We start from the raw sequence: 57,671 nt of genomic DNA, 5'->3' as shown, positions 1-57,671 counted from the left end.
TATCCTCAGTACGTAATGCTCTTCCTGAAAAAGCGATTGGATGTCCGTTCGCATCGTTGATTGGAAACATTACCCGATCTTTAAACCGGTCATTTAAGTTATCGACCGGATCATCGGTGTCCAGCGGCCGCTCAACAAATAATCCTGATTTGCGTAAAACCTGATAATCGATTTGCTTTTCCTTTACAAAGTTTTTCAAAATACCGGTTGTTGGTGCAAATCCTAGGTTAAATTCGTTGATCATGTCATCGTTTAACCCGCGATCGTACAGGTAATTCAACGCTTCCTCACCAAGCTCAGTATTTACCAAAATATGATGGTACAGTTGTGTGGCTTGCGCATATAAACTGATGATTTTCCCGTTTTCAGATGATTCAGCGGCATTTAATGATCCAAGTTGCGTATACTTCGGATCAAGTGAGATTCCACTCATTTCGGCGACCTTTTGAAATGCCTCTGGGAAAGTTAATCCTTCCGTTTCCATCACGAACTTAAAAACATTGCCACCCCGATGACACGAGAAACAATTGAAAATTTGTTTTTGTTCATTAACCGAAAACGATGGTGTCGTTTCCGGGTGGAAAGGACAAAAGCCGAACCAGTTTTTACCGGACTTGTGCAACTGCACTTTTTGACTAACAACATCCAAGATATTAACCTCTGATCGAACCTGATCGATCAACTCCGATGGAATCCGCATTTTGACCTCTCCTCTCTAAAAAAGGGTAAAAAACACCCACTGTTTACAGTCAAATAAAATGATACCGCGAATTGCTGCTGGTTGCAAGTTTAAAGCGTTTTAGACGAAAAAATTCCGATGGCAACCACCATCGGAACTTTCAATTTAATGATCAATTTATTATTTGACATTCAAATTATCTAATTCACCAAAGTCTTTTGTTAAATCAGCAATTTGCTTTAATTGCAAGAGCCGGTTTTGCTTTACATCTTCGTCCTTTGCCATGATCATGGTTGAATCGAAGTAATCGGTGATTGGATCCTTTAATGATGCTAATTGATTGAACTTTTCTTCCAAATCAGCTTGTTCAAAGGCCGTTGCAACCTTCTTAACCGCTTCGGCAAGCTTCTTTTCAGATTCATTTTCAAATAATTCAGCTTTCAAAACAGCATCATCTTCAAAGTTTGGCGCTTTCTTTGCCATCCGGCCAACCCGGGTCAAAGCTTCAATTGTTTCCTTAAAGTCGTCGTCTTCAAGGTGTTTGCCAAGGATCTTCGCAGCTTCTTCAATATCAACGAATGCATTTTCAGGGTTGGCAACAACTGTATCAAGCACATCATGGCGAAGTTGCTTATCGCCGTTCATGATTTGGGCAAGCCGATCGATGATAAATTGTTGCATGTCTTTTTGTTCATCGCCTGGCATGATGTTCTTGTACAAATCTGGCCGTTCATTCATTGCATTTTCAACAAACTTGAGCATCATCGGAACAGATAACTTCCAGTTGCGAGCAAGAGCAATGCGAACGATTCCTAAAGCTTGACGCCGTAATGCATATGGGTCATTTGAACCGCTTGGAATCATTCCAGCAGCAAAGAATGCTTGGATGCTATCGATCTTATCTGCAATCGATAATACTGCTCCAACCTTTGTTGCTGGCAATTCGCCTTCTGCACTGGTTGGCATGTATTCTTCACGGATTGCAGCTGCGACATTGTCATTTTCGCCTTGCAAACGGGCATAGATTTCACCCATAACCCCTTGCAATTCAGCAAATTCGCCAACCATACCGGTTACCAGGTCAAATTTGTAAATTTGAGCTGCCCGGTCCAAATCAGCTAATTCTTGGTCGTTTAAGCCAACAAATTTTCCAATTTGAGCTGCAAGCAAGCGAACTCGGGCCATCTTTTCGTAAATTGTCCCGATTTTATCGTGGAACATAACCTTCTTTAAACGTTCAACGTAATCGGCAATTGATTGCTTTTGATCTTCTTCATAGAAGAATTTCGCATCTTCAAGCCGAGCGGTCAACACCTTTTCGTTCCCTTGAACAACGTTTTCTAAGTATTCTGTATTTCCGTTCCGAACTGAAACAAAGTTTGGCAATAATTTGCCGTTTTGATCAGTCACATAGAAGAAGCGTTGGTGATCCTTCATTGAAGTAATCAAAACTTGGTCCGGCACACTTAAGTACTTTTCATCAAATGATCCGGCAAAGACCGTTGGATATTCAACCAGGTTATTAACTTCTTCAAGTAAGTCTTCATCAATCACGATCTTCCAGTTATTCTTTTGGGCAAGATCATTGATTTGATTGCGAATCATTGATTTCCGTTCGGCAGCATCAACGATCACCTTTTCTGACCGCAATGCTTCAACGTAGTCATCGGCACGCTTTAATTCAACTGGCTTTCCAAGGAACCGGTGACCTTGAGAAACGTTGCCGCTTTCGATGTTCAAAATCTTGAATGGGATAACTTGATCATCTAACATCGCAACGATCCACCGAATTGGACGAACATATTGGAAATCGTTTGTTCCCCACCGCATCATGGTTGGGAATTTCAAGTCCATTGCAACGTCCCGCATGCCTTGCATTACATCGGCAGCAGCTTTCCCTTCAATAAACTTCTTAACATAAACATACTCTGTGCCCTTAAGTTCTTTGAAGAAGATATCATCTACTGAAACTCCTTGGCCACGCGCAAATCCTTGAGCAGCCTTTGACCAGTTACCGTCCTTATCATAGGCAATCTTTTTAGCCGGGCCCTTAGCTTCTTCCTGGATGTCCGGTTGCTTATCAGCTAACCCTGTAACCTTAACCGTCAACCGCCGGGGAGTTGAATATGTTTGGACTTCATCAAAATCCATCCGTTGTTCTTTTAAGAATTTTTCAGTTTTTTCAACTAATTGGGCTGCGCTTGGAGTGACAACATGCGCTGGAATTTCTTCCAAGCCAATTTCCATTAAAAATGTATGTGACATGTTATTTATCCTCCTTCAATAATTTTTGACGTAATTCTTCGTCCTTGATCAATGGGAAGCCTAACTTCTTCCGTTCTTCAACGAAGACCTTGGCAATCGCCTTTGCCATGTTCCGAATCCGTGCAAGATAACCGGCCCGTTCGGTTACTGAAACGGCTCCGCGAGCATCTAACAAGTTAAACGTGTGACTGCATTTCAAAATGTAATCATATGCCGGGTGAACAAGGCCTTCCTTGATCAATCGCTTAGCTTCCTTTTCATACGTATCAAAGGCATCTAAAAGCATTTCTTGGTTGCTTTCTTCAAAGGCATACTTTGAGTGTTCATATTCAGGTTCCTTGAAGATATCACCATACTTCACGCCATCAGCCCATTCCAAGTCAAAGACTGAGTTAACATCTTGAATGTATGATGATAACCGTTCAAGGCCGTATGTAACTTCTGAAGCAACCGGTTTAACTTCAAGGCCGCCGACTTGTTGGAAGTATGTAAATTGGGTAACTTCCATCCCATCAAGCCAAACTTCCCAACCAACACCGGCACATCCCATTGAAGGGTTTTCCCAGTTATCTTCAACAAACCGAATATCGTGTTCCTTCGGTTCGATCCCTAATGCCCGCAAACTATCCAAGTATAAGTCTTGGATGTTATCTGGATTTGGTTTCATCAAAACTTGGAATTGGTGGTGTTGATATAACCGGTTCGGGTTTTCACCATACCGTCCATCAGCTGGCCGGCGTGATGGTTCAACGTACGCAACGTTCCATGGTTCTGGTCCGATTGCCCGTAAGAATGTATACGGACTCATTGTCCCGGCACCCTTTTCAGTGTCATACGATTGCATGATCATGCAACCTTGCTTTGCCCAAAATTGTTGCAAAGTTAAAATAATATCTTGCATTGATAACTTCTTTGCCATTTCAATGCTCCTCCATTCAAAATTTTGAAGAAACGAATCAGCGCACAAAAAAATCCCTATGTAACGCCAATTCGGTTACATAGGGACGACTTCTTCAAATCGCGGTTCCACCCTATTTCTAGGAGATCCTAGCAGCTTAATTCGTAAGAAACTCCGAAAACGCCAATCATTAAAATTCGCACGTCTGCTTTCACCTGCCAGACTCGCTGTCTTTTGAACTTAAATGACCCTTTTTCATCAATGCTTCTCTTATATTCTGTGGCTATCATAGTCTAATTACGATTGCTTGTCAAATGTTACTTGCAAAACATTAAAACTGCCTCATAAATGATTGGTCCTAAAAGTGCAGGTAAAAAGTTTGCGACTTTAAAGTGTTTGATCTCTAAAATATCACATGCCAATGCAACGATCAGAAGCGAACCAACGGCACTGATTTCATTGATCGTGCTTGTATTCAACAATGGCTGGATAAACGAAGCGCATCCGTAAATGATTGCTTCATACAGAAAAACAAACGGTCCCGACAGCAATACACTATATCCAAAGATCGCACCGTAAACCAGGGAAGTAATCAAGTCTAAAATCACCTTAAAGAGCATTAAGCTTGTTTTCCCTGCAAGGGCAACGTCAAGCGGCCCGACGATCGACATTGAACCCACACATTCGATCATGAAAACGGTAATAAATCCCTCCGCAAAGTGCGGGTCAGAAGTTTTAAATTTCGTTTTCATCCATTCACCAAAATGGTTGAATTTCCCGTCAATATCCAGCCAAACCCCAACAACCGAACCGACAACTAAGCTGACAAGCATTAGCAGCGGCTGTTTCGTTGCGATTGCGCCCTGGATTCCGATGATTCCAACGCATAGCGTTGCAATTTCCATCATCGAACTGATTTGTTTATCCGACAAGAACCGTTGTAACGGTTTACTCAATAATCCGCCGACTGTAATTCCGACTAGATCCAGAAAAACATAAAACATTTATTTCACCTAAATCATTTTTTATTCTTAGATAATTATCAAGTTAATTGGCAATAAATGCAAGCTAATTTTTAATTAATGAGTAAAGCCATAGGTTGTTTTCTTTTGTTCATCGCTGTGATGAGCTAAAACATGCGCATGATCGAGCTCTTCCAGACATGCCTTAAAGTCTTCAATAAACTCAATGGCAACGTTCATTCCCAGATCCGCCCGGCAAACGATCCGTTGCACGATCAAATTATTGAGATTATCCGGCATCGGGTATGTCGGAACTTGCCAACCACGCATCCGTAACCGGTCAGATAAATCATATAAATTCCATTCTTGAGCATGGTCATCCTTCAATGCATAACATAAAATCGGCAAATGTTGTGCACCGTTGACAACTTTAAATCTGCCGGTCTTCTTAATTTCTTTAATAATATACTTTGCCACTTCATGTGTCCGCTGATGAATTTCACGATAACCGTCAAATCCGTAACGCACAAAATTATAATATTGACCGATGATTTGCGATGCACTGCGTGAAAAGTTAATTGCCATTGTTGGCATTTCACCGCCAAGATAACTAACATTAAAAATCAAATCTTGCGGAACAAACTTTGCATCCCGCCATAGTACCCAGCCAATTCCAGGATAAACTAATCCATATTTGTGACCCGATGAATTGATTGAAACAACATTTTTCAACTTGAAGTCCCATTCAATTTCCGGTTCAACAAACGGGGTATAGAAACCGCCTGAAGCTGCATCAACGTGAATATAAACTTTGTAATCAGTATGTTTATTATATTCTTCAACTAAATCGTTGAGTTTCTTAATGTTATCGTAGCGTCCCGTATAGGTGATTCCCATAATGCCAACGATTCCAATCGTATATTCATCAACGTAATCCATTACGGTATCCATATTGAGTGAAAGGTCATTTTCATCTAATGGAACTTCCCGTAATTCAATATCCCAGTATGTACAGAATTTTTCCCAGCAAACTTGATAACTTGAAGAAATTACAAGGTTCGGCTTGTGGGCATTCAAATCCAGTCCAAGTTTTTCAGCTCGTTTCCGCCAAGCAAATTTCATTGCCAAGCCGCCAAGCATGCATGCTTCAGATGAGCCAACCGTCGATGTTCCAAGGTAATTGCCATCTTTCGGCGCATGCCATAAATCAGCTAAAATATTGACACACCGGTTTTCAATTTCCGTTGTCCGGGGGTATTCAGACTTATCAATTGCGTTTTTCTCAAGCGTTTCTGCCATCAGCTTAGTTGCTTCAGGTTCCATATATGTTTGACAAAAAGTTGCGAGATTTTGCCGGGCATTTCCTTCATCTTCCAGTTCATCCTTAACCATCCGGTACGCCACGTCGGCCTGCATTGACTTCCGTGCAAGTTTATATTTTGGTAAATCAGCATCTTCATTTGGATTCCCAAAAATTGGATCCAAGTATTTTGACTCTTCCTGATCTTTCTTTCCAAATAACATAAAACATTCCTCCTATTTCTTTTGCTGACGTTTTAATTTTAAATCATGTTCTGTCAAAAATTCACCCCGGCCAATCGGATGAATAAACCGGTTGACGTCTTCACTGCGAACATGACGCAGTTTGAATTGATGATTGGCTTCGCCAAACCGATGACGAAACGCATAAATTACAAATGGAATAATGACCGCAATCACAAAACTTACAGTCAGTACAACTTGATATTTCCGTCCCTGAAACGGTGACAATGATGCCGGCGTAACGAACGAAACGATCAGTGCAAAAATCGACAATGCCAGCCCTGAAAAAGCAAGCACCGTCTTACCGAATTTACCACCCGGAGCATTATACGTCCGTTCCTTTGTTGAATAACGGTAAATCAGTTTAAAGTAACTGATAAAAATTAAAATATAACACAACAGGTAAATCACCACGGTCAGTGAAACAGCCGCCAAAAACGAAACGTTATCTGTTCCGCCGCCAAAGGTTAAAATTGCATCCCAAACAGTAACGATGATTCCTTGCATGACCAAGACCGGAACGGGAACTCCATCCGCATTCAATTTGCGAAAGGTTTGCGGCAGCATCCCTTTTTGAGCAGCAACGTACATTCCCTTTGACGGGCCAATGATCCACGATGCAATTTCAGCCGCGACCCCAAAGGCAATCAAAAACGCCATTAACTTCACAAACCACGTCATTTGACTTGTAAAATGCTGCATCAAAGTGTTAAACGCTTGAATAACACCCGCACTTAAAGAAAGCTGTTTTGGCGGAACAACCATCGCAACGCTTAAGCCGCCGGTTCCGTCTAGAAAAATCGTTAACACTACCAACATAATGATTACTAATGGATAATTTCGTTGCGGATTTTTCAATTCGTTAACGTGCGGAGCTGAGGCTTCGATTCCGCCAAACGCTAAAATAAATGAAGACGCTACAACCAGCGTTGAAAGCTGAGTGAAATTCGGGACAAACGCATGCCAACTAATTGGAATTTGATTGTGGCCGCCTTTTACCAAATATAAAATGGCAAGCCCTAAAAAGATGACTGACGGAACTAAAATTCCGGCAACAAATCCTCCCTGAGCAATCTGGGCCGTCCGCTTGGTACCTTTCAACTGCGTCAGCGTCAATCCCCAAAAGATAATTAAAACCCCAATAAACTTAACTACTGGATTGGTATTTAGCGCAGGCCAGTTAAACATGAATGCCAAAGCGCCTAAAATAAAGTAGCTCATCGTTACAAAACTGACCGTAACTTGAAACCATTCAAAAAAGATGGCGGCAAAACCCCATCGCTGACCTAGCGCGTTGCTAACCCAGCCATAGACGCCACCATCTTCCCATCCTTTTACACTTGCCATTTCTGCTGCTGCCAGTGAAATCGGCAAGAACCAAAAAATTCCGAAAATGATTACAAAAAATAATAAATGTAATTTAGCCGTCGCAAAGGTCGGGTATTCATAAACCGTTAATACCATCAATGCTGTTAGCGAAAGAAAATCAAACAGCGATAATTTTCGACTTTTTCCCATATTAAAATCTTCCCCTAAAAATGAATTACTTCTTGGTCTTTAAATACTTTTCATAGTATTCTTCAAGCAATTCGTTGATCTTTTCAGCAATGACCCGGTAGGCCTTGCTTGGTAAATTAGCTTCTGAAACCCGGATAATTCCCGGTTGGGTTCCGAAACCAACTCCATCCATTAAAATAACTCCATTATCCTCAGAAAGTTTCATCAAGAAGTCAATTTGAGCAAATGATTTTTCAAAGTACTTTCTGAACTGCTTGCCGTATTTCTCCTCCGCAAGCTTATAAATATCGATCAAAGTATAGTATTTAGCATTTGTCCGTGAATTATCCGCTTCGATTCCAAGACCCTTAACTAAATCAGTATACCGCCGATTAACTACGTACCGGCATTCATCGATATACGCATCCGTTGAGCCGTTTGCATAAACTAAGTGGGTCAGTGCAAACAGAACTTCCATCATTTGTTGCGGCGTTGAAAGTCCGGAAGTATGATAAAGTCCGATTGAACGGCTATCAGCGGCAATCCGTTCGATAAACGGCAACTTATCCGGGTCAGTTTCAACTAACCGGTACCGATCATTAATTGCGGCTTGTTCATCCGCCGACAATTCATGAATCAACCGGTCAAAAATGTTATTTTCATTCATTGCAAGCAGACCTAACCGCCAACCAGTTGCACCGTAAAGTTTTGAAAATGAATAAATCAACAACGTATTTTCTGGAGCAACACTGTAAACGGTTTGGAACCCATCAACAAATGTCCCGTAAACATCATCCGTGATAATCATTAAGTTTGGATTTTCCGTTACAACTTCCCGAATCTTATCCAAAACATCATCGTCAAATGCCCGTGAAGCCGGATTTGTCGGATTAACGATAAACAATGCCTTAATTGAAGGATCTTTTAATTTATCTAATTCGTCCGGATTAACCTTCCAATCATTATTTGGATCAGCTTGAAGCTTAACTTCAACTAATTCGTAATCGTTTAACTTTGGAATTTGCAAATACGGCGTGAAGATCGGCGTGTTGATCGCAATCTTATCCCCAGGCTTGATCAAATGGTTTTCAGCCAATGAATGGAAAAGATATACAATCGCAGCTGTTCCACCTTCAGTTGCCAACAATTTCGTTGAATCTGCAAGTTGCACGCCGTTATATAACGTTGATTCAAGGTACTTATTCAAAATAACTTCGGTATTTTTCAAAATCCGGTTCGGCGTTGGATAAGTATTTCCCATGATTCCGTTTGTTAATTCAGCAACGAAATCATCCAAATCCAAGTTCAACTTTTGTGAAACATAGTCCAAAATGTCCAAAATAAATTGGTCATTTTCATGGGCTTGCGGATCAAGAAAATCTTTTAAGCGCTCAGTGATTCCTTTCTTTTCAACGAAGCCTGCTAAATCACGCCGGTTGATCGTCCGTTGCGATTCATCGATCCCAAACTCCGTTAACCGGGCAAACGCTAATCGCGCCTTAGTATTGATCCAGTTTGGATTTCCTTTCCCTGCATTTAAAAATTTATGATTGTTTTTCTTTGCTAATTTAAGCATTAGACTACTGATTTCAAAAGCCCCAAGTTTTTCTAAAGCTTTTTCTTGGCCAGCATCCATATTAAAATCTATCCCTTCTGCCTTTTTAAAATACACCTAAAAATTATACCAGTGTTTAAAATAAAATAAATAAGTTTTTAATTATTTTTATTTTTAAGAATTTTATCCCATGATCCCATCTGATCGATAAATTTTTTCGCTTTGACGTAAACGCCGACTTGACTGTTATAAATTTCATCCAGCGCCCGCCGTAAATTGTGTTTGGTCGTTTCTTTTAAATTGATCGAGTTCAATTTCGTTAGATCAACAACGCTAAATTGCCGCAAAAAGTAAATCGTCCGTTTATCTAAATGCAGCCGGTGCTCATCTAAATGCCAGTGCTCCTGGCATAACAGCCCGCCATACATTTCAGAATAATCAAACGGAAGATCATCGCGCCCGCAAACCGCACATGCCTGCCAGTTCGGTTGGACTCCAAAACATCCAAGTAACTTAACCTCGATAATATTGGTAATGATGGCTGGATCATAGCCTTCGTCAATTAATTGTAACGCGGTTGCAAGCTGAGTAAACCATAAACTCGCCAAGTCTGGCTGATTACCAAATGCTTGGCGAGCTAATCCAAGAATATATGAGGCATACGCGTTAAGCTCAATATCTTGCGAAATTTCTTGGTACTGAGCAACTTCCCTCGTCGTCGTAATAAATGACAATCCATCATCATTGATTTTTCCAATATAAGTTCCGTGAGTAAACGGTAAAATGGCAGCTTGCATTCGAAAACCGCGTTTCCGCGCTCCCCGAATAAAAAACGTCTTAAAGCCAAAGCGGTCAGTTAAAATCGTTACTAACATATCGCGTTCCCGGTAATCTTGTCGACTAACAACAATTCCCGTAAACTCTTCATCTGAATAACTTCCCACTAATTCACCTGCTTACTAATTCAAAAGTAAAATAACCCCGCCGATGGCAACGACAACAATTGCAGCGGCAAACCATTTTTCATAACGGGTGAAAATCGGTTCCCCAGGAGCTTGTTCTTTCCGGGCTTTGACAAACAACGGAATTCCGATCACGTATGCAATAAATGCAATCGTTACGTAATTGATTCCAGCTGAAATCCCCATGATCAAGGTAAACAAAGCCGCCAAAATTCCAGTTACTAATGCACTGATCCGTCCCTTTTGCCCCGGATAATTTGCTTGCTTAATTGAGAGCTTGATCAAATATAATGCACTAATAAAGTACGGCGGAACCGTCATTGTTGCTACGATCGTATACGCCATTTGAAAGGCATCGTTTGCAAAGTGTGATAGCAGAATGATCAGTTGCATCACGACCGTTGCTGCAAAAAGCGAGAAGACTGGAACATGCTTTTTATTTTCCTTTGCAAAAATCTTGGGAAATGCTCCATCCTTTGCAGCGGCAAACGGCATTTCGGCTAACATCATTGTCCATGACAACCAGCATGACAAAACTGAAACGATCAACCCGGCCGCAATGATCAACCGGCCTGCTGAACAGTGCATCGCCAACGTTAACAATTGAGCCGTTGATGGTGATACCATTCGGGCAATCTCACCATATGACAATAATCCTAACGGCAACAACGAAACAATGATGTACAATGCAAGACACATAAAGTAGCCAATTGCCGTTGCCCGCTTAACTTCAAGCTGCGATTTGGCCCGGTCTGATAAGACAACCGCGCCTTCAATTCCACCGAACGCCCAAAGCGTAACGGTCATGGTCTTCAAAACTTGATGAGGGATGCTTCCCAATGATTGATCATGCAACGCTGGAATTGATTGGGATGCACTGAAGTTCGTTGTAAACGTGACCCACTTAAAGTGGATTGCCAATGCAACAATAATCAATGCAATCACTGCCATCCGGGCAACCGTTCCAACAACCGTTACCCAACCGGCTTGCTCAATTCCGTACGCAATAATAAACGTCATTCCCCATAAAATAATCGTGGCGCCAATGACTGACGGCCAGTTATTTCCGCCGCTAAACTTTTCTGGGAAGAAATAATTCAGCGTACTCATAATCAAAACCGCATATGCAACGTTTGAGAAACACTCACAAATCCAGTAACCCCATGAAACAAAAAAGCCTGTAAACTTTCCAAAACCGGCTTCGCCGTACTTGTACAATCCCGTCGTTAAATCCGGTTTTAATTCCGTCAGTTTCAAAAACATTGAGGTTACAAACCACATTCCAATTCCGACAACGATCCAAGCAATAATTTGGGCTTTTGCTCCTGCAACCGATGCCATGTTTTTCGGTAAATCAAAAATTCCGCCTCCAAGCATCGCACTCAAAACGACACTTGCCAGGCTTAATAATCCGAGTTTCTTTGTTTTGTTGTTTTCCATTTAACTTCGTCCATTCTTTCAAATTTTTCTTTCTGGTTCATTATTTTTCAATTTCATGCATCCGTGGATGTCGATGGGCGAAAACAAGGCGTTTTATTTGAATTTGTTGAAGAAAAATTTTCATATCATCCACGGTCCTTTCAATACTTTATTTCAAATTATACCAATTATTAATCAAGATTACACCTATTAATTTCGAAACCGGCCGAATTATTAACCTTCATCTCATAGTTATGCTAGACTTACTCGATAGAAAACAACAATTATTGGGGTGAATTAAATGACTTATCTGTTATATGGGGTTTTAATTATTATTGGCTTGATCACTGGCGGAATCACAAGTCTTGTGGGCGCCAGCGCGGTCACCTTGATTGTACCGACCCTTTCAATGCTCTTTCACGTTGATGTTCATACTGCAATTGGAACCAGTCTTTTCGTCGATATCGTGACTTCGATCGTTGTATCGTACAATTACTACCGGAAAGGCCACGTTGAATTAAAGTTTGGTCTTTGGATCGCAGTTGCGTCAATTATCGGAGCACAAATTGGAGCGACCATCGCCAACCAAACTAAAGGCGTTACCCTTTCCGGCCTTTTTGGTATTCTATTGATCTTCTCCGGAATCAGTCAGTTACGGAAAGCGAAAAAAGGAAATCAAAAACCGCAAAAACAAATCAATTTTAAACATCAATGGACCGAGATTTTAACCGCCGTTTTAATCGGAATCGTCATCGGAATTATTAGCGGAATCTTCGGTGCTGGTGGCGGCGTCATGATTTTACTTGCGTTGGTTGTAATTCTTGGATACCCAATGCATACAGCGGTTGGAACATCGACCTTGATCATGGCCATCACGGCCCTTTCATCTGACGTTGGATATTTTACGCATGGGCACATTAATTTCCTTTATGGAATCTTACTAGCTATCGGTGCTGTTATCGGCGGAATGCTCGGATCAAAATATGCCAACAAGATCAATGATCAAAAGTTAGCTGTTTTCCTTGATATTTTCTTCATTATTATCGGCATTATCATGCTTGTGCAAATGGTAGGTTAATTCAATGAAACAAATTACATCTGACGTCTATTTAATGAAAATGGCTCAAACAGATTCCCGTGCCCCACAAGTTAATGTTTACTTTTTAAAAGACGAAAAGTTGTTAATTGACGCAGGACCGGATAACTACCCGTGCTATTTAAAATTACAACAAAACTTGAAAAGCCTTGGAATCGATCTCAAACAGGTATCCGTGGTTATAACCCACCACCATCCAGATCATGTCGGCTTGTTAAAGTACTTTCCTAAAGAAACCGCGGTCTATGCTGATCCAGGAGTCCGATACTACGGAACAGTTGCATATTTAAGTGCAATTGAAGAACAAACCCAACAACTGCAAACCTTGGGCATTCCGCCGCATGCCATTGATCAGATAAAGGCTCAGCTTCAAAAGCGGTTTTTACCTTTCCTAGAAAACGTTAACTTTAAAGACTTGAATCGGTTACCTGTTTCTTCTGTTCGGATTCAACGTTTACGCGGTCATTCACCGGCCGACATTGTTTTTCAAAAGGATAATTTCTTTTTTGGCGGGGACCTGATTTTAAAAGGAATTTATTTTAACGTTCTTTTAGACATTGATCCGGTTAACCAAAAACTTTGCCTTTTGAACCAGGAATACGAACAGAATATCAAGAAGATTTTAACGACGTTTAAAATCCAAACGTGGTGCCCGGGACATGGCGATCCAATGAACTTTTCGAGTTTAGTTAAGGTCAACCACAAATACCAAAAACTTCGACAACTGATTCATCAACGAATCGCTCAATCTTTTTCATTTTCTGACTTTGATTCAGCAGTTCGTGAGATTTACAGTTACTTTCCACGTTTAAACGATTATTTTTATTTATCTGATATTTTAACGGTGATTAAATGAAAACGAGGCTAGAAGATTAATCCTAGTCTCGTTTCTTTATTAAATATTAGCTAAACAGTTTGCCTTTTAGTTAAGAAATAAGCATTCATAAATAATTGGGGCCGTTTTCTTATACTTTAAATTCAATAACTACTACAATAAGCTTGTAAAGTGAATTTTACAAATAAACTAATTATAAGGGGTTATCACTTATGGATTACGCAAAAGAAGAAGCAAAGTTATTAACAAAGATCAACGATCAAATTGAAAAACTTGATATCAATTTATCCAAGATGGGAAGTGCTGAAAACAAACTTGCTCATTTTGCCGATCAAGAAAAAGCATTGCATGATCTGCACAGCATCATTCGTGACGGGAAGAAAATTGACCATGTCGAAGAACGGGCTGAAAAACAATCCGAAAAAGAAGTCCAAAATTGGATCAATGACGAAAACAGCACCGTTAATAAAATCGAACGCAAAGTTGACGATTTGATTGGAACCCTTTCAAATGTCAGCGATGATGATTCAAAAATCAAAAGTTATGTTGAACAAAAGAAAGTGATTGGTGATATCAAATCAATCATCAAAGAATTCAGCAAATAATTAAGTATTAAGGAGAGACTGTGACATAAGTTGCAGTCTCTTTGTTATTCCCGCATAATCGGGTTCCAAAACAAACGAGCTACTTGGAAGTTCGAAACCTCCGAATCTATGCTGGCGCGATTCGTTCGCTTTTCTGCTTCCATCACGCTCGTTTTAACGTTTTATCACACCTTATTCTTTTTTATATTTCCAAACATTCAATTTTTAACAAATAAGTTTCGGGAATGGATCTTCCCCACCATCTGTTTTAACCGGGATCCTTGATTATACAACAACATTAAATACGTGCCATATGTATTTGGAAGATCTCCAATCATCACAACTGCCTGTTCAGCTGGAACCCAGTTAATTGCTTGCGTATTCAATTCTTTTGCCCGATAAAAATGAAATGTTTCGGTTTGTAAAGCAGTGAACGCAGATGGATGATTATTTAAAAAATCACGCAAAAACTGATCATCATTCATCAACTGGTAACATAAATGATTATCAGCCTTTTCCTTGTAAATCACTTCACGGGTAAGCCGATCAACGTAGTTATTATAATATGTTTGGGCGTGGGCTTTGACAACTTTAAAATGAATTTCAATCTGCGAATTTTGGCGAAAATGTTTAAGCTGATTGATAAAATAATTACAAATCGGTAAGTTTGAACGATTGCCGTTGATCCACCTAACGATATTATCACTATCCGTTACGATCATTATTTCTTGATACTGGTTCGCAACCGCCCACTTTAACGCGCGCACGATTGCTAATGCTTCTCCAGCATTATTCCGCGCTTCAATAAATCGCGTTTGCTGTCCCGTGAATCGTTCTTCATGAACAACATGCTTCTCCGCATCAACCGCAACAAACGCCCCGCTATAGCAACCATAACTTTCAATGAATGAACCATCCGTGTATAAAACAATTCCTTTTTTACGAATATTTTGTAATAATTCCCCAAAATCAAGGTACCGCCGCAGAGTTGCTCCGGGATGTCCAATTAAAAAATTCACAACCCGTTCAGTTGAAAGGAAAACCATTTCCTGTTCTTTAAAATCAACCACATAAAAATTGCCGGTTATATTCTTCTCAGCTCGATTTGGCACCTTGCCGACGAACGTCTTGGCCTCACCTAACGTTTTAAAAGCTTTCATTTTTGCATTCGAAAATCCTTGAGTTTGCTTCCATGCATCAAGATAATTTGAATAAATTCCGGGGATTCGCCCTCGCCGAACCGCATAATATTTCATTCTTTCTCACCTCGCATGCATTATTTTACCACAAAAAGAACATATGTTCGATAATAATCAATAAAAAAAGGCGACTTTCGTCAGCCTTTTACTCTTCGTTCTCATTTAACAGTGCTTGCTTCAATGCTTTCGTCTTACTTAATGAAAAGACCTCTTCATCACTGTTTTTGAAATAGATTACGCGCATTTTGTAGTCGACACGTTCAATATTTTTCGGATTAACCAGTAATGAACGTGAAACCTTCAATAATCCCGTCTCTTTTTCCAAATTAGCAATATTGTCGAAAAATTCATACTGCCCATCTTGCGTAACCAAAATTACCCGATGAGCTTTATCTGATGATGTAATATAAATAATTTTCTTTTCTTCGAAGTTTAATACTTGGTTGCCAATTGAAAATGAATACATCTTGTCATTTTCAAGGGCTTTTTTTTCGATCCGTTCATATGCCAAATTCAGCGTATCAACGATTTCGATGCGCATTTGCTCATAACCCATATCTTTCGTGATAAATCCAAGCGGTTCAACCTGGCGTTGAAGGGTTAACGGCGCCATCTCTGTATGGGTTGTAACAAAGATAATCTTTCCGCTAATATCGTGATTCCGAACCCACTGAGCAAGATCGATTCCGTTAATATCTGATCCAAGATCAATATCAAGGAAATAGACCCCTTTTTCAACTGAATTTTCTTTAATGTATTCCTCAATCGCATGCGGGTCTGATGATTTAAATGCCAACTTATATTGGTTAGGATGAAACATATTAAAATCATTGATAATCAAGGTTAAATTTGCCAATTGTTCTGGATTATCTTCACAAAGAATAATTGGATATTCCATGTTTCCAAATACGCTCCTCTTCGTTTCGAATTCAAACAATAAAAACTATTATACAAAATAATTTATAAGAAAAGATTAAGATTTTTAAAATTCTTGAACTAATAAAAAGGCTGCGACTCTTATGTCACAACCTCTTTCAATTAGATTAATACCTTGCTATTCTTTATCTTCTTCAGGTTCATCCTTTAAAATACATTCAGCATGCATTACATTTCCCTGCGTTTCAGTATCTAAAACAAATGAGCCGTTTGAATAGCGATCACTTAACGGATGATCAGCAGGATCAATTGAGACGATCTCGTTATGATCGGTGATTACGTGAATTTCCTGACCCGGTTTGATCAGTACAACCGCTGCAACGCGGTGCGGATTGCGTTTCAATTCCCGCAGGACTTGAACCCCGCGCCGTGCTCGGGTCGTTTGCGGAATTTCACTGACCTTCATTTGCTTAAATGCTCCGCGATGAGTGATAATGCCAATTACTGCATCGTCATTTACCAATTTAACTGCACTCAAATAATCATCCCGCAGATCCATGTTCTTAACTCCGGCAGCCTTAGCCCCTAAAACAGAGACTTCACTTAAATCATAGCGCAAACCATAACCGCCGTGAGTAATCGCAAGGACTTGCCGCGGTTGGTCATCGTTGACAAATTCAACGGTCAAAACTTCATCCGTTGGCGTCTTTAACTTGATATACATGCTGGCCCGTGAGCGATATGTTCGTCCTGGTTGCAAATCAGCTAACTTGGTCTGTTTGATCAGCCCTTCCTTCGTTGCAATTACAAACTTGCCATCTGTTTTCAAGGATTTCAAAACTTCAACGTGCAAAACGAACTCATCTGCATCCAAACCAATCGTTTGAGAAAGGTGTTCACCCGTATCTTTCCACCGCATCTCCGTAATTTCATGGACTGGCCGATAAATCATATTTCCCTTGTTCGTAAACATTAAAACGTGATTTAAAGTATTGACTTTTCCTTGGAAAACAGGCTGATCTTCGTCACGCAATCCATTATCCTGTTCATCTGAAGCCGTGTATGATCGGATCGATGAACGCTTGACGTAACCTTGTTTTGAGATCAAGACCATTACGTCCTCTTCGGCAACCGTAACCTTGGTATCGATCTTCAATTCTGAAATTTCATCCTGAATTTCGGTCAACCGCGCAGAACCATACTTTTTAGCCACTTCTTGTAATTCAGTTTTAATAACCCCATCAAGTTCTTGCGGGTCATTTAAAATCTGTTGGAACCGCGTAATCTTTTCGGTTAATTCAGCAGCTTCCTTTTCTAACGCCGTTACGTCGGTATTGGTTAAGCGATACAATTGCAATGAAACGATTGCTTCCGCTTGTTTTTCAGTGAAATCATACTTTGAAACTAAATTATCCTTTGCATCCTTCTTGTTTTCAGAGTGCCGAATCGTATGGATCACTTCATCAAGAATCGACAAGGCCTTGATTAACCCATCAACGATGTGTTTCCGGGCCTGAGCTTTATCAAGATCAAACTTGGTCCGGCGACTAGTAACTTCCCGTTGATGATCAACGTAAGCACTTAAAATTTGCTTCAAGCCAACATGTTCCGGCCGCTTATTATTGATTGCCACCATGTTAAAGTTATACGAAATTTGCAAGTCGGTGTTTTTAAACAGGTAATTTAAAATTCCTTGAGCTTGCGCATTGCGCTTCAACTCAATCACGATCCGTAATCCTTCACGGTCACTTTCGTCTCGAACTTCAGCGATTCCTTCAACCTTTTTCAAAAGGCGAATTTCATCGATTTTCTTGACTAGCAATGACTTATTAACTTCATACGGAATCTCAGTGACAACAATTTGCTGCTTGCCGCCCTTAATTTTTTCGATTGAAGTCCGTGAACGAAGAACAACTCGTCCCCGGCCTGTCCGATAAGCCTTCTTAATTCCGTCAATTCCTTGTAAGATTCCGCCAGTTGGAAAATCAGGTCCCTTAACGAATTGCATCAAATCTTCAAGGGTTGCATCGGGATGGTCCATTAAATAAATCGTTGCTTGAATCGTTTCGGCGAGATTATGGGTTGGAATTTCAGTTGCATAACCGGCAGAAATTCCAGTTGCCCCATTAACCAGTAAGTTTGGAAAGCGCGCTGGTAAAACGGTTGGTTCGTATTCGGTATCATCAAAGTTCAGAACCATTTCAACCGTATCCTTATCAATGTCCTTCAACATTTCAGATGCGATTTCAGATAACCGCGCTTCAGTATACCGCATTGCAGCCGCCGGATCGCCGTCCATTGAACCATTATTTCCATTCATTTCAATTAACGGTTCCCGCAATTTCCAATCTTGACTTAACCGAACTAACGCTTCATAAATTGAGGAATCGCCATGCGGGTGAAAATTCCCCATAACATTTCCGACCGACTTCGCTGACTTGCGGAAAGCTTTGTCATAGGTATTTCCATCTTCATTCATTGCATATAGGATTCGCCGCTGAACCGGCTTCAATCCATCCCGAATATCAGGCAATGCCCGTTCTTGGATGATATATTTTGAATACCGGCCAAACCGTTCACCCATAACCGCTTCAAGGGATAATTCCTGAATGTTGCTTTGTTTACTCAACTGCTAGTCCTCCTTTTCATCTGGATTGTTAAGAAAATCATCATCAAAAAGGGATTCTGAATAATATTCTGCTTCCTTAGCCGAATCTGCATTTCCAGTTCCGTGAGCTCCTTCAGCAGCAACCGTATCTAACAGACTGCCATCTTCTTCAAGTGAAAACTTAACGTTGCGCTCGATCCATTTCCGTCGGGGTTCAACTTTATCACCCATCAGCGTTGTGACCCGTTTTTCGGCAACTGCTTCATCGTCGATCTTTACCCGTACTAAAGTCCGAGTTTCAGGGTTCATGGTCGTTTCCCATAACTGATCAGCGTTCATTTCACCAAGTCCTTTAAACCGTTGCAACGTATAACCCTTGCCGAATTCTTTCGTTGCCTGTTGCAATTCATCTTCGGTCCACGCGTATTGAACCTTTAACTTCTTCTTAACTTTCTTTTGCAACTTATACAATGGCGGTAATGCAATGTATACCCGGCCAGCATTGATCAACGGCCGCATGTACTTATAGAAGAATGTCAGTAACAACGTTTGAATGTGCGCCCCATCGGTATCCGCATCGGTCATAATAATGATTTTGTCGTAATTGGCATCTTCAAGTTTAAAATCAGCACCAACACCGGCCCCAATCGTATAAATCATTGTATTGATTTCTTCATTTTTAACAATATCTTGCAGCTTGGCCTTTTCAGTGTTCAAAACCTTACCTCGAAGCGGAAGAATTGCTTGAAACTTCCGGTCACGGCCTTGCTTAGCTGAACCGCCGGCAGAATCCCCTTCGACAAGGAATAATTCATTTTTCTTTGCATTTTTCGACTGCGCAGGCGTCAGTTTTCCTGAAAGTAATTGATCTTTTTTCCGCCGCTTCTTTCCGTTCCGGCTTTCATCGCGGGCTTTCCGTGCTGCTTCACGGGCATCCCGCGCTTTCATTGCTTTTCGAACAAGGTCTTGGGCAAATTCCCCGTTTTCCATCAAATAGTATTGCAACTGCTCATTAACGACGCCATCAACGATTGATCGAGCTTCGGGAGTTCCCAATTTTCCCTTCGTCTGGCCTTCAAATTGCAATAATTCTTCTGGAATCCGAACCGAAACAATTGCTGAAAGGCCTTCGCGAACGTCACTGCCGTCTAAATTCCGCGCACGTTCCTTTAACAATCCCACCTTACGGGCATATTCGTTGAACGCCTTTGTCCATGCTGATTTCATTCCGGCTTCATGCGTTCCGCCATCCTTCGTCCGCACATTGTTAACAAACGACATGATCGTTTCTGAATAGCCGTCATTGTATTGGGCTGCGACTTCAACTTCAACGCCGTCCTTTGATCCTTCAAAGTACATGACATCGCCCAACGTATCCTTATCTTCATTTAAGTACGCAACGAATTCTTTGATTCCTTCTTCGAAATGGAAAACATCCTGTTCCCCGCCGTCACGTTCGTCCGTTAACGTGATCTTAACACCTTTCAATAAGAAAGCTGATTCACGCAACCGTTCAGCCAGCGTATCGTAATTATAATGGGTCGTTGAAAAAATCGTTGGATCCGGCTTAAAGGTAACGGTTGTTCCGCTCTTCTTTGAAGTTTTACCGATTTTACGTAAAGTTCCAACTGGTTGGCCGCCGTTAACAAAGTCTTCTTCGTATTCAACACCATCGCGGACCGTATTGACCGTTAACTTTTCAGACAAAGCATTTACAACCGAGGCCCCAACCCCGTGGAGCCCACCAGACGTCTTATATTCGCCTTGACCGAATTTTCCGCCAGCGTGCAAAACGGTAAAAATAACTTCAACTGTTGGAATCCCCATTTCATGCATTCCGACCGGCATTCCCCGGCCATAATCTGAAACGGTAATTGATTCATCGGCATGGATCGTCACATCGATTTCTTTTCCGTATCCTGATAATGCTTCATCGACTGCATTATCAACGATTTCGTAGACCAAGTGATGTAATCCACGTGAGTCAGTTGAACCAATGTACATCCCGGGACGTTTTCGAACGGCTTCAAGTCCCTTTAAAACTTGAATCGAATCGTCGCCATAGTTATTATTTGCCATGCGCTTCAACCTTTCTTTAATGAATTCTGGTTTCTTTTTTATTCTTTAATTCTAATAATTAGTTAAATTGACACGCTAAAGATTATAGCACATTCGCTGCCGTTCCGGGATGATGATTCAAATTCAAATTATTCATTTTTTATTAAGCCAATTGTTTTCAACATAATTGCCGGAAGTGTTGGAAAGTGTTAAAATCGAGTTTGATATTCTTAAAAGGAGGTTACCGAATGAGCTGGAAAATTCCTGTAATGCTCGTAATTGGATACCTTTTAGGTTCAATTCCTTCGGGAGTGTTGATCGGTAAGATTTTCTATGGTAAAGATGTCCGTGATTACGGCAGCGGAAACATGGGCACAACCAATACCTTTCGGGTTTTAGGCAAAAAAGCCGGAATCGTTGTTTTATTAATGGATTCATTAAAGGGGACCCTTGCAGCATTGTTGCCGTACTTCTTTCACTCAAGTGCCAATCCAATGCTGATTGCCCTTTCAGCAATCATCGGCCACGTTTTTCCAATCTTTGCCGGTTTCAAAGGCGGAAAAGCCGTTGCAACCAGTGCGGGAGCCCTGTTAGTTTATAACTGGAAATTCTTCCTTTTAGCATGGGCGATTTTCTTAATTACAATTTTACTTACAAGTATGGTTAGTATGGCAAGCATGGTTGGCTTTACGATCATTACCATCGTTTCATTTTTCTTTGGCGATCCGGTCTTGATCGGCGTGGCAGTTGTCCTAACGATTTTTGTTTTCATTCGTCACTGGAAAAATATCGAACGAATTAAAAATGGAACGGAAAATATGGTTCCATTTGGCCTTGGATATTGGTTGCGTCAACGCAAAGAAAAGAAAAAATAAATATTACATAAAAGGCGGTTGCGACTTGTGTCACAACCGCTTTTGTCATCTTTAAAAGACGTCAATTTCATATTCAGTTTTAAATGTTTGATGAGCTGCCAAATGATTATTAGCAAATTTATGTTTAAAATCTTGGTCTGAATCAACCGTATCAGCAATACTCCACCATGGTTCAAGGCAAACATATTGACCTTCTTGCGGATAACATGACCATACACCAATATACTTTGCATCCGCTGTCTTTAATTGAACTCCATGCCGCTGATCATTATCTGTCAGCGTAACCGTTGTTGGTCCTTCTCCAAGGTCTAAAATAACCGCATCATCTTTGAAACGTTCATGACTCACTTCAATTTCAGATGTCCGTTCTTCTTTCAAATGATCAATATCAGCATACGGTCCGTTCAACGGAATGATATTCCGAGCAGTTTGCGGTTCAAGCTTAACAACATAGTCATCGTAAAAGTGATCACCATCCATTGGAACTTTAAAAGCCGGATGCCCGCCGATTCCAAACCACATTTCTTCATCCGCCGGGTTTTCAACTTCATAGCCAACTTGAACTCCATTATCCGTTAACTTAAATGCTAATCTTAAAATGAAATCATATGGATATAACTTTTTCGTTTGATCAGATGAATGCAATTCAAGAACCACTTGATCGGATTCGGTCTTTAAAACATCAAAATCCATGTCCCGCGCAAACCCATGCTGGTTCATATGATATTCCTGACCATCAACCGTATAAGTGTCATCCTTTAACCGTCCAACCGTTGGGAAAAGAACTGGAGCGTGCCTTCCCCAATACTTGGCGTCGCCACTCCACATATATTCTTTTCCGCTTGTTTTATTGATTAAACTGACTAATTCTGCTCCATGTTCATTGATGGTTGCTGTCATCTTTTGATTTTCGATCGTAATTGCCATTTTTAAGCCTCCGCTTCAATTACAAAATGTAACGTGACAAATCTTTATCAGCTGCAATTGATCCAATCTTGTCTTCAACATATGATTCGGTAATCGTAATTTCACCCATTTGCATATCTGGGCCTTCATAAAGCAAATCTTCAAGCAGTTTTTCCAAAATTGTATGCAACCGCCGCGCACCAATATTTTCATTTTCATGGTTAACCCGGTATGCAATTTCCGCAATCTTTTCAATTGCTTCAATCGTGAAGGTTACCGAAATGTTATCCGTCCCAATCAACGCAATATATTGCTTGATCAAGGCGTTCTTCGGTTCCGTCAAAATCTTCACGAAGTCTTCCTTCTTCAATTCGTCAAGTTCGACCCGAATTGGGAACCGTCCTTGAAGTTCAGCAATCAAATCACTTGGTTTGCTTTCTGCAAATGCCCCTGAACCAATAAACAAAATGTGATCGGTTTTGACAATTCCGTATTTCGTTTTAATTTGTGAACCTTCAACGATTGGTAAGATGTCCCGTTGGACCCCTTCACGCGAAACTTCACCGTTATTTTGCTTGCCCGTTGATGCAATTTTATCAATTTCATCAATGAAAATAATCCCTGAATTTTCAGCCCGCTTAATGGCAGCAGCTCCAATATCAGCTGAGTCAACTAACTTTTCAGATTCTTCACGGATGAAAACTTCCCGGGCTTCCTTAACAGGTAACGTCCGTTTTACCCGCTTCTTCGGCATCATTGAACCAAGGTCGTTCAAATCAATTCCCATTTGGCCAAGCATGCCTGACTCATTATTGAACTGTTGCCGCGGATCGTCCATTTCAATCGTAACTTCTTGATTTTCTAAGAGACCGCGTTGAAGTTGATCCTTAACGCTCATTCGTTTGCTTTGCGTTTCAGCATCAACCGGTTCTTCCTTATTTGGATCTTCAAAGTTGGGTAACCTGCCCTGTTGTAAATCCTGCATCATTTTCATGAAATCGGCTTGTTGATTTTGACGTTTTTCTTTTCGTTGTGCTGGAACGATAATCTTTGTTAACCGTTCATTTGCTTTTTGCACTGCTTGGCTGCGAACCCGGGCGTACATTTCATCCTGTTCCATCTTGTATGAAACTTCAACGAGGTCCCGGACCATTGATTCAACGTCGCGTCCTACATAACCGACTTCTGTAAATTTAGTAGCTTCAACCTTAACAAACGGCGCATTAACAATTTTAGCAAGCCGTCGCGCAATTTCAGTTTTCCCAACCCCTGTTGGCCCGATCATCAACAGGTTCTTGGGCTTGATTTCTTCTTGCATTTCATCATTCAATTGCATTCGCCGGTAACGGTTCCGTAAAGCAACCGCAACTGCCTTTTTCGCTTGCTTTTGCCCAATAATATACTTATCAAGTTCACTCACAATTTGACTTGGAGTTTTTTCGCTTGTTTGCATTTCAATTCCTCTATTCTTCTGGTTCTTCAACGATTACGTTGTGGTTCGTAAAGATATCAATATCCGCTGCGATATCAAGGGCAGCATGCGCAATTTCAGCCGCTGACATCTCCGGTGAATACTTTGTCATTGCAATTGCCGCTGCTTGAGCAAAATTACCACCAGAACCAATTGCAAGCACATCATCATCCGGTTCAATGACTTCGCCACCCCCAGAAACGATCAATAAGTTGTCCTTGTCACTTACGATCAGCATTGCTTCAAGTTTTTGAAGGGTTTGATCTGACCGCCATTCTTGAGCAAGTTCAACCGCTGCCCGCTTCAAATCATTAAATTCATTTAATTTCTTTTCAAATCGTTCTTCAAGATTAATTGCATCAGCGACTCCGCCGGCAAAGCCAACGGCAACCTTATTATCATAGATTCGCCGAACTTTCCGTGCTTGTCCCTTTGCAATTACCTTTTCACCAAGTGTTACTTGACCGTCACCCGCAATTGCGGTCTTTCCATTATGCTTTACGGCACAAATTGTTGTCATCGTAACTCCTCCTTATTCTTCATTAATTTTCAGTTCATAAATTAATTTATAATATTCATTGTTAATCAATGGTCAAATTTAGTCAAGAATAAATCAACCACCACTGATACCAGTATTTTAACAAATTCACTTAAAAAAAGCGATTTAAGTATTTTTTCAGCAAAAAGAGACCCCGACATCCGTCGCAGCCTCTCTGAAATTTATTTTTCAATTGGTTCTTCATAATCACCGTTTGGACATACAACTTGCCGGCCTTTGCGACTCTTTTTGTATACCAAATAGTGACCATCTTTCGGACAATTACGTCCAACCGGCATATCCCATGAAACAAAATCACAATCCGGATACCGTGAACAACCATAAAAGATCCGGTTCTTCTTTGATTTCCGCTCAAGGATTTCACCCTGTTTGCATTTCGGACATTTAACCCCAATTTCCTTGGTAATCGCCTTGGTATTTCGACATTCTGGGAAACGACTGCAAGCATAAAACTTACCATACCGGCCCATTTTAACAACCATTGGTGCACCGCAAATTTCACAGTTAAACCCAGCCGGTTCATCTTTGATACGAACCTTTTCGATTTTGGCAGAAGCACTATTGAGTTCCTTTTCAAATGGCTTGTAGAATTCATCAACCACCTTGACCCACTGACGTTTTCCTTCTTCAATTTCGTCCAGTTGGTCTTCCAGACCAGCCGTGAAATCAATATTCAAAATATCAGGGAAACAATCCTTGATCATTTGATTTACAATTTCACCTAATTCAGTCGGTTCAAACTTCCGCGCAACTAGTTTTACGTAGTACCGTTTTTGAATGGTATTTAAGGTTGGCGCATACGTTGATGGCCGCCCAACACCATTGCTTTCCAACGTCTTGATTAAAGCCGCTTCAGTATACCGTGCAGGTGGCAACGTGAAGTGTTGGTTCGGTTGATTCTTAACCACTTTAACTTCTTCACCAACTGCTAAGTCAGGCAACTTATTATCCTTCTTGGAAGCATCCTGATAAACCTTTGTAAATCCTGGGAACTTCATTTGCGAACCATTTGCCCGGTAAGTAATTCCATTTTGTTCAAGGTCAACGCGAGCAGTATCATAAACTGCCGGAGTCATTTGACTCGCAACAAATCGTGACCAGATCAATGAGTAAAGTTTCATCTGATCTGGAGTCAAATACTTCTTAAGAGATGCCGGGGTGCGCATTACAGACGATGGCCGAATCGCTTCGTGAGCGTCCTGTGCCCCTTCAGGCAACTTACCAACTCGCGGTTTAAGAGCTGCATACTCAGCCCCATATTCATCATGAATAAACTTCGAAGCTTCATGCTTAGCAACAGCTGAAATTCGGGTTGAGTCCGTCCGCATGTAAGTGATCAATCCGACGGCCCCACCGCGTCCAATATTGATTCCTTCATATAATTGTTGTGCAACCATCATTGTCTTTGAAGTTCTAAACTTCAAGGAATTGTTTGCAACCTGTTGCATCGTTGACGTCGTAAACGGCAATGGAGGTTGCCGCCGCCGTTCTTTCTTTTCAACGTTCGCAACTGTAAATGGCTTTTTCGAATCAAGATCAGCTAAAATTGCTTGCACTTCATCATTATTTTTCGGTTTAACTTTTTTACCGTTCTTACCATAAAAATCAGCATTAAACTTTGAACGTCCCTTTTGGAATTGACCATCAATTGTCCAGTATTCTTCCGGAACGAACTTTTTGATTTCTTCTTCCCGCTTAATGATTAAATTCAAGGCAATCGATTGCACCCGACCAGCCGATAGGCCCTTTTTGATCTTAGCCCATAAAATCGGAGAAATCGAATATCCAACTAACCGGTCGAGAACCCGCCGTGCTTGTTGGGCATCAACCAAGTTCATATCGATTGATCGCGGAGTTTTAAATGCATTCTTGACCGTATCCTTAGTAATTTCATTAAATACGACCCGGTTTTTATCATGCGGGTCAAGTCCTAACAAGTATGAAAGATGCCATGCGATTGCTTCTCCTTCACGGTCCGGGTCAGATGCAAGGTACACATGGTTTGCTTTCTTTGCTTCTTTGCGAAGTTCTTTAATAACGTCGCCTTTACCACGAATTGAAATATAGTGTGGTTCATAATCATTTTCAATGTCGATTCCCATTTTACTTTTAGGTAAATCACGAATATGGCCTAAACTTGCCATTACCTTATACCGTGATCCTAAATACTTTTGAATCGTTTTAGCCTTTGATGGCGATTCCACAATCACTAAATTCTTTTTAACTTTTCTCGTGGTTTTCTTTTTCGTTTTTCGACCTGTTGTTTTCGTTTTGGCTGCAGGCATCCAACCACTCCTTAACATTCTCTAAAATCGGTATACATGTTAGGACAAACGAATAAACCTTGTCAAGTTATTGTATTAAAAATTCTTCGAGAATGTCTTGGCTTTCTAAAACCGGTTTGGCTCCTTCACGAATCAAAAGGTTGCATCCGCGTGAAAGTGCCGCGTTGATTTTCCCTGGAACCGCCAAAACATTACGGTTCTCTTGCAATGCAAGATTTGCCGTAATCAAACTGCCGCTGCGCTCCTTAGCTTCCGTAACCATCAATGAATCGCATAGGCCCGCAATGATCCGGTTCCGCTCGGGAAAATGCCATGCTCGCGGTTCTTCATCATAAACGTATTCAGAAATTACTAAATGATTTTGCATCATTTCATGCTGAAGCTCCTGATTACATCGCGGATAAACCCGATTCATCCCGGTTCCAATCACGCCAACCGTATCCCCACCAGAATTGATCGTTAGCCGGTGGCATAAACTATCGACTCCTTGAGCTAGTCCGCTGATCGTTATGATTTTATTCTGAACGATCGGTGGGATCAGCCCTTGCAACACTTCATGCGAGTATGAACTGTGCTGGCGAGCGCCAACGACTGCTAACGCTTTTCTTTGGAGCAATTCAAGGTTTCCGCGATAAAACAAAACGAGCGGCGGATGATAAATTTCCCGCAGCTTTGCCGGATAAGCCTGATCAAAAATCGTAATATACTTTGAAAATGCTAAGGTTTGTTGCAAAAGTTCAGTTGTCTCCTTTGAAAAGATCCGCATATACACATCGCTTGCAATTGCATATTTTCCATCCATAATTTGAATAAAATCGTTTAAATTCGGAACCCGCTTATTTTGCTTAATAAATTGGTAAATTTTAAATTCGGTTGCCAATCCGATTCCAATACACGCCCGCACCCGTAAAATAAATTCTTCAAACGACATAAAAAAACTCCTTTCACGCCCGCCTACTAATAACTACGCAAAAGAAGTCTGATTTTATTTGAATTTACTTACGGGTTCAAATGACTTGCGATGAATCGGAGTGATCCCGAATTTTCTCAATCCATCAAGATGGTTGGCCGTTCCATAACCAACATTATGCGCAAAATCATAGCCCGGATAAATCCGGTCATAAAATTGCATTAAGTGATCACGAAATTCCTTTGCAACGATACTGGCAGCCGAAACCGACGCCGATTTAGCATCGCCCTTGATCAGCTTCAGCTGCGGAATCGAAGTGTCGATCGCCATCGCATCAATGATCAACTGTTGCGGAATAACTTGAAGATTTTGAACCGCCCGCAACATTGCTTTTCGCGTCGCTTGATAAATATTCAACTCATCAATTTCAGCAGCATCGGCAATCCCAATTCCAACAGCAACTGCTTGTTCAAGAATCACCTGATACAGTTTCTCACGTTTCTTTTCAGAAAGTTGTTTTGAATCATTCACATCAATCACATGAAAATCGTGCGGTAAAATCACTGCAGCCGAAACGACAGGGCCAGCTAATGGTCCGCGACCGACCTCATCAATGCCAGCAATCAAATCAATTCCTTGATTCCAAAATGACCGTTCATACTGCAGCCGGTGCTCAAACGCAGCTTCTTTTTCACGTTCACGTTTCTTCCGGCGCAAATAACTTTGAAGGGCCTGTTGAACTCCTTTGCGTGGATCATCCTGCAATTCATTAATGAAACTTTCAGTTGGATTTTCATTTAACCGGGCTTTGATTTCACTAATTTTCATTTGAATCTTCCTGATTTTCACCCGGCAAAGAGTCAAGTGTATATCGTCCAAGTTTGCTCTTTCGAATTTCAAAGATCAGTCGTTCACTTGCCCGGTCATAATCTTCCTTAAAGCCCATTTTCTTGGTTAAATTCAATAACAAGTTAACGGTTGTATCATGAATTTCATCTTCGGTTAAATGGTAACGATCCATTAATTCTGAAGGATGATTTTCAACAAAATATTCCAATGCGTACAACGCAACGTCATCTTTAGCATATAGTGTATCTTTGATTGCTCCGGTCAAAGCAAGCTTTTTACCAACCAATGGATCTTCAAATTTCGGCCACAGAATCCCGGGAGTATCAAGCAACTGCAACGTCTTGCCGGCCTTCAACCATTGTTGAGATTTGGTTACTCCAGGTTTATTTCCTGTTTGGGCAATGTTCTTTTTAACAAGGTGGTTAAGCAACGTTGACTTTCCAACGTTGGGAATTCCGATGCACATTACTTTAACTCGTTGATTAATAATGCCTTTTTCTTGCCGCCGAGCTAGCTTATCCGCCATGACCTCTTTGATCTTCTTTTCAATAATTTTCAAAGATCCTTGGTTACTGTTGATTGCAACCGCTGGCTGGCCATGGTCTTCATAATACTTGACCCATTCACGATTTAGCTTAGGGTCGGCTAAATCGGCCTTCGTTAAGACCCGAATCGTTAATTTATTTTGTAAAATTTCTTCGAGTTGCGGATTGCGGGACGATTCCGGTAGCCGTGCATCAACAAGTTCAAGCACGATGTCAACAAGTTTCAAATTCTCTTTTACTTGCCGGACCGCTTTCGCCATATGTCCGGGATACCATTGAATTACTGTCATATCATTCTCCTTAATTATCCATTTTATCTGTATATCCTTGCCAAACTTGATCAAAAATACTCATCGAGGGCAAGTAAGATGCGTTCATTTCTAAGTAATCCGACACTTCATGGTAATCATCCGCTTGTTTCGGAAATCCTTGGTCGTAAAACGCATCATTGGCAAACTGTGTGATCTCATCATGCTTATTTGGATCACGCAAAGACATTAAATACCGATAAAAACTTTGCCGTCGCATATTTTCCTCCTACTTGTTTGGAATTAGAACTGAAAAATCGATTTGATTATTATCAAGATCCATTTTATTCGCCTTAATTCGTAATCCGTCCTTTGCTGTAAGTTTATCAAGACGAAGCGTAATTACTTTTTGGGCTGAGTTGATTGCCACAATTCCCTTCAAATCGTAGTTTTTCTTGATATAACTTAGAACAAATGCTGACGGTGCATTCAAAGACCCCACGCCCACAGATTTGATCTTTAATTTAATATTCCCGTTTGAATCTAAACTCGGCTTTGCATACACAGAAAAAGTAATTTTCTTTCCTAAAACACTTGTCGTTCCCATTAAAACGGCTGATTTATTCAAAATAAAACGATACTTGATGCCGCTTCCTTTTTCAACATTCCGAAGCAGATAGTTAATTGCTGCGCTAAAATTTTGTTCATTCATCGTCACGTTCACCTTGGAATAGTCCTTGGAAGCGACCTTTACAACCTGCGTTTCATTTTCCTGTTGGGTGCTTGGAACCGTGACCTTTAACGTAATGAAAACCGCAAAACTTAGCATCGCAACAAGTAAAATTGTAAATGCCCATTTCCACGGGTTAAATTCACGTTTGGATGACATTTGATCCGTTCTCTTCATTATTTTACCTCTTTGTTGTTTCCGAATTGAGCCATGTTGTCCGATGAGCCATCATCACTTTATACAACTGATCCGTCATATACCGATACCCCTTTAAATCAGGGTGAAAATGGTCATTCGATGAAAGATATTCATTCTTTTCGTGATGATCATTTAATGTCTGCTCAACTTCTTGACTGGATAGATTTTCAAGATTCATTTTACTTTGTTTCTTCAATTCCGCTTGATTTTTGCCTAAATACTGTCCCTGGGATAAACGCTGGTTGACATTCACAAAGTAAACTCGCGGTTGCGCAGTTACCGTTTTTTTAGTTAATTCAACCCACTGATCAGTATATTTCTGAAGAGCAGTCACCGTTGGAAAATAAACGTAAAACGGATTATAGACACTAATCACAAAAATTGGAGCCGCTGGATTATAATGCCGAACAGTCTGCATTAACGATTCAACCTTTTGTTGATACTTTTTTTCTCGCTGAGGCATGATCGATGAAAGTTTATTCGTAAATAAAAGTTGAAAGTTATTTTGCAAAATTTGCATTAAATCATTTCCGCCAAACGTCATCGTAATGACATCTGCCTCGCTGACTTGTTTTTGCATTGCGGGATCATTTTCTAACCGGGCCTGAATTTGATCCGTCCGGTCCCCGGTTTTCCCATAATTATGAGTCGTAACCTTCACGTCATAATTTTGTTGCAGTTTCTGCTTGATCAAGTATACATATCCGCCCCGATTCGTCGGATCTTGCTGACCAAAAGTTAACGAATCGCCTAAGCCAACAAGACTGATTTTCTGAGAATGAGCCTTATGGGATTGACGCGCTGCCGATTTCGACACGGACGCTTCATTTTTCAGATGGCCTGAACGCGAAGCAAGAAAAAATCCTCCGCCAATCAAGAAAGCTAAACAACATACCCCAAGAATATACCGAATTATTTTCTTTCCGTTGATCCGCACAAAATCACTCTTTCAATTAATTGTAATATACATTTATCATCAAATATTAGTCGTGGAATGTTGCTCTTTAAAACCGATTCATCAATAAAATGTATATTACATTTATTTTCGCTTATACGTTATAAATTCATATTTTAAATTTGAATCATCAAATTGCTGATCTTCAATCTTTTCGAAATCGGCATAATTAATTACCGGCATTTGAGTATCCGTCTGAAAATTTTCTTTCACAATCGTTTGATATAAAATATCAACTTGATCACGGTACATTTTAAACAACGTTACTCCGCCAATAATCACGTTCAGTTGGTTTTTATCTTGAGTTGCAAGCCATTCATCCAGTTCCTCTTTGGAATGAACAACCTTCACGTTAGGATCAGAAATATTCAAGGTTGAATGCGTCAGCACGATATGCTTTCTCCCAGGTAAAATTCCCGGTAAGCTTTCAAACGTCTTTCGTCCCATAATCATTGGGTGATTCATTGTCTTTTCCTTAAACCGTTTCAAATCGGCTGCTAAATGCCACGGAAGATGACCGTCGACGCCGATTCCACCAGTTAGATCTTCTGCCCAGATATATGCTAACATGGTCGATCTCCTTAAACAGCAACCGGAGCTTTAATTGCCGGTTCTGGATGATAATCAAGGACCTTAATGTCGTCCATTTCAAAATCTTCAATATGTTTCTTTTCAGGATTCAACCACAATGTTGGCGCCGCGTGCGGTGTTCGGCTGATTTGTTCCTTAACTTGATCAAAGTGATTTCGATAAATATGGGCATCGCCTAACGTATGTACAAAGTCGCCAACTTCAAGTCCCGTTTCCCGCGCAATCAAATGCGTTAATAATGCATAACTTGCAATGTTAAATGGTACTCCCAAGAATGTATCACCGCTTCGTTGGTACAACTGGCAGCTTAATTTGCCATCAACGACGTAAAATTGAAACAAAGTGTGACATGGAGGAAGCGCACTTGACGGAACATCTTCCGGATTCCATGCCGTTACGATCAACCGTCGTGAATTGGGATTCGTTTTGATTTGTTCAATTACATTCTTAATTTGATCGATCGTGCCGCCGCGCCGGGTCTGCCAATGCCGCCATTGAGCGCCATAAACATTGCCCAAATTTCCATATTTAGCAGCAAATTCATCGTCATCGAGAATCCGTTGACAGAAATCTTTTTTAACTTCGCGATAAACCTTTTTGAATTCTGGATCCGATTGCGAACGTAATCCAAAATCAGTCATATCTGGACCTTGATATTCATCACTTTCAACCCAGTTTTTAAAAGCCCATTCATCCCAAATATGATTTTTGTGTTGCAGAAGGAACCGAATATTAGTATCTCCTCTTAAAAACCAGAGTAATTCGCTTTTGATCCGGTTAAAGGCAACTTTTTTCGTTGTCAGCAATGGAAAACCTTTGCTCAAATCAAACCGCATTTGGTAGCCAAAAAGACTTTTCGTCCCGGTTCCAGTCCGATCATCCTTCATATGGCCATGATCTAAAATATCACGAATCAATTGTAAATATGGTTCTTCAACAATTTCTGTCATTCTTCATTCCCCTTTGCTCTAATCAATGTATTGTGCCAGCTCTTCCCAACGTTCCATTTTTGCCATTGATTTTTCATCAAGTTCATCAATTTCGCGTTGCAAATCACCAAGCTTAGTATAATCCGTTCCCGGCGTATTTTCCATCTCGTGTTGAAGTTCAGACCGCTTTTCATCAAGCGCGTTAATTTCCTTCTCAAGTTTTTCATACTCAAGGCGTTCAGCATACGTTAACTTGGTCTTTTCCTTTGGGGCATCCGCCTTCTTCGATTGCGTTTCACCGTTTTTCTTTGAAGCTTTAACCGCCTTCTTCTTTGACGAAGACTGAACGTTTGCCAGATAATCAGTGAATTTTCCTGAATACCGATCGATCTTAGCATTGCCTTCAAAAACATAAAGCTGATCAGCAACCTTATCAAGGAAATACCGATCGTGTGAAACCGTAACTACCGTCCCATCAAAATTGTCAAGGTAATCTTCCAAAACGGTCAACGTTCCAATATCTAAGTCATTCGTGGGCTCATCCAGGAGTAAAACATTCGGTTGCTGCATTAAAAGTTTCAATAAATACAGCCGGCGTTTTTCACCGCCGGATAATTTCCGAATCAGTGTTCCATGCATAAACCGTGGGAAAAGGAATTGTTCTAATAATTGCGTCGTACTGATTCGTTCGCCGTCCTTATTAACGACACTTTGCCCGACCTCATTCAAATAATTGATCATCCGTTTATCATCCGGAATCGGTTCGGTTTGCTGTTGATAGTATGCAATCCGAACGGTTTCACCAGTGATCAGTTCACCTTGATCCAATGGAATTTTATTAGCGAGAATATTTAATAAACTCGACTTGCCGGCTCCATTCAAACCCGTGATTCCAATCCGATCACCCGCGTTGATCATCATATTAAAGTCTTTAATGATCTGATGCGATCCTAACTTAGCCGATGCATCCCTTAATTCAAGGACTTTCTTTCCGAGGCGTTTCGATCCTAAATTGATCTGAACATCTTGATCGACTTGAACCTTATGATCAACCGATTTTTGCAGTTCATTGAAGTGATTGATCCGCGCTTGCTGCTTGGTCGTCCGGGCTTTTGCTCCCGTTCGCATCCATGCCAATTCCTTTTTATATAACTGCTGCGTTTTATGTTCCTGAACAAGCTCACGTTCAACGCGTTCAGCCTTTTGGCGGACATAATCTTCATAGTTGCCTTCATATGCATACAACGTTCCAAATGAAAGTTCCATGATCTGGGTTGCTACTTGATCAAGGAAATACCGGTCGTGGGTAACGACTAAGAGAGCGCCCTTATACGAAGCAAGGTATTTTTCAAGCCAGCTGATCGAATCAAAATCCAAATGGTTTGTCGGTTCATCAAGAATCAAAAGATCCGGGGCTTGAATCAAAACTTGAGCCAAGCCGACCCGCTTCTTTTGACCACCCGATAACGTGCCAATTTTTTGATTTAAATCTTTGATTTGAAGCTGAGTCAAAATTGTTTTGACTTCACTGTCCGCATTCCACGCGTCTTCTTGATTCATCTTTTTTTCGGCTTGGTCATACCGGCGTTGTAACTTTTCGTCTTCAGGATGTTCAGCATATTTGGCCACTGCATCTTCATACTGCCGAATCGTTTGAAAAACGGGAGCAGCCCCGTCAAAAACTGCATCCATGATCGTTTTAGTTTCATCCAGATCCGGGATCTGCTTTAAATACCCGATTCGATAATCATTTGGCATAACAAGTTCGCCACTATCTGCTGGGTCGATTCCGGCAATTGCGTTTAGCAACGTTGTTTTCCCCGAACCATTAGTACCAATCAAACCGATCCGGTCATGTTCATTGATAATAAAATTGGCGTCCTTAAACAAGGTCTTTTCGCCGTACGTTTTCGTTAAATGTTCAACCCTTAAAGTTTGCATTCAACTCACACTTTCTACATAAAATTTTCACGAACAAACGCCAATAACTGATCATGGTCGTTTGCTAATTTACCATCTAAAATTTGATTCTTAATTGCCGTTAAAGCCTTCCCAAATTGCGGTCCCGGTTTCATTCCGAGTTCCTTGATCAAAGCGGAGCCATCAACTGCAATGTCAGCACTGCTTTTAATTGGCAATTTTTCATATGCAGTCTTAATTTCTTGATCCGTAATCGTTGATCGATCCAAAAGAGTAAGAATATGGTTGGCTGCCAACGTTAGATCCTTTCCCGTTTCAAATAAAACGTGCGGGGCATCCAAACCGTCCTGGCTTTCAAGCGCCGTTTGAGCTAATTCGACCTGGTTGATCAAATCATTTGATGATTTCCAATCCCGCATCAATTTTGCTGTTTTTTGCGGTTTCAAGCCAAACATATGTCCCATTAAGATCCAACATTCAATCTCTGAATTCAGGTGCAACTGATCAAGCTTGCTCATCGCTGTTAATCCGTCCTTAAAGTTGGCAAAGGCTGGACAGTACTGATACAGTCCCGTTGAAATAAATTTTTGAATTCCAAGTTGCGGCCGTTGCCCAAGCAATGTCTTGATCCATTCAACGTGAATTCGTTCAACCGCGATTTTTTCAAGCAAATGAGCGTTATCTTCAATCGCCTTTTCAGTTTCACTTTCAAGATTAAAATCTAACTGACTCATAAAACGAATACTACGCATCATCCGTAATGCATCCTCATGATACCGTTCATGCGGATTACCAACCGCCCGAATAATTTTATTCTTCAAATCATCAAGGCCATGAAAAAGATCAACGACATTTCCATCGGCATCCATTGCCAATGCATTGATCGTCAAATCACGCCGTTTTAAGTCCTCGTCTAATGAACGAACAAAGGTTACATGATCCGGCCGCCGAAAGTCTTGATACGTTGATTCAGTCCGGAAAGTTGTTACTTCATAGCCTTCCCCATGATCAAGAACCATGACCGTTCCGTGTTCAATTCCGGTATCAACTGTCCGGTTGAAAATCTCCTTGATTTCTGCCGGATAAGCACTGCTTGTGATGTCAACGTCGTGAAGCGGAATCCCGAGGAGCGTATCCCGAACACACCCGCCAACAAAATAAGCTTCGAATCCGGCCTTTTCGATCGTCTTTAAAACTGGAATGGCATTTACAAATTCGTTTGGAAACTTAGTAATTTTCACAGTTATCATCTCTCATCGTAATTTCTAATTTTCATTTTACCAAATCAATTAGACTGTGACTATTAAATAATATTTTCAATAAATGATTGCTTTTAATAAATCTTAACCCGCATTAGTAGCATCGTTCCTTGATTTCTGATACCCTTTAAATAGCGATGTTTTTTAGAAGGAGGAAAGAGATTGACACAAAATAAAAATCAACGAGTTCGGTTGATCGACTTTTTAATGATTACGGTTGGAACCGCGCTTTATGCGTTTGGATTTGTAACGGTCAACATTGCAGACCGGTTGGCGGAAGGCGGAATTGCCGGAATTACCTTGTTATTAAAGTTCCTGGTTGGAGTTAACCCGGCGTTTTCAACAATTTTGATCAACATTCCGCTTTTGATCATCGGTTACCGTTACTTGGGAAAACGGTCTTTGATTTATACAATTTATGGTACCTTAGCCCTTTCATTTTGGATCTGGCTGTGGCAACTGCTCCCTGTTTCGTTAAACGTTCATCACGACTTATTTATTGCAGCGATTCTTGCCGGAATCATTGGTGGATTCGGCTTAGGACTGGTTTACCGGTTCAACGGAACGACTGGCGGAACGGATATCATTGCCCGAATCTTTGAAAAGAAAAAAGGCGCACCAATGGGCCAATCATTGTTTGCCCTTGATGTCTGCGTTTTAGTTGCATCATTGACTTACATTGATCTCCGTCGCATGATGTACACCCTGGTTTGTTCATTTGTTTTCTCACGAGTCGTTAACTTTATTCAAGACGGCGGATACTCAGCTCGCGGAATTATTATCATGACCCAACATCCAGATGAGATTTCAAGTGAAATCATGAAAACGATGGATCGCGGAGTTACGTATTTGCAAACGCAAGGAGCATACTCGAAAAAAGAAGGCAAAGCCCTTTACTGCGTTGTTAGTCAAAGCGAAGTTACTGAAGTCAAGCGGATCATTACGAAATATGACAAGCGCGCCTTTGTTTCGATTCTTGACGTCAATGAAGTTGTCGGTGAAGGTTTCACGTATGACAAGATCAATTAATTAAACTAAGGAAGATGTGATATTGATTGCACCTTCCTTTTTTTGTTATACTTTTCGTAGTTAAAATAACAATTTATACTTGAGGAGACAAAACGATGGATTTCCCATATAAGGAACGCTTTATCAATTATTTGAAAAATGATCGTTTCCTTGCCGATTCAACGATCAAAGATTTAACTGAAGATGTTCAACGCCTGTTCAATTATCTGCGCGAAAATAATCCGACATACCAATCAACGGCCGATCTAAATCAAATCACTGAACTTGAGATCAAGGAATATCTTAGTTGGCTTCAGATCCAACGCCAAATTAAAAATTCAACTTATAATAAAATCCTGACCCATTTAAACAGTTATTTTATTTTTCTTTTTCAAAACGGATTAGCAACGACCCTCCCAACGATTGGCATGAAGGGCATGAAGAAAAGCAAATCAACGTCGCCTGCAAGGGAAGCCATCAATTGGACAAAGAAACTTTCCGATTATCTTGCAAACGACCAGCTGGCATATTACACCCGAATGACGTTGCTTTTAACGGCCCACTACTTCACAACTGCTGAGTTCATCCAGCCTGATTTTTATCAATTGCTTCCAGATATTGACTGGCAACCGTTTGAAACGGAATTTTTGAAACACTTTGCGAAAGAACATGAAGCTGCGGTTAACCTTCAGCATTCACAAGCCATTTTCCTTAAAGAGCGAATCAACATTGCAAATCCGACCCTTAGTCTTGCCGGATTACACAAAATATTAAAAAAAGACCAACCCAAAGTTGATCTTCCATTAAAGCCATCGGTTCTTTATCAAAATGCAATTTTAAATTACGTTCACCATCATCAAAATCTTTCAGATGAACGCTTGATGCATGACTTGCGTCTTTCACGCAAATCATTAAATTATTATCGAGGATTGTAAAGAAGGTGTGACAAAACGTTAAAAACGAGCGTGATGGAAGCAGAAAAGCGAACGAATCGCGCAGCATAGATTCGGAGGTTTGCGTCCTTCCATGTAGCTCGTTTGTTTTGGAACCCGATTATGCGGATATAGCAAAGAGGTTGCGACTTACGTCACAACCTCTATTTTTAATCCATCAATTCTTCTTGTAATTCAACCATTTCTCCGTCGTTTGGTTCATGGACAAGGTAACGGTTAACACAATCCAATGCCAGATCCCGTAATCCGGCCATCCGGAAGAATTGCGCTGCGTCGCGTAAAAAGTCATCTGAATCGCCAAGATCCTTCAGTGCTGCACGATAATCATCGATCGCATGCGCATAATCTTCCAATGCAGCATACGACTGCCCGCGTAACCAGTAAAACGAAGGATCAACTTCATTATTTTGAAGATAATCATTCAACAACTTGATATTTTCTTCATGCCGGCGTTGAGCAACGAACAACCGGCTCAACGAAGAAACAAGGGTTGGATTGTCTGGATCTTGTTGTAACGCCGTTGTTAAATACCGTTCAGATTGATCATCTTTCCCAAGCTTTTGGGCAATTTCTGCCGCTTTAACGTACAACTGCAAGTTGAATTCATCAACGCCCATTCCTTCTTGTAAGGTGATCAAGGCATCGTTTAGTTTTCCTTGCTGTTCGTATGCTTCGGCAAGGGCTGGATAAAGCGTTGCATAATCCGAAGAGGTTTCTTTAAGATCATTTAGCTCTTTGATTGCCTCGTCATACTGACCAAGTTTCAGTTTCGTGAACGCCAGCTGAAAACGCGTATCGTCATCCATGTCTTCATCATGAATTTGTTCCAGATAGCCTAAAGCCTGTTCAAATTTTCCGCTTTCAGCATATGAAATTCCCAACCGTTGAACCAGGTTGACCCGTGAAAGCTCCGTAATTCCCTGTTTGATCAATCCGAGGTACAGCCGAATTGCCTTTTGGTATTCTTTAATGTCAAAATACAATTCAGCTAATGCAAACTGGATGACTGGTTCATTCGGCGCCAATTCATATGCCCGCAAAAGCTTTTGCTCGCTGACATCAAACATTCCTTGAGTTTGATATAAATCAGCCGCAACCAAAAGACTTTCAAGGTAAGCATCTGAATCCGGCTTGATTTGCGCAAGGTAATTTAATGCTTCATCATCATTTCCTTCGCCAATCGCAATATCCGCTAATGATGTCCGAAATTCATCAGCATCCGGATGGCGTTCAAGCAGCTTTTCATACGCCCTTTTCGCCCACTTAGTGAACCCGAGCGAATATAACTCTTCCGCAAGACTGTACACCATATCGTCGCTATCTTTGCGTAATGACCATCCAAATTCTTTATGTGCCTCATCAATTTGACCTTTACTAATTAAATCGAGTGTTTTTTCTGCAAATGTCATTCAGATTTGTTCGCCTTTCTTTTGAAATCATTAACGTAAACATACTTTAACAAAATAAAAAGGCTGTGACAACAATTCGTCACAACCCTTAAAGTTCATTTACAGGAAGATTATTTAACAGCATCCTTAAGAGCCTTACCTGGCTTAAATGCTGGAACCTTGCTTGCAGGAATTTGGATTTCTGCACCTGTTTGTGGGTTACGGCCTTTCCGAGCAGCACGGTTACGTACTTCGAAGTTACCAAAACCGATTAATTGAACTTTTTCACCGTTTGCTAAAAAGTCTTGGATTGAACCAAATACTGCATCAACTGCTGTAGTTGCGTCCTTCTTTGTTAAGCCTGTCTTTTCAGCAACTTTTTCGATTAATTGTGCTTTGTTTGCCATGTGTTTCCACCTCCTCGAATAGATAACAGTTGTACAACTTGTTATTGAATATCAAATTAATGATTGACACAATGACTAACAAATCATTGCTCAATAATTAAGATAGCATACAAAACCTAATATAACAAGGCTTTTCAATATAAATTAAGCAAAATTAGGATGTTTGTAACCGTTTAATTATTAATTTATTTACGCCGCCGAATAATTAAATGAACCGGGGTTCCCGTAAAGTCAAATGACGCCCGAATCTGATTTTCAAGGAATCGTTCATATGAAAAGTGCATCAAATCAGGGTCATTGACAAAGACAACAAATGTCGGCGGTTTAACTGAAACTTGGGTTGCATAGTAGATCCGCAACCGTTTGCCGTTGTCAGTTGGAGTTGGATTTTGAGCAATCGCATCCAAAATCACTTCATTCAAGACAGATGATGTAATCCGTCGTTCATGGTTGGTATTAACCTTCTTGATCAATGCCGGCAACGTATTCAACCGTTGATGCGTCTTGGCTGAAACAAAAACGATCGGCGCATAACTTAGGTATTGGAATTCTTGCCGAATAGCCTTTTCAAAGTCCGCCATTGAATGGCTATTCTTCTTTAAGGTATCCCACTTATTGACGACAATAATTACCCCACGACCGGCTTCATGCGCATACCCGGCAACGTGTTTATCCTGTTCACGAATTCCTTCTTCAGCATTCAGCACAACACAAACTACATCTGAACGATCAATGGCTTGCATTGCCCGCAAAACAGAATACTTTTCAGTATTTTCATAAACCTTGCCTTTTTTCCGAATCCCAGCCGTATCAATCATCGTATATTCCGTTCCGTCTTCTGTTTGGAACTTCGTATCGATCGCATCCCGGGTCGTTCCTTCGATATTTGAAACAATCACCCGGTTTTCGCCAAGCATTGCGTTTACCAGTGATGATTTCCCAACATTTGGCCGGCCGATAAAGCTGAACTTAATACTCTGATCTTCTTCTTGATCGGCATTTTCAGGAAAAGCATTGATGACCTTATCTAACAAGTCACCGATTCCAATTCCGTGAACCCCTGAAATTGGCATTGGATCACCAAATCCTAATGAGTAGAAATCATAAATTTCGTTCCGCATTTCTGGATTATCAACTTTATTAACGGCCAAAAAGACGGGTTTATCAGTCTTGTAAAGAATCTTCGCAACCTTTTCATCGGCATCCGTTACGCCTTCACGCGCACTGACAACAAAGATAATTACATCAGCTTCATCGATCGCAATTTCAGCTTGTTCGGTAATTTGGGTGATAAATGGTTCATCACCAATATCAATCCCACCAGTATCGATCATATTGAATTTCTTTCCAAGCCATTCACAATGCGTGTAAATTCGATCACGAGTAACCCCCGGGGTATCTTCAACGATTGAAATTCGTTCACCTGCGACCCGGTTAAAAATTGTTGATTTCCCGACATTTGGCCGGCCAACAATTGCAACTACTGGATTTGCCATTTAATTCCCTCCATTCTGAAAAGATTAAAAAAACAAAAGATGACCTAAAAGTCATGCTTTTAGGCCATCAATTAAGAATTTAAATTAAATTATTTTTGGTCTTTTAATTCGTCACCAATAATGTCGCCTAAAGTAAATCCAGTTTCTTCTTCTGGGATTTCAACTTTCTTAGCATTATTGTTATTCTTCTTTGGAGCTGACTTTTCAGCTGCTGGCTTCTCTTGTAAAGCTTTGATTGACAATGCCAAACGGTGAGCTGCTGGGTCAACGCTAAGAACTTTAACCTTAACTTCTTGACCTGGTTCTAAGACTTCGTTTGGAGTTGCAATGTGCTTGTGTGAGATTTGTGAAATGTGAACCAAACCTTCTACACCAGGCATAACTTCAACGAATGCACCAAAGCTTGTTAAGCGTTTAACTGTTCCGTCAAGAACATCGCCTTCAGCAATCTTTTCGCCAACTTCATCCCATGGTTGTGGTAATGTTTGCTTGATTGATAATGAGATCCGGCCGTGTTCTTCATCAACATCAAGAACCTTAACCTTCACATCTTGACCAACCTTCAAAACATCTGATGGCTTGTTTACGTGATCGTATGAAATTTCTGAAACGTGAACTAAACCGTCAACGCCACCAAGGTCGATGAATGCACCAAAGTTTGTTAAGCGTGCAACTTTACCTTCAACGGTTTCACCAACAGTTAACTTGTCCATTGCTTCTTTCCGTTGAGCTTCGCGTTCTTCTTTAGCGGCTTCCTTGTGTGATAAAATCAAACGGTTTTCGCTTGGTTCGATTTCAACGATTTGTAACTTGAGTTCTTGACCCTTGTATTGGTTCAAGTCTTCAACGTAACGGTCTGAAATCATTGAAGCTGGGATAAATCCACGAACGCCGGCATCAACAACTAAACCACCCTTAACAACTTGCGTTACAGGTGCTGTAATCGTTTCACCATTTTCAAATTTCTTTTCGATATCATCCCAAACTTTGCGAGCTTGTAAACGACGTTGTGACAATAAGAAGCTGCCGCCTTCTTTGTCGGAACCGATCTTAGAAATAACAACTAAGTCTAACATGTCGCCGACACTTACTTTGTCTTCAAGTTCGTCTGCCTTAACGCCTAATTCACGGGCAGGAACGACACCTTCGACACCTGTTCCTTCAATACCAACGATAACTTGCTTATTTTCATCAAATGCCAAAACTTCGCCTTTAACGACGTCGCCGACATTTACCTCCTTAACGCTGTTTAAAGCTTCTAATAAATCCTTGTTTTCTGATTCACTCATGGACAATGTCCTCCTTAACGACTAACTCTAAGTAGTATTTTAACTGATATTTATAAATATTTCCAGTATTATTAATGATTTTAATATTAATTTGTTTTTTGATTGATAATTTCTAAAATCTGATCAACAACTTGGTCAATGGTCAATGACGTTGTGTCGACCAAAACTGCATCCTTTGCTTGAGTCAATGGTGAAATTTCACGGTGTGAATCCTTGTAATCCCGTTCTTCAATTTCTTTTTCAAGAACATCAAGCGGTGTGTCGATCCCCTTTGTTTGGTTTTCCTTAAACCGCCGTACTGCCCGTTCATGGACACTGGCAACCAAGAAGATCTTCACTTCAGCATTTGGCAAAACCGTTGTTCCGATATCCCGACCGTCCATTACGATTCCGCCAGCTTCCGCAATTTCTTGTTGGCGCTTGGTTAATTCAGCCCGCACACTTGGTTGAGCGGATACCAATGAAACATTATTGGTAATTTCAGGAGTCCGAATTGCTTGGGTAACTTCTTCATCGTTCACAAAAACCCGTTGTTCAGGTTCAGCCGGAACAAACCGGATTTCAATTGTTTTAAGCAATTCCTTTAATGCCTGGTCATCATCCAACTTAACGTGATTTTTTAACGCCGCAAAGGTTACTGAACGGTACATTGCCCCCGTATCACAGTAAATAAAATGTAATTTCTTAGCAACGATCTTTGCAACGGTACTTTTCCCTGCCGATGCCGGTCCGTCAATTGCTACTTGAATTTTCTTCATTAAATAAACCTCCTGATGTTTCTTTCAAAAAAATTGAGGTCGCGACCTTCGTCTGACCTCGAATTAATTTATTATTTGACCCGAACTTGTTGTCCTGGCTTAAGTTCTGTTCCAGCAAGTCCTGGATTCAATTGCAATAATTGTTGAACGGTTAATCCGTTATTAACAGCTACCCGGTAAATTCCTTGACCAGCACCAACTGTTGCATACCCATTGCCGCCACCTTGTTGTTGGTTATTGGCTTGATCTTGAGTCTGATTTTGTTGTCCCTGGTTCGTGTTATTCTGTTGGGTTTGATTTGTCTGAGCTTGGTTGTTATTTCCTTGCTGAGCATTCGTTTGCTGTTGATTATTATTTTGTTGCTGTGCAGGTTGACTTACGACTGAGCTAGCTTTCTTTTCATCCTTTTTCTTGTCATCCTTCTTTGATGACTTCTTTACAACTTTCTTGGATGAGGATTTCTTCTTTTTCTTTGATGAAGATACAACTTCGATCTTGTCGCTGTGCGTTGTATGTTGCTTAGCCGTTTTTTGCGATAAAAAATAAAGACCTACCACACCAATAATGATAATAATAAACACGACCAGCAATGACGTCGTTAACGCCGTATTTTTCTTGGTATTTTGACGTCTTGCAGTCCGTGATAAGTTGCCTTGTTCGTCTTTTTCTTCTTCAAAAGTACTTTCCCAAGGCTTCTTTGCATGGTCATTTGACTTTTTTTGACTCAAAATTACACCCCATATCTAAAACGTGTCCTCAAATATCTTACCACACCTCAAAATAATTTTACCATACTAAATTTATTTTTCTTGTGCAAATAATTCTGCAAGAACCTGACGATAATTCTGCATTTTGATTGTTGATCTCGGTTCCGCTTGTTCTTGTTTTTCCAATCCAAGCAACGCGACATCCACCGGCCCACTTTGGCAACACTTTTCATTATGTTGAACGGTTCGGTCTTCCTTAAATGCATCTAAAATGAATTGGCGTTTGCATTGATCAGTATGAATATATGCAATCATCTGATTGAGGGCTGCCGATTTATCTTGCCGATGCTTCGTAAAAAAACTTTCAAGCCGTGGAAGCGAAATTTTGGTATTGATAAACGCCTTCAAAAATTGATGATTCTCATCTTGAAGGTCCTTTAATAATTCCGGATGATGATAATAATAGTCGATCTCATTTTTTTGCGGCGCCGAATCGATCTGCATTGTATACTGCAAACTCTCATCTCCCGGAACATACAATAGGATCGCAATACTTTGCTGACCATCCCGTCCGGCCCGTCCAATTTCCTGAACGTAACTTTCAAGGTCTGCCGGTAAATGATAGTGGATCACATACCGGATATCCTTTTTATTAACGCCCATTCCGAATGCACTCGTTGCACAGATCACGTCCAACTGATTTTCAATGAACTGATGCTGAATTGAGAACCGGTCTTCCAAGTTCAGATCGGCATGGTAGGCTGCAACCCGTAAACTCGTCTTCCGCGATAAAAATTCAACAATTTCATCCGCCTTTTTCTTACTTGAAAAGTAAATCAATCCCGGTCCTTGAATCGTAGTTACCAATTCAAGCAACCGGTCATTCTTCGCCGTTTCTGACTCGACTTCTTCAACATTCAAAAAGATATTCGGCCGGTCAATCGAATAGCGAATCACTTGCGAATCATCTTCAAACCGTAATTGTTTTTTGATCGCCATCTCAACATCAGGCGTTGCCGTGGCGGTCAAAGCTAACGTTAACGGTTGCCCAAGCAGTTGCCGAATCTTTCCTAAAATCAAATAATCCGGTCGAAAATCTGGTCCCCATTTGGCAATACAGTGGGCTTCATCAACCACCAGCAACCCAATTTGCAACCGCCGGATCTGGCTAAAAATCAGTTCATTTTGCAAAATTTCCGGTGAAGCAAAAATAAACTGGTAATTCGCTAAATTATGTAACACAAAATCGCGTTCTTGCCCGGTTAGTTTTGAAGTCAATGCCACCACTTGCGAAATTCCACTATACTTCATTTGTTCAACCTGATCTTGCATTAATGAAATCAGTGGTGAAATGATCAAAACCCGTTGGTGAGTAAATTTTCCATAAAGCTGATAACATAATGACTTTCCCGTCCCTGTCGGTAAAATCGCCAGGGTTGAATGGCCTTCAACTAAACTCGTTAACGTTTCAGCCTGGCCCGGTTTAAAATCTTTAAAGCCGAATTCTTGCGTTAACGTTTGCTGTAATTTCGTTTTAATTTCATTTTCATTCATTGATTTCACCATGCGTTTTCATAATTGCGTAAAGACGAAACTTCAAAAACGGCATTTCAACGCCCTGTTGTTGCAATTCAGCATACCGCCACTGATCAATCTCGGTCCCCGCATAGACCTTTGCCAAAGTTTTCAAATCCGATTCACGTAAAATTTTTTCATACGGAAAATCGGGCCGGAAAATTGCCAAGACTTGCAAGTGTTCCTCAATCGTACTGCGCCGCAAGCGCCGAATTTGGATAATTTGGTCAACTGTTTTGCCTGCGTTAAACAACATTGCGGTTTGCTGAATCGTCGGGGTCAATGCGCCGGGTAAAGCGGCAACCTGAACAAGTTGACTGATTTTAAGGTTTGACCGTGCCTGAACAAAGGCCGCAAACTGGAATGCGAGATCCCGCCACGTCCACGAAACCTCTCGCGGACAAATTCCAAGTTGGGAGGCAATCTGACCATCTGACAATCCATTTTGGGGATGCCCAACTAATTTAGCAGTAAAAAGATCGGCTTTGGCAGGATCACATTGATCTAAGAATTGCTCAAGGCATTTTGAAACTTCTGCCGCAAGCGTTTCAAAGGAGTTAACTTGCAACCAGCTTTTAATTAGGAACTGCGCCTTTAAGTTCTGATTCGCAACGTAATAGTTTGAATTGTGATAACGATATTCCGAAGCAACCTGAATCATCAATAATAAGATTGCTTGCCACAGCTGGTAATCAAACTTTTGATTCAGCTCCGGATGCTCGGCAAACGAATACGGCGTTTGCTTTGTCGCAAGCACTTCCTGTCCGTGAGAAGTCAATTGTAATCCCTGGGCTGAAGAATGTAACCAGTTTTGGGCAATCAGACCATCGATCGCATCATCAAATTTTTTTACATCCAACCGCGGAACGGCGTTTAAGTAGTCCAAATAATGGTACCGTAGTCCCCAAAACAGGGTGGAGCCCGTCCGCTTATTAGTTAAAATCTGTCGTAAAACCGTTACTTTTCGCGGCTGCTGTTGATCAAAAAAATGGAGAAGATGCCAGTCAGTCATTATGGTGCCTCCTTTCATGTTATGAATATCAAAATTATAGCATTTTTATCAGCTGATTGGCTTTTGAAAGGATAATAAAAAGACCATTAATCGGCCTTTTAAAAATCAATTAACGCGTAACCGTTAACCCTTTTCTTAATTTTGGAACCAGTAGAGTTGTTAAGCCGCCAATCACGATTCCTTTGATCAAATTAAACGGTACAACCCCGAGCAAAACCATTTTAACAAGCGGAATGGTAATTTTCATTCCTAAAACTTTAATGTACAACGGAGTAATGACCCAGTAATTGGCAGCCGCCATGATTACCGTCATTCCCAACGTTGCAACCATAATTGCTTGAATATAATGTTGGGTACCCGCTTTTGAGAAATAATTAAAAATTTCGATAAAGACCATCAACGCAATTGCATCCGCCAGAACGCCAATCAAATTACTGATCGCCATTCCTGCCAAAATCAGGTGTAAGAGTTCTTTAATGAGCAGTGCAACATAACCATCTTTGCGTCCAAAAATCAAAAATGCTAGTAAAATTGGAATTCCGGAAAAATCCAACGTCATGTAAGGTACGATTGGAATAATTGGAATCGCGATGTACATCAAGAGGTATGCCATCGCTCCTAAAAGCGCTGCAATCATTAAATTTCGCCATGATTTTTTCATAAAAAAATCCTCCTAAATCAAATTTAGAAGGAGATACATGCAAATAGCCTGACATTGCTGCCAGTTGCAAATCTTTTTGTATCTTCTTCCATCCAGACTTTACTGTCGGTATCGGAATTTCACCGGTTCGATCCTTACGGAGTAGCGGACTATCACCGCCGGTCGGGAATCACACCCTGCCCTGAAGACATTCAGATTATTATTTAATTTAAATTAATTCTAATTTTAAATTCCTTAGTTGTCAAAGTTAAAATCGTTTTCCCTCGACCAATTTTTCAAGGTTGCGGATTTCATTGTGCGATAACGGCCGGAATTGACCTGCCGTCAACCCATCAAGCGTCAGGAAACCATACTTTTCGCGTTTCAGCTTTTTCACCGGATGGCCAACCTTTTCAAGCATCAACTTTACCTGGTGATACCGACCTTCATGAATCGTTAATGATACAATTGCCGTATCACTGCGTTTATCGCTTGATAAAATCTTTGCCTTGGCCGGTGCTGATTTATGCTTAGCATCCAACTTCACGCCTAAACGCAAATGTTTTAAATCATCATTCGTTGGAATTCCTTTAACCTTTGCCACATAGGTCTTTTCAATTTTGTACCGCGGATGCATCAGCATATTCGCCAATTTACCATCGTTCGTCATGATCAATAATCCGGAAGTATCATAATCCAACCGGCCAACCGGATACAGCCGGACTGGAATGTCGCTAAAGTAATCCGTAACAACTTTCCGTCCCTTATCATCTTTGGCTGCTGAAATCACCCCACGTGGTTTATAGAAAAGAAAGTACTCTTTCGTTTCGGCCTGTTCAATTAATTTGCCATTAACTTCAACCGCATCGTTGCCCGTTACCTTCGTTCCTAACTGGGTGACAACTTTCCCGTTGACCTTCACTTGGCCATCCAAAATCATCCGTTCGCTGGCTCGGCGTGAAGCAACCCCTGCTTGCGCCATTACCTTTTGCAATCGTTCTGCCATTATTCTTCCTCCTTTCCAATCGTTTTTTCAAATAATTCCATTAAATCGTTTGGATCACTTTCATTATCATTCGACTCATCTGCTTCATCTTGCGGAAGCGGCGGTAACTCATCCAATGACTTGATTCCAAAGTGATCAAGAAACTTCTCCGTCGTTGAATATAAAATTGGCCGTCCGGGAACATCCAACCGGCCGTCTTCCTTGATCAGTTCCAACGCCATTAATTTTTGAATCATTCCGCTCGCCTTGACACCGCGAATTTCTTCAATATCGATCCGGGTAATCGGCTGCTTATACGCAATAATCGCCAGGGTTTCAATTGCTGCCTGCGAAAGCGTGGTCGTTGCCGGAGCTTCAAAGTAGCTTTTGATCAACGGGGCAAACGCCTTTTTAGTCGTAAACTTAACCGTTTCACCCGTTTGAACCAATTCAAAACTGCAAGTTTTATCAGTATTATACTTTTTTATCAGTAATTTTAACTGTTCATTGATCGCCGGCTTTAACAAGCCCGTTAAATGAGCAAGATCGGTAATCGAAATGCCTTCATTTCCGCTTACGAAAATCAGACTTTCAACCTTTGCTTGGTTTGACAGCATTTTTCGTTCCTCTTTCTAAGATGATTGGGCCTAATTGGGTCGTTTGACTAACGGTTACCGCGCCCCGTTTAGTTAATTCAAGCAGCGCAAGAAAGGTGGTTACCAGTTGTTCAGCTTCGACTTGGTCACCAAATAGACTTTGAAACTCAAGCGGCTGGGCGGCCTCCTGAATTCGTTGCTGCACCCGTTTGATCTCACCCTTAATGGTGTATTTCTCAGTTTCAAGTTTCCGGCGAACCGGTTTGGCAATTTTCCGCTGAGCAATCATTCGAGCAAACGCCCGTTGCAACATTTCCGTTGATAATTCTTCATCTGACAACTTACCAAGTTTAGCGTCTGCTGGAATCGCTGCTTGCTCACGTGAATACTGCTTTTGCCGCTCAGTCGCAAGGGCTTGTAACTGGGCCCCAGCATCCTGAAATGTTTGGTGAAGAATCAATTGCTGAACTAACTCTTCCCGTGGATCCTCATAGTCTTCTTCGAATTCCTCTGCTTGTTCCTGTTCAGTGGGCAACAACATTTTGCTCTTAATGTTTAACAACATTGCTGCCATAACTAAATACTCCCCAGCAACATCGAGCTGCAACGTCTGCATTTGATGTAAGTAATCGATGTACTGGGCAGTAATTTCAGCCATTGGAATGTCATTGATATCCATCTTGTTTTGCCGAATTAAATGCAATAACAAATCCAACGGGCCTTCAAATTTTTCAACTTTGAACGTTAATTGATGATCATTATTCGTGTTTGCTTTCATTTTGGTGTTCCCATTTTGCAATAATTGAAGCAACGTCGAGGCTGCCCATCATCTTACAATCAGGATATTGATGAGCGACTTCATCTAATACCCGATTGTACGCAATTTGGCTCCGTTCTGACGGTGACAGTGCAATTTGCCGAATCACGACAATCTCATCACTGACTTCGACCCCAACGATTCCGCTAAAATTCCCATTTTCATTACGCCATAAATAAAGAACCCGACTATCGTCATCCTGATACCAGGAAATTTCAGCTTCAAGACGGTTAACGTCCTTTAATCCGGGGATAAAGGACAACAGCCCCATCGCGATTTTCTTATAGTCGCTCTTATACTTAACTAACATTTTAAATCTTCTATAAATGCTTTCCTCTTATGCAAGGATATAACCTTTTTACGTTAATGTACCATATTTCAATCTGAATGACAAAAAGGTTAATTTTGGTCATTTAAAATCAATAAGCCATCTTCTTGGTGAACAAGGCCCGCCTTCATCAAGTGACCAACGGCCCGTTTAAAGGCACCTTTGCTGATTCCGAAGTATGCCTTGATTTCGTCCGGCTGACTTTTATCCGTATATGGCAACACGTGAGCTTGAGAATGCTGTAAAGCTGCTAAAATCATTTGGGCATCATCGCCAATGGCTTCAAATGCCCGCGGTTTCAACGATAAGTTAAGTTCGCCGCGACTGTTAATCCCAATCACCCGCGCATTGACAACTTCGCCCAACCGCGGTTCAACTTCCCGCTCGGATGGATGAATAAATCCTAACTGGTAATCATTTGTAATTACGTGCGTTCCCGTGATTTTTAACATATAGACCGTTGCAGTTACGTCCTTATTTTTCATTGAAGCATCCGCTTTATCGCTGACTCCGTGGAACATTGAATCCGTTGCAAGTTTACCCCAAATTCGACCCTTATCGTCAACTGATAATGCAACCATTAACCGGTCACCTTTTGCTGGCCAAAGTTCAGCCATTGCCGGCATATCATCCATCGAAACGACAACGTCTTTATTCGGCAAACCAATATTGACAAAGACACCCAAATTGCGTTGAACCTTAACAACCGTTCCCCAAGCATACTTATCGATCCCGCTTTTCGGTGGATTCTTCGTTAGTTGAAGTTCATGGTTTTCATTTTCATAAGCCCACCCGGAGATTTTTGATCCCATCTTCGGCATCTTGATCAGTTCACTTTTATCCAATTTAAATGTCAAGCCGTCAATTTGCGCAAAAATAAATTCGTCATTTTCATCCGTTACCGTTGCCGTAACGTTCTGTGCCATAATATCCTTTAACATGTCTTCACCTTTTTACCTATAAACTTAAATGCAACAATGAAATAATTACAAAGGTAATTCCGCTCGCAATTACCGGCCCCGCAGCGATTCCCTTAAAGAGAACCACTCCAAGAATCGTCCCAAATACCAGCGCAACCGTGACCTGCGGCGAAACTGATAACTGGTTGACACCCCATTTTGAGAGGATTGCAACTAAGATTCCGCATCCAATCGCAACCCAGCCGCCAGGTGATTTAAAAACATCAATTAGATCCTTGAACCCAATCTGGCCGGTCGCAATCGGAATTAAAATTGAAATTGAAATAATCGTAACGCCCCAATTGATCCCTTTACTATGGATCGTTTCCATCCACTTTTGCGCAAACGGCAATAATTTCAATAACATCACAACCACCGTTGCAAAAATCAATGAATTATTCTTTCCAAAAATCGCGACTGCTAAAATTAATGCTAAAAACAGCCAACTTTCCATCGTTAATTCCTCGTTTCAAAATCTAATACTCCCTATTCTAACGGAATTAACGCTTTTTTTCAAAATTGCTTAAGATAAAAAAAACTTCACTCCGTATCCGGAGCGAAGATTTGGTCGATATTCTTTCACTCACCTACTAGAATGAAAGCTCCTTCATCAACCATCTTTAGTGTAGTTCCATTGGTTCTAATTTCCAAGGATTTTGCCTGGGTAAAAAGTTTAACTAAAATTGTATTGATTATCTTCGGAAGTAACTGTAGTATTTTAAGGGTAGGATTTATATATTTAGGAGGAATCATTTTGAATCATACAATTTCATATTCTCAGTTAGATAACCAAGAGAAATTGTTGGTTGATAATCAAGTGGCCAACAAGTCAAAGAAAGCAGTTGTTGCTTGGCTTCTTTGGTTATTCTTGGGTTGTTTTGGTGCACATCGCTTTTATATGGGAAGAACTGGTACAGCGGTTGTAATGTTGATTCTTTCATTAACATTTTTTGGTACAATCATCTCAGTTCCATGGATGATTATCGATGCTTTCAGAATTCAAGGATGGATTCACCAAAACCAAGAACAAATCGAACAAGAAGCGATTACTCAAGTTCTTGCCGGTAGAAATATTAAAGCTCAAAACAATTAAAATTAAAGGCTTTCAAAGTGAAGGCCTTTTTATTATTACAATTTCTGTTGCTGATAATCATAATTACTGATATAATACTAGCTGTTACGGAGAGTTGGCAGAGTGGTAATGCAGCGGACTCGAAATCCGCCGAACCGGCTATAACCGGCGCGCAGGTTCAAATCCTGTACTCTCCTTTTTGATAAATCTTATCCTTTACTTGAACACCGTAAAACGTTGATTTTACGGTGTTTTTGTTTTTCTTAATTCATATGTTTTCGTATATTTTTGAAATTTTGTTGCACACTCACCCAATTTTGACGAGTTTGAAAAGCCGAAAATTATCTATAATAATACAAAAAAGTTCACCACGCATATGTGATGAACTTTTCCAGTTACGTAGAAGCAAGGTTATTTATGTTGCATCGTAACTTTCCAAATTAAAAAATTGCAGATGTAACAAATGACAGTAAATTCCATGAGATATGAAATACCGTATTTACCCGCCAATCCTTTGTTCGATAATACAACAAACATAATACTGCACTAATTAATGCATATGCAGTTATATTTAGTATGAAAGAAATTAACGATTGGTTTGTTGATATCATATGAGCACATACAAATAGCACTGTGCTAATTGTTCCTAAAATAACTGGATGTTGGGTATTTCCCATTATCCCCGTTCGAAATGTACCTTCTTCAACGATTGGAGCAATTATCACCCCTAATATTGTCATTACCCATTTTGTACTTTGGCCTTTTAACAGATGATTAATCAATTGTTGATTAGCCGACGTGCTTGAAAAATGTGATATAACCTCCTCTACAATAAGTAAAACAATCAACGCGAGGACAATAAATTTAATATATTTGGAAAAACGAGATGGTTTTACATTGATTAATTTTTGATACCACATTTGAAGAAAAATAACCCCTATTACTGATACCAATAATAAAATTATCCCTATTAGAGCTTTAGTTTTAATTAACACAAATGCTAAACCTAACTGTTCTACAAAAAACATCAAGATAAGCAAAAATTTACAAAACGCCTTTTTTATATTCATATTCACTTTTCTCCCTCAATAAAATATGTAATTACTTATGTTACTAATATAGCATATCAAAAAAGCTCACCACGCATATGTGATGAACCTCATGAGTAGTCTCAGTATTACTTAATATCCAATTCTGATTTTAAACGATTAACCGCTGATTCTAATACTTTTGAACTTCTACATGTTATTAGATTTAATGATATAGAAATAACATTATTGCCCTTAGTTAAATCATAGGGCAACCCTTCACAAGTTGTTTTGGTCTTAACTAAAAGAACAGTAAATTTAAGACTTATCAAATGAGTACTTAATCCTTTAATTTTTATATCGGCTATATCATCAAAATTAATCTTCTTTGCATTTCCTGGTTCAACCTTACCCGCCATTCCGTTAAACTCATATTTCATAGTCTTACGAAAAAAAATAACCCGGTGATCAAAATCAATCTTTAATGGCGAGCTAATTGCCGCACGGAAGGTAAAAATTACACAAACCAAAATCCCGAAAAGTGCAAGTTCTATTATATTCATCAGTGTAGAATGAAGAAAAAACTTAACAATAAGCAAAATAGGTAAACAACTAAAAAGACATATATAACACGTAAAGAATAGCCACTTAATTGAAGATTCTTCAGCAGTAAATTCATCCTTTTTCAAAGCAAATACTCCCTCACTAAAAATATCAAAACATTTAGTATTATTTAATATCCAATTCTGATTTTAGACGTTTAATCGCATTATCTAAATCCTCTATGCTTTTGCTGGTCGGAAAATATAAATTAGCGGATACCGTCATTCCATCATTAATCGTCATCCCTGTTTTCTCATGCGGTTCTTTGACATCAATATTAATCATCCGATATATACTTTCTCGACTAACAGAAATTTTTGAAATTTCATCAAAACGAACATCCGTCGCTCGCTTACTAAACAAAACCGGATTTTTTACAGTGATCATATTTTTGTCGAAATCAAACACTAATACGGACTTAGCAAACAAAAGCCAAATGCATATTCCCAGTGAAACAACTAATCCTAATCCAACACCAATTACAGCAATCCACATACAAGCCTGAAACACTAACTTTGGACTATCAGACCTGTTAGAGTAGCAAAACCAAAATATAACTGCAAATGCAACGATAGCAATTAACCATTTAACAAAAGATTGATGAATTTTATACTTGTTTTTCATTTAAAATCCCCCTATATTTTTATATAACTTCGGAATTATATCAAACATCAAAATAAATATCAAAAAGCGGGACACATTCATAATGAGCATGTCCCGTCTAGTAATTTAATATTCAATTACATTTATATTCATTTTTCTTTAATAAATTATGTACATACAAAAAACTCACCGTTAATTAAGCAAAACGGTGAGGATTCATGAGTAATTGTTGATCAAATATAGTTGGGTTAGTTTCGTGTAAAGACTGACCAACAAAAATTGAACGGAAAGCAAGTGGCCTACTTTCCACTTAGAATTATATATGATTAGGCCAGTTAGTCAACAATTTTATTATTGTAAAATTATAGATAAATAATATATTGAATAAATGCTGTTATTCATGTGACAGTTCTTCTAATACCAGCCTAACGTCTTCATTTGAAAACACATTATCAGCATTTTGAGCCTTCATTTTCTCAACATCCATCAATTCTGATAAGTTAACTGGAAAATCTTCTTCACGATTTCCGTTATATTTAGGAATCTTTTCTCCTTCAATCTTTATCATTTAACACACCTCTCATCCATACTAATTCTTTATCTTATCTTTGTCCATTACCTTTGACACATAATGCTGATTCCATCCATTCAAAATTCAGTATTGTATGTGCCTGGATATACTGAAATAACATATCTTTACTCAATTCTTTTCGCGCTAACTTTAATGAAACATTATACAACTCTTTATTATCATAAATTTCAAATTGATATCCATTATTTTCTAAATACGTTAATGCTGTAATTAGTGCCGTTCGTTTGTTTCCGTTAAAAAACATTTGCTTTGTCGCAATTGTGTACCAATAATATGTTGCACGACTAAGAATTGTGGGATAATAATAATCTATTCCAAATCCACCTTGTTCAACTTGATTTACTAAGGAGTCTAATCCTTCTTTATCTTTAGGACCATAAAGATATTCTTCTCTAAACATCTTTTCAGATCTTTCATTATAATTCACCAAATCATCATATTCTACTTTTATATGATTAATTCGATGAACTAACCATACATCCCACAACTCATTTTCATACAAGAATTTTAACTCGTATTCATTAGCCGTATTTTTTACTTTATTTAATTTTAACCTCCAATGTTTTTTATCCACCTTTGACAAGTTAACACTTTTAGCAAACATCCTTTTAAATTCATTTTTTTGTTTTATTGAATTTGGTCCCACTAATAGCAATTCCCCTGAATATTTAGTCATATGAAATAACTCTCCTATTCTTCATCCAACAAATATCCCTCAACATTTTCCCGAATTTCATCGTCCAGCTGCGGTAATTCCTTTTTCAAAATAATTGCACTATCTTTTACATCTAATACCAATTTGGCATTTCGTAAATCATCAATTCCAATTTCCTTTAAAATTTCACGCGGAATCAACACTCCCTGCGCATTTTCCCACTTGTATAAATTAACTAAAATTGACATCTAAATCTCCCCTGACATATTTCGTGATGGTATCTTTTTTAGAATGGTATCATTATCAAAATATGAAAGCAAATCAATCTTTTTAACTTTTTATTGATCTGCTGCATCCTGGCTTTCCTTCTTAACCCGCTCAATTTCATCTTCAAAACCGCTTAAAGCAGCAAACGGCAAAAAGATTGCAGCGCGCTCAGCCATTGGCATCCGCGGATGAGCTTGTGATTGATGATATGGGATTTTAATAATTTGCCGGTAATCGTACTTCATTTTGTCCCTCCTAAGCTAGATGACCGCCAATTTGCAGGTTACGCCGGCGAGTCATCGAAATTTCTTGAAGATCCATTGCCTTGTAAATTGCGTTTTGACCAAAACGATCCTTAATTGTTAAAATCGCATTTTGGCAATCCATTTCACGCTGCTCGTTATACTGAGATTGATCACGTGGTTTATCTTGCAAGAAAAGATCAGTTTGTTCGTACTCCTGAAAATCATCAGCCGCCATTTCATCGATCACCTCTTCAGCCGTAATTGTGATTCGCCGGATTAAATAACGCGGGTCAACGTAGTCATCAAAAAGCTGTTGCAAGGCTTTTCGAATAACGGAATTTGCATTTGTCGGATGTGACAATTCAATGCTTTTTCGAATTGAATGCGGGCGTTTGCGACCAAACCGGTCAATTTCGACCTCATCAACATTTGAAACCAAACCAAATGTTTTTTCATCATAGTGAATACTTAAGTTTAATTCTTGAGCAAGCTGATGAGTTCCTGCCAACTTCAACGCAATCTCATCACTCATTTCACTTAGGATCACCTGACTTTGCGCAAACGTGTATGGTTTCATTAATAGCTGGCCCACACACAGACAATGCTGTTTCGGCTCATACGCCTTAATATCTTGAATCGTTAATGGTTCGTAGCCCCAGGCATGATCAATTAAAATCTCTGCATTCTTGCCAAAAGTTCGGTACAGCAATTCATCATTGTACTGGTCATTCAACTTTAACTGATTAGCAGAACATGCCGCAATTTCTCCCATAGTATGAATTCCCAGCTTATCTAGCCGGCGTGCATAACCCTTTCCAACCCGCCAAAAATCTGTGATCGGCTCATGATTCCATAACAGCTTGCGGTATTGCATGCCATTTAGTTCTGCAATTTTGACACCATGCTTGGTGGGCGTCATATGCTTAGCTAAAATGTCCATTGCGACCTTTGCCAAGTATAGATTAGTCCCAATTCCAACCGTCGCTGTTAACCCCGTCTCATGATAAACATCATCAATGATTTTTTCAGCCAATTCCCGCGCTGTGCAATCATATACCTTTAGATACGGCGTAACATCAATGAACGCCTCGTCAATTGAATAAACATAAACATCTTCCGGCGCAATGTACCGCAAATAGATACCGTAAACCTGAGCACTGACCTCTTCATAATATTTCATCCGCGGTCGCGCAATCACATAATCCAAACCAGTTGCGGGATTCGATCGAACTTCTTTCCGGTCGACCGAATAATCTTTCAATCGATGACCAACCACCTGCCGCTTTCGGCGATAATTAAAATCATCAACCTTCTGTTTGACCTGAAATAGCCGTGGCCGACTGCAAATTCCAAAGCTTTTCAATGCCGGTGAAACCGCAAGACAAATCGTCTTATCTGTCCGACTTTCGTCAGCAACTACCAA

Annotated in this window: 57 protein-coding genes, 1 tRNA gene and 1 riboswitch (2 of these 59 running past the window's edge); of the genes, 8 read left to right on the top strand and 50 right to left on the bottom strand. The window is 40.2% G+C overall.

Annotation, left to right across the window (positions count from 1 at the left end):
* The 9 genes from dnaG to A3O17_RS03790 form a co-directional block, all read right to left on the bottom strand.
* A protein-coding gene (gene dnaG, locus A3O17_RS03830) for a DNA primase (protein ID WP_064212990.1) crosses the window boundary here: on the bottom strand, positions 1-700 show its 5' portion. It extends 1,190 nt beyond the left edge of the window; 700 of the gene's 1,890 nt are visible here — the first part of the coding sequence; the start codon lies at positions 698-700; the stop codon falls past the left edge of the window.
* A 159-nt stretch (positions 701-859) separates the two neighbouring features.
* Positions 860-2,944 carry a glycine--tRNA ligase subunit beta gene (glyS, locus tag A3O17_RS03825; RefSeq protein WP_064212989.1) on the bottom strand — a complete coding sequence of 695 codons (2,085 nt, stop codon included), beginning with the start codon at positions 2,942-2,944 and terminating at the stop codon, positions 860-862.
* Position 2,945: 1 nt separating this feature from the next.
* On the bottom strand, positions 2,946-3,863 hold the full coding sequence (glyQ, locus tag A3O17_RS03820) for a glycine--tRNA ligase subunit alpha (RefSeq protein WP_057827435.1): 918 nt from the start codon (positions 3,861-3,863) through the stop codon (positions 2,946-2,948).
* 296 nt (positions 3,864-4,159) lie between these two features.
* Positions 4,160-4,846, bottom strand: a complete 687-nt coding sequence (locus A3O17_RS03815) for a DUF554 domain-containing protein (RefSeq protein WP_064212988.1) — start codon at positions 4,844-4,846, stop codon at positions 4,160-4,162.
* Positions 4,847-4,921: 75 nt separating this feature from the next.
* On the bottom strand, positions 4,922-6,328 hold the full coding sequence (locus A3O17_RS03810) for a glutamate decarboxylase (RefSeq protein ID WP_064212987.1): 1,407 nt from the start codon (positions 6,326-6,328) through the stop codon (positions 4,922-4,924).
* Positions 6,329-6,340: 12 nt separating this feature from the next.
* A complete protein-coding gene (gene gadC, locus A3O17_RS03805) occupies positions 6,341-7,864 on the bottom strand; it encodes a glutamate:gamma-aminobutyrate antiporter (protein WP_064212986.1) in 1,524 nt (507 codons plus the stop codon).
* A 25-nt stretch (positions 7,865-7,889) separates the two neighbouring features.
* Complete coding sequence (locus A3O17_RS03800) at positions 7,890-9,479, bottom strand: bifunctional aspartate transaminase/aspartate 4-decarboxylase (RefSeq protein WP_064212985.1); 1,590 nt, start codon at positions 9,477-9,479, stop codon at positions 7,890-7,892.
* Between the two features lie 77 nt (positions 9,480-9,556).
* Positions 9,557-10,342: a DNA repair protein RecO gene (gene recO / locus A3O17_RS03795; RefSeq protein ID WP_064212984.1), complete on the bottom strand. Its 786-nt coding sequence runs from the start codon at positions 10,340-10,342 to the stop codon at positions 9,557-9,559.
* A gap of 15 nt (positions 10,343-10,357) precedes the next feature.
* Positions 10,358-11,800, bottom strand: a complete 1,443-nt coding sequence (locus tag A3O17_RS03790) for a basic amino acid/polyamine antiporter (RefSeq protein WP_064212983.1) — start codon at positions 11,798-11,800, stop codon at positions 10,358-10,360.
* A 280-nt stretch (positions 11,801-12,080) separates the two neighbouring features.
* Between A3O17_RS03790 and A3O17_RS03785 the strand changes: the two genes are divergently transcribed.
* The 3 genes from A3O17_RS03785 to A3O17_RS03775 all read left to right on the top strand — a co-directional run bounded on the left by A3O17_RS03785 (position 12,081) and on the right by A3O17_RS03775 (position 14,315).
* Positions 12,081-12,857 (top strand): sulfite exporter TauE/SafE family protein, encoded by a 777-nt coding sequence (locus A3O17_RS03785; protein ID WP_081255640.1) that lies wholly within the window; start codon positions 12,081-12,083, stop codon positions 12,855-12,857.
* Between the two features lie 4 nt (positions 12,858-12,861).
* Positions 12,862-13,731 carry an MBL fold metallo-hydrolase gene (locus A3O17_RS03780; protein ID WP_064212982.1) on the top strand — a complete coding sequence of 290 codons (870 nt, stop codon included), beginning with the start codon at positions 12,862-12,864 and terminating at the stop codon, positions 13,729-13,731.
* Positions 13,732-13,922: 191 nt separating this feature from the next.
* A complete protein-coding gene (locus tag A3O17_RS03775; RefSeq protein ID WP_057827425.1) occupies positions 13,923-14,315 on the top strand; it encodes a hypothetical protein in 393 nt (130 codons plus the stop codon).
* Positions 14,316-14,512: 197 nt separating this feature from the next.
* Here the strand turns inward: A3O17_RS03775 and A3O17_RS03770 are convergent, their stop codons facing one another.
* From A3O17_RS03770 to parE, 4 genes are all read right to left on the bottom strand, one after another.
* On the bottom strand, positions 14,513-15,550 hold the full coding sequence (locus A3O17_RS03770) for a ribonuclease H family protein (protein ID WP_064212981.1): 1,038 nt from the start codon (positions 15,548-15,550) through the stop codon (positions 14,513-14,515).
* An 88-nt stretch (positions 15,551-15,638) separates the two neighbouring features.
* Positions 15,639-16,391 (bottom strand): LytR/AlgR family response regulator transcription factor, encoded by a 753-nt coding sequence (locus A3O17_RS03765; RefSeq protein ID WP_064212980.1) that lies wholly within the window; start codon positions 16,389-16,391, stop codon positions 15,639-15,641.
* A gap of 156 nt (positions 16,392-16,547) precedes the next feature.
* Positions 16,548-18,953, bottom strand: a complete 2,406-nt coding sequence (gene parC, locus A3O17_RS03760; protein ID WP_064213004.1) for a DNA topoisomerase IV subunit A — start codon at positions 18,951-18,953, stop codon at positions 16,548-16,550.
* 48 nt (positions 18,954-19,001) lie between these two features.
* Positions 19,002-21,056 (bottom strand): DNA topoisomerase IV subunit B, encoded by a 2,055-nt coding sequence (gene parE / locus A3O17_RS03755; RefSeq protein WP_064208209.1) that lies wholly within the window; start codon positions 21,054-21,056, stop codon positions 19,002-19,004.
* A 227-nt stretch (positions 21,057-21,283) separates the two neighbouring features.
* On the opposite strand from parE, the gene plsY reads away from it, so the two are divergent.
* Positions 21,284-21,910: a glycerol-3-phosphate 1-O-acyltransferase PlsY gene (gene plsY / locus A3O17_RS03750; RefSeq protein WP_064208208.1), complete on the top strand. Its 627-nt coding sequence runs from the start codon at positions 21,284-21,286 to the stop codon at positions 21,908-21,910.
* 51 nt (positions 21,911-21,961) lie between these two features.
* On the opposite strand, the gene A3O17_RS03745 is transcribed toward plsY, so the two are convergent.
* The 14 genes from A3O17_RS03745 to A3O17_RS03680 form a co-directional block, all read right to left on the bottom strand.
* Positions 21,962-22,837, bottom strand: coding sequence for an aldose 1-epimerase family protein (locus A3O17_RS03745; protein ID WP_064212979.1), 876 nt, complete (start codon positions 22,835-22,837; stop codon positions 21,962-21,964).
* A 19-nt stretch (positions 22,838-22,856) separates the two neighbouring features.
* Entirely contained in the window at positions 22,857-24,269 is a 1,413-nt protein-coding gene (gene hslU, locus A3O17_RS03740) for an ATP-dependent protease ATPase subunit HslU (RefSeq protein ID WP_064212978.1), read from the bottom strand.
* A 10-nt stretch (positions 24,270-24,279) separates the two neighbouring features.
* Positions 24,280-24,807 (bottom strand): HslVU peptidase proteolytic subunit, encoded by a 528-nt coding sequence (gene hslV, locus A3O17_RS03735; protein WP_057827418.1) that lies wholly within the window; start codon positions 24,805-24,807, stop codon positions 24,280-24,282.
* 200 nt (positions 24,808-25,007) lie between these two features.
* Entirely contained in the window at positions 25,008-27,131 is a 2,124-nt protein-coding gene (topA, locus tag A3O17_RS03730) for a type I DNA topoisomerase (protein WP_064212977.1), read from the bottom strand.
* Between the two features lie 67 nt (positions 27,132-27,198).
* The gene (gene dprA / locus A3O17_RS03725; protein WP_064212976.1) at positions 27,199-28,062 is read right to left on the bottom strand and encodes a DNA-processing protein DprA; all 864 of its coding nucleotides are present in this window, start codon (positions 28,060-28,062) and stop codon (positions 27,199-27,201) included.
* 54 nt (positions 28,063-28,116) lie between these two features.
* Positions 28,117-28,869, bottom strand: coding sequence for a ribonuclease HII (locus A3O17_RS03720; RefSeq protein WP_064212975.1), 753 nt, complete (start codon positions 28,867-28,869; stop codon positions 28,117-28,119).
* Positions 28,859-29,725, bottom strand: coding sequence for a ribosome biogenesis GTPase YlqF (ylqF, locus tag A3O17_RS03715; protein ID WP_057827414.1), 867 nt, complete (start codon positions 29,723-29,725; stop codon positions 28,859-28,861). The genes A3O17_RS03720 and ylqF overlap by 11 nt, the downstream gene beginning before the upstream one ends.
* 10 nt (positions 29,726-29,735) lie before the next feature.
* Positions 29,736-29,963 (bottom strand): YozE family protein, encoded by a 228-nt coding sequence (locus A3O17_RS03710; protein WP_064208630.1) that lies wholly within the window; start codon positions 29,961-29,963, stop codon positions 29,736-29,738.
* Positions 29,964-29,972: 9 nt separating this feature from the next.
* Positions 29,973-30,590, bottom strand: coding sequence for a YpmS family protein (locus A3O17_RS03705; RefSeq protein WP_064212974.1), 618 nt, complete (start codon positions 30,588-30,590; stop codon positions 29,973-29,975).
* A 4-nt stretch (positions 30,591-30,594) separates the two neighbouring features.
* Positions 30,595-31,548, bottom strand: coding sequence for an SGNH/GDSL hydrolase family protein (locus A3O17_RS03700; RefSeq protein ID WP_225354712.1), 954 nt, complete (start codon positions 31,546-31,548; stop codon positions 30,595-30,597).
* Between the two features lie 102 nt (positions 31,549-31,650).
* Positions 31,651-32,136, bottom strand: a complete 486-nt coding sequence (locus A3O17_RS03695; RefSeq protein WP_064212973.1) for a dihydrofolate reductase — start codon at positions 32,134-32,136, stop codon at positions 31,651-31,653.
* Positions 32,137-32,147: 11 nt separating this feature from the next.
* Positions 32,148-33,107, bottom strand: coding sequence for a thymidylate synthase (locus A3O17_RS03690; protein ID WP_064212972.1), 960 nt, complete (start codon positions 33,105-33,107; stop codon positions 32,148-32,150).
* A gap of 18 nt (positions 33,108-33,125) precedes the next feature.
* Entirely contained in the window at positions 33,126-35,027 is a 1,902-nt protein-coding gene (locus A3O17_RS03685; RefSeq protein WP_064212971.1) for an ABC-F family ATP-binding cassette domain-containing protein, read from the bottom strand.
* Between the two features lie 14 nt (positions 35,028-35,041).
* Positions 35,042-36,247: a CCA tRNA nucleotidyltransferase gene (locus A3O17_RS03680; RefSeq protein WP_064212970.1), complete on the bottom strand. Its 1,206-nt coding sequence runs from the start codon at positions 36,245-36,247 to the stop codon at positions 35,042-35,044.
* Between the two features lie 225 nt (positions 36,248-36,472).
* On the opposite strand from A3O17_RS03680, the gene A3O17_RS03675 reads away from it, so the two are divergent.
* Positions 36,473-37,294 carry a YitT family protein gene (locus tag A3O17_RS03675; RefSeq protein WP_057827543.1) on the top strand — a complete coding sequence of 274 codons (822 nt, stop codon included), beginning with the start codon at positions 36,473-36,475 and terminating at the stop codon, positions 37,292-37,294.
* 95 nt (positions 37,295-37,389) lie between these two features.
* Positions 37,390-38,208 carry a site-specific integrase gene (locus A3O17_RS03670; protein ID WP_064212969.1) on the top strand — a complete coding sequence of 273 codons (819 nt, stop codon included), beginning with the start codon at positions 37,390-37,392 and terminating at the stop codon, positions 38,206-38,208.
* Between the two features lie 167 nt (positions 38,209-38,375).
* Here the strand turns inward: A3O17_RS03670 and A3O17_RS03665 are convergent, their stop codons facing one another.
* From A3O17_RS03665 to A3O17_RS03595, 15 genes are all read right to left on the bottom strand, one after another.
* A complete protein-coding gene (locus tag A3O17_RS03665; RefSeq protein ID WP_064212968.1) occupies positions 38,376-39,635 on the bottom strand; it encodes a tetratricopeptide repeat protein in 1,260 nt (419 codons plus the stop codon).
* A gap of 110 nt (positions 39,636-39,745) precedes the next feature.
* Complete coding sequence (locus A3O17_RS03660) at positions 39,746-40,021, bottom strand: HU family DNA-binding protein (RefSeq protein WP_057827404.1); 276 nt, start codon at positions 40,019-40,021, stop codon at positions 39,746-39,748.
* Between the two features lie 185 nt (positions 40,022-40,206).
* Positions 40,207-41,517 (bottom strand): ribosome biogenesis GTPase Der, encoded by a 1,311-nt coding sequence (gene der, locus A3O17_RS03655; RefSeq protein WP_057827403.1) that lies wholly within the window; start codon positions 41,515-41,517, stop codon positions 40,207-40,209.
* Positions 41,518-41,606: 89 nt separating this feature from the next.
* The gene (rpsA, locus tag A3O17_RS03650) at positions 41,607-42,806 is read right to left on the bottom strand and encodes a 30S ribosomal protein S1 (RefSeq protein ID WP_057827402.1); all 1,200 of its coding nucleotides are present in this window, start codon (positions 42,804-42,806) and stop codon (positions 41,607-41,609) included.
* An 86-nt stretch (positions 42,807-42,892) separates the two neighbouring features.
* Entirely contained in the window at positions 42,893-43,564 is a 672-nt protein-coding gene (gene cmk / locus A3O17_RS03645; RefSeq protein WP_064212967.1) for a (d)CMP kinase, read from the bottom strand.
* 71 nt (positions 43,565-43,635) lie between these two features.
* Positions 43,636-44,292: a LysM peptidoglycan-binding domain-containing protein gene (locus A3O17_RS03640; RefSeq protein WP_064208640.1), complete on the bottom strand. Its 657-nt coding sequence runs from the start codon at positions 44,290-44,292 to the stop codon at positions 43,636-43,638.
* Between the two features lie 72 nt (positions 44,293-44,364).
* Positions 44,365-45,825, bottom strand: coding sequence for a RecQ family ATP-dependent DNA helicase (locus A3O17_RS03635; RefSeq protein WP_064213002.1), 1,461 nt, complete (start codon positions 45,823-45,825; stop codon positions 44,365-44,367).
* A complete protein-coding gene (locus A3O17_RS03630) occupies positions 45,818-46,858 on the bottom strand; it encodes a helix-turn-helix domain-containing protein (RefSeq protein WP_064212966.1) in 1,041 nt (346 codons plus the stop codon). Before A3O17_RS03630 ends, A3O17_RS03635 begins: the two co-directional genes overlap by 8 nt.
* A gap of 109 nt (positions 46,859-46,967) precedes the next feature.
* On the bottom strand, positions 46,968-47,519 hold the full coding sequence (locus tag A3O17_RS03625) for an ECF transporter S component (RefSeq protein ID WP_064212965.1): 552 nt from the start codon (positions 47,517-47,519) through the stop codon (positions 46,968-46,970).
* A gap of 76 nt (positions 47,520-47,595) precedes the next feature.
* Positions 47,596-47,712, bottom strand: a riboswitch (FMN riboswitch).
* Between the two features lie 54 nt (positions 47,713-47,766).
* A complete protein-coding gene (locus A3O17_RS03620; protein WP_064212964.1) occupies positions 47,767-48,504 on the bottom strand; it encodes a pseudouridine synthase in 738 nt (245 codons plus the stop codon).
* The gene (scpB, locus tag A3O17_RS03615; RefSeq protein WP_057827395.1) at positions 48,504-49,100 is read right to left on the bottom strand and encodes an SMC-Scp complex subunit ScpB; all 597 of its coding nucleotides are present in this window, start codon (positions 49,098-49,100) and stop codon (positions 48,504-48,506) included. Before scpB ends, A3O17_RS03620 begins: the two co-directional genes overlap by 1 nt.
* Positions 49,075-49,857, bottom strand: coding sequence for a segregation and condensation protein A (locus A3O17_RS03610; protein ID WP_064212963.1), 783 nt, complete (start codon positions 49,855-49,857; stop codon positions 49,075-49,077). Before A3O17_RS03610 ends, scpB begins: the two co-directional genes overlap by 26 nt.
* Positions 49,838-50,206 (bottom strand): hypothetical protein, encoded by a 369-nt coding sequence (locus tag A3O17_RS03605; RefSeq protein ID WP_064212962.1) that lies wholly within the window; start codon positions 50,204-50,206, stop codon positions 49,838-49,840. Before A3O17_RS03605 ends, A3O17_RS03610 begins: the two co-directional genes overlap by 20 nt.
* A gap of 89 nt (positions 50,207-50,295) precedes the next feature.
* A complete protein-coding gene (locus A3O17_RS03600; protein ID WP_064212961.1) occupies positions 50,296-51,165 on the bottom strand; it encodes a CvfB family protein in 870 nt (289 codons plus the stop codon).
* A 16-nt stretch (positions 51,166-51,181) separates the two neighbouring features.
* Complete coding sequence (locus tag A3O17_RS03595) at positions 51,182-51,637, bottom strand: DUF441 domain-containing protein (protein WP_064212960.1); 456 nt, start codon at positions 51,635-51,637, stop codon at positions 51,182-51,184.
* Between the two features lie 300 nt (positions 51,638-51,937).
* On the opposite strand from A3O17_RS03595, the gene A3O17_RS03590 reads away from it, so the two are divergent.
* Together A3O17_RS03590 and A3O17_RS03585 are read left to right on the top strand one after the other, a co-directional pair.
* Complete coding sequence (locus tag A3O17_RS03590) at positions 51,938-52,276, top strand: TM2 domain-containing protein (RefSeq protein ID WP_064212959.1); 339 nt, start codon at positions 51,938-51,940, stop codon at positions 52,274-52,276.
* An 88-nt stretch (positions 52,277-52,364) separates the two neighbouring features.
* Positions 52,365-52,452: transfer RNA gene (locus tag A3O17_RS03585), tRNA-Ser, on the top strand.
* A 243-nt stretch (positions 52,453-52,695) separates the two neighbouring features.
* On the opposite strand, the gene A3O17_RS03580 is transcribed toward A3O17_RS03585, so the two are convergent.
* The 8 genes from A3O17_RS03580 to A3O17_RS03555 all read right to left on the bottom strand — a co-directional run.
* On the bottom strand, positions 52,696-53,325 hold the full coding sequence (locus A3O17_RS03580; RefSeq protein ID WP_064212958.1) for a CPBP family intramembrane glutamic endopeptidase: 630 nt from the start codon (positions 53,323-53,325) through the stop codon (positions 52,696-52,698).
* Between the two features lie 107 nt (positions 53,326-53,432).
* Positions 53,433-53,972 carry a hypothetical protein gene (locus A3O17_RS03575; RefSeq protein ID WP_064212957.1) on the bottom strand — a complete coding sequence of 180 codons (540 nt, stop codon included), beginning with the start codon at positions 53,970-53,972 and terminating at the stop codon, positions 53,433-53,435.
* Positions 53,973-54,012: 40 nt separating this feature from the next.
* The gene (locus A3O17_RS03570) at positions 54,013-54,510 is read right to left on the bottom strand and encodes a hypothetical protein (RefSeq protein WP_064212956.1); all 498 of its coding nucleotides are present in this window, start codon (positions 54,508-54,510) and stop codon (positions 54,013-54,015) included.
* A gap of 373 nt (positions 54,511-54,883) precedes the next feature.
* The gene (locus tag A3O17_RS07870) at positions 54,884-55,057 is read right to left on the bottom strand and encodes a hypothetical protein (RefSeq protein ID WP_155728908.1); all 174 of its coding nucleotides are present in this window, start codon (positions 55,055-55,057) and stop codon (positions 54,884-54,886) included.
* 34 nt (positions 55,058-55,091) lie between these two features.
* Positions 55,092-55,757: a type II toxin-antitoxin system death-on-curing family toxin gene (locus tag A3O17_RS03565; protein ID WP_191979119.1), complete on the bottom strand. Its 666-nt coding sequence runs from the start codon at positions 55,755-55,757 to the stop codon at positions 55,092-55,094.
* A 14-nt stretch (positions 55,758-55,771) separates the two neighbouring features.
* Positions 55,772-55,984: an AbrB/MazE/SpoVT family DNA-binding domain-containing protein gene (locus tag A3O17_RS03560; protein ID WP_064212955.1), complete on the bottom strand. Its 213-nt coding sequence runs from the start codon at positions 55,982-55,984 to the stop codon at positions 55,772-55,774.
* Between the two features lie 90 nt (positions 55,985-56,074).
* On the bottom strand, positions 56,075-56,248 hold the full coding sequence (locus A3O17_RS07865; RefSeq protein WP_098034961.1) for a hypothetical protein: 174 nt from the start codon (positions 56,246-56,248) through the stop codon (positions 56,075-56,077).
* A gap of 10 nt (positions 56,249-56,258) precedes the next feature.
* Positions 56,259-57,671, bottom strand: the 3' portion of a protein-coding gene (locus A3O17_RS03555) for a Y-family DNA polymerase (protein ID WP_155728907.1). The gene runs 93 nt beyond the window's last position; 1,413 of the gene's 1,506 nt are visible here — the last part of the coding sequence; the start codon falls outside the window, past its right edge — the gene reads right to left on this strand; it ends in the stop codon at positions 56,259-56,261.

Source organism: Ligilactobacillus aviarius (assembly GCF_001654615.1).
Taxonomy (GTDB): Bacteria; Bacillota; Bacilli; order Lactobacillales; family Lactobacillaceae; genus Ligilactobacillus; species Ligilactobacillus aviarius_B.
This window is presented reverse-complemented; position numbering and strand designations above follow the sequence as displayed.

What these genes read in the sequence shown, in the direction of transcription:
- glyS (WP_064212989.1), bottom strand. Translation starts at nt 2,944, where the DNA reads ATGTCACATACATTTTTAATGGAAATTGGCTTGGAAGAAATTCCAGCG.
- glyQ (WP_057827435.1), bottom strand. Translation starts at nt 3,863, where the DNA reads ATGGCAAAGAAGTTATCAATGCAAGATATTATTTTAACTTTGCAACAA.
- A3O17_RS03815 (WP_064212988.1), bottom strand. Translation starts at nt 4,846, where the DNA reads ATGTTTTATGTTTTTCTGGATCTAGTCGGAATTACAGTCGGCGGATTA.
- A3O17_RS03810 (WP_064212987.1), bottom strand. Translation starts at nt 6,328, where the DNA reads ATGTTATTTGGAAAGAAAGATCAGGAAGAGTCAAAATACTTGGATCCA.
- gadC (WP_064212986.1), bottom strand. Translation starts at nt 7,864, where the DNA reads ATGGGAAAAAGTCGAAAATTATCGCTGTTTGATTTTCTTTCGCTAACA.
- A3O17_RS03800 (WP_064212985.1), bottom strand. Translation starts at nt 9,479, where the DNA reads ATGGATGCTGGCCAAGAAAAAGCTTTAGAAAAACTTGGGGCTTTTGAA.
- A3O17_RS03790 (WP_064212983.1), bottom strand. Translation starts at nt 11,800, where the DNA reads ATGGAAAACAACAAAACAAAGAAACTCGGATTATTAAGCCTGGCAAGT.
- A3O17_RS03785 (WP_081255640.1), top strand. Translation starts at nt 12,081, where the DNA reads ATGACTTATCTGTTATATGGGGTTTTAATTATTATTGGCTTGATCACT.
- A3O17_RS03780 (WP_064212982.1), top strand. Translation starts at nt 12,862, where the DNA reads ATGAAACAAATTACATCTGACGTCTATTTAATGAAAATGGCTCAAACA.
- A3O17_RS03775 (WP_057827425.1), top strand. Translation starts at nt 13,923, where the DNA reads ATGGATTACGCAAAAGAAGAAGCAAAGTTATTAACAAAGATCAACGAT.
- A3O17_RS03770 (WP_064212981.1), bottom strand. Translation starts at nt 15,550, where the DNA reads ATGAAATATTATGCGGTTCGGCGAGGGCGAATCCCCGGAATTTATTCA.
- A3O17_RS03765 (WP_064212980.1), bottom strand. Translation starts at nt 16,391, where the DNA reads ATGGAATATCCAATTATTCTTTGTGAAGATAATCCAGAACAATTGGCA.
- parC (WP_064213004.1), bottom strand. Translation starts at nt 18,953, where the DNA reads ATGGGTGAACGGTTTGGCCGGTATTCAAAATATATCATCCAAGAACGG.
- parE (WP_064208209.1), bottom strand. Translation starts at nt 21,056, where the DNA reads ATGGCAAATAATAACTATGGCGACGATTCGATTCAAGTTTTAAAGGGA.
- plsY (WP_064208208.1), top strand. Translation starts at nt 21,284, where the DNA reads ATGAGCTGGAAAATTCCTGTAATGCTCGTAATTGGATACCTTTTAGGT.
- A3O17_RS03745 (WP_064212979.1), bottom strand. Translation starts at nt 22,837, where the DNA reads ATGGCAATTACGATCGAAAATCAAAAGATGACAGCAACCATCAATGAA.
- hslU (WP_064212978.1), bottom strand. Translation starts at nt 24,269, where the DNA reads ATGCAAACAAGCGAAAAAACTCCAAGTCAAATTGTGAGTGAACTTGAT.
- hslV (WP_057827418.1), bottom strand. Translation starts at nt 24,807, where the DNA reads ATGACAACAATTTGTGCCGTAAAGCATAATGGAAAGACCGCAATTGCG.
- topA (WP_064212977.1), bottom strand. Translation starts at nt 27,131, where the DNA reads ATGCCTGCAGCCAAAACGAAAACAACAGGTCGAAAAACGAAAAAGAAA.
- dprA (WP_064212976.1), bottom strand. Translation starts at nt 28,062, where the DNA reads ATGTCGTTTGAAGAATTTATTTTACGGGTGCGGGCGTGTATTGGAATC.
- A3O17_RS03720 (WP_064212975.1), bottom strand. Translation starts at nt 28,869, where the DNA reads ATGAAAATTAGTGAAATCAAAGCCCGGTTAAATGAAAATCCAACTGAA.
- ylqF (WP_057827414.1), bottom strand. Translation starts at nt 29,725, where the DNA reads ATGACAGTAATTCAATGGTATCCCGGACATATGGCGAAAGCGGTCCGG.
- A3O17_RS03710 (WP_064208630.1), bottom strand. Translation starts at nt 29,963, where the DNA reads ATGCGACGGCAAAGTTTTTATCGGTATTTAATGTCTTTGCGTGATCCA.
- A3O17_RS03705 (WP_064212974.1), bottom strand. Translation starts at nt 30,590, where the DNA reads ATGAAGAGAACGGATCAAATGTCATCCAAACGTGAATTTAACCCGTGG.
- A3O17_RS03695 (WP_064212973.1), bottom strand. Translation starts at nt 32,136, where the DNA reads ATGTTAGCATATATCTGGGCAGAAGATCTAACTGGTGGAATCGGCGTC.
- A3O17_RS03690 (WP_064212972.1), bottom strand. Translation starts at nt 33,107, where the DNA reads ATGACAGAAATTGTTGAAGAACCATATTTACAATTGATTCGTGATATT.
- A3O17_RS03685 (WP_064212971.1), bottom strand. Translation starts at nt 35,027, where the DNA reads ATGCAAACTTTAAGGGTTGAACATTTAACGAAAACGTACGGCGAAAAG.
- A3O17_RS03675 (WP_057827543.1), top strand. Translation starts at nt 36,473, where the DNA reads ATGATTACGGTTGGAACCGCGCTTTATGCGTTTGGATTTGTAACGGTC.
- A3O17_RS03670 (WP_064212969.1), top strand. Translation starts at nt 37,390, where the DNA reads ATGGATTTCCCATATAAGGAACGCTTTATCAATTATTTGAAAAATGAT.
- A3O17_RS03665 (WP_064212968.1), bottom strand. Translation starts at nt 39,635, where the DNA reads ATGACATTTGCAGAAAAAACACTCGATTTAATTAGTAAAGGTCAAATT.
- A3O17_RS03660 (WP_057827404.1), bottom strand. Translation starts at nt 40,021, where the DNA reads ATGGCAAACAAAGCACAATTAATCGAAAAAGTTGCTGAAAAGACAGGC.
- der (WP_057827403.1), bottom strand. Translation starts at nt 41,517, where the DNA reads ATGGCAAATCCAGTAGTTGCAATTGTTGGCCGGCCAAATGTCGGGAAA.
- rpsA (WP_057827402.1), bottom strand. Translation starts at nt 42,806, where the DNA reads ATGAGTGAATCAGAAAACAAGGATTTATTAGAAGCTTTAAACAGCGTT.
- cmk (WP_064212967.1), bottom strand. Translation starts at nt 43,564, where the DNA reads ATGAAGAAAATTCAAGTAGCAATTGACGGACCGGCATCGGCAGGGAAA.
- A3O17_RS03635 (WP_064213002.1), bottom strand. Translation starts at nt 45,825, where the DNA reads ATGAATGAAAATGAAATTAAAACGAAATTACAGCAAACGTTAACGCAA.
- A3O17_RS03630 (WP_064212966.1), bottom strand. Translation starts at nt 46,858, where the DNA reads ATGACTGACTGGCATCTTCTCCATTTTTTTGATCAACAGCAGCCGCGA.
- A3O17_RS03625 (WP_064212965.1), bottom strand. Translation starts at nt 47,519, where the DNA reads ATGAAAAAATCATGGCGAAATTTAATGATTGCAGCGCTTTTAGGAGCG.
- A3O17_RS03620 (WP_064212964.1), bottom strand. Translation starts at nt 48,504, where the DNA reads ATGGCAGAACGATTGCAAAAGGTAATGGCGCAAGCAGGGGTTGCTTCA.
- scpB (WP_057827395.1), bottom strand. Translation starts at nt 49,100, where the DNA reads ATGCTGTCAAACCAAGCAAAGGTTGAAAGTCTGATTTTCGTAAGCGGA.
- A3O17_RS03610 (WP_064212963.1), bottom strand. Translation starts at nt 49,857, where the DNA reads ATGAAAGCAAACACGAATAATGATCATCAATTAACGTTCAAAGTTGAA.
- A3O17_RS03605 (WP_064212962.1), bottom strand. Translation starts at nt 50,206, where the DNA reads ATGTTAGTTAAGTATAAGAGCGACTATAAGAAAATCGCGATGGGGCTG.
- A3O17_RS03600 (WP_064212961.1), bottom strand. Translation starts at nt 51,165, where the DNA reads ATGTTAAAGGATATTATGGCACAGAACGTTACGGCAACGGTAACGGAT.
- A3O17_RS03595 (WP_064212960.1), bottom strand. Translation starts at nt 51,637, where the DNA reads ATGGAAAGTTGGCTGTTTTTAGCATTAATTTTAGCAGTCGCGATTTTT.
- A3O17_RS03580 (WP_064212958.1), bottom strand. Translation starts at nt 53,325, where the DNA reads ATGAATATAAAAAAGGCGTTTTGTAAATTTTTGCTTATCTTGATGTTT.
- A3O17_RS03570 (WP_064212956.1), bottom strand. Translation starts at nt 54,510, where the DNA reads ATGAAAAACAAGTATAAAATTCATCAATCTTTTGTTAAATGGTTAATT.
- A3O17_RS07870 (WP_155728908.1), bottom strand. Translation starts at nt 55,057, where the DNA reads ATGATAAAGATTGAAGGAGAAAAGATTCCTAAATATAACGGAAATCGT.
- A3O17_RS03565 (WP_191979119.1), bottom strand. Translation starts at nt 55,757, where the DNA reads ATGACTAAATATTCAGGGGAATTGCTATTAGTGGGACCAAATTCAATA.
- A3O17_RS03560 (WP_064212955.1), bottom strand. Translation starts at nt 55,984, where the DNA reads ATGTCAATTTTAGTTAATTTATACAAGTGGGAAAATGCGCAGGGAGTG.
- A3O17_RS07865 (WP_098034961.1), bottom strand. Translation starts at nt 56,248, where the DNA reads ATGAAGTACGATTACCGGCAAATTATTAAAATCCCATATCATCAATCA.